The sequence below is a fragment of the Ectopseudomonas composti genome (genome assembly GCF_001567565.1).
GTDB lineage: Bacteria > Pseudomonadota > Gammaproteobacteria > Pseudomonadales > Pseudomonadaceae > Aquipseudomonas > Aquipseudomonas composti_A.
The window spans coordinates 787211-844881 of sequence record NZ_LSSW01000029.1; the positions used below are offsets into that span (position 1 = coordinate 787211).

Genomic DNA, 57671 nt, shown 5'->3' on the forward strand with positions numbered 1-57671 from the left:
TATCGCCCTGCAAGCGGTCGAGGAACCATAGCCGCTGCTGGGTGAAATGCAGCGGCGCCGGCACCTCGCCGAATGGCCGCAGGATGCTCTCCTCTGCGCCCTCGACAGCAGCCAGGCTGGCCGCCAGCTCGCCCAGGGTCGGGCACTCGAACACGCTGCGCAGCGGCAGTTGCCGCTCGTAACGCTCGGCGATGCGCGCCACCAGCCGTGCTGCCAGTAGCGAATGGCCACCGAGGGCGAAGAAGTTGTCGCCTGCGCCCACCGCGTTGCAACCGAGCAGTTCGCACCACAGCTCGGCCAGTTGCGCTTCCCAGGGCTGGCTCAGTTCGCTGTCGCGCTGGCCTTCATGTTGCGTGGGTGCCGGCAGCGCCTTGCGCTCGACCTTGCCGCTGGGGCTCAGCGGCAGGCTGTCGAGGCGCACGAACTGGCTTGGCAGCATGTATTCCGGCAGGTGCTGCGCCAGTTGCTCGCGCAGCACGGCATCAGTCAGCGCGCCCGCCGCCTGCATGACCGAGTAGTAAGCCACCAAGCGCGCACTGTCGCCGCTGCCGAGCAGCACCACCGCCGCTTCGCGCACACCGGCGACGCGCGCCAGCAAGGCCTCGATCTCGCCCAGTTCGATACGGAAGCCACGCAGCTTGACCTGGAAATCCAGGCGCCCCTGGTAGTCCAGGCTGCCTTGGGCGTTGCGCCGCACGCGGTCGCCGGTACGGTACATGCGCGCCCCCGGCACGAAGGGGTCGGGCAGGAAGCTCGCCGCGCTCAGGGCAGGCGCGGCGAAATAACCACGGCCCAGGTTGGCACCGGCCAGGTACAGCTCGCCGGACACGCCCGGTGCCACGGGTTGCAGGTCAGCATCCAGCACATAGGCGGCCGTATTGACCACAGGCTGGCCAATCGGCACCTCGACCCCGCTGCTGTCGCCCTGGCGCGGCTCGAAGGTGCTGTAGACGGTGGCCTCGGTCGGCCCGTAACCGTTGATCACCTGGGCGCCACGCTGTTCCATGGCCTCGGCCAGCGCGGTTGGCAGGGCCTCGCCACCGGAAATGGCGCGCACGCCCTGCCAACTGCGCTGGGTGTGTGCCACCAGCATGCGCCAGGTGGCCGGCGTGGCCTGCATCACCGTCGGCTGGCCGGCCTCGATCAGGCGGTCGAGGGCTTGCGGGTCGCGTGCCTGCTCACGGTCGGCGAGCAGAATGCTGGCCCCGCGACCGAGCGGCAGCAGCAGCTCGACGATGGCGATATCGAAGGTCGCGGTGGTCAGCGCCAGCACCTTGTCCTGCGCCGTCAATGGCAGCACCTGCTGCACGCCGAGCATCAGGTTCATCAGATTGCCGCGCTCGATGGCCACGCCCTTGGGCTGCCCGGTGGAACCCGAGGTGTAGAGCACATAGGCGAGCTGGGCAGGATGCACGCTCGGCGCGCGGTAGGGCTCGGTGGAGCTCAGCGCGTCGATATCCAGCAGTTCGACATCACTGCCCCACTCGGCCAATTCCGCCAGGGCCTCGGCATTGCTCAGGCACAGCCGTGGCCACGCGTGGGCAAGGATGTAGCGACCGCGCTCGGCCGGGGTGTCCTCGGCCAGCGGCACATAGGCGGCGCCCACCTTGAGGATGGCCAGCATGGCCATGGGCAGCCGAGCATCACGCGGCAGGCGCAGGGCCACGCGATCCTCGGCGCCGACGCCACGGGCCTGCAAGGCGGCGGCCAGGCGTTCGGCCGCCTGGTTCAGTTCGGCATAGCTCAGGCGCTGCTGGCCAGCCTGCACGGCGATAGCCCCGGGCCGCTCGGCGACCTGCCGGGCGAAGGCCTGCAGGATGTCTTCCCGGCCCTCTACAAGCTCGCCGTGCAAGCGGGCCAGCGCGCGCTGTTCAGGCTGCCAGGCGAGTTCGCCGAGCACTTGCCGAGGCTGCTCGAGCACGGCGTCGAGCAGCGCCAGGTACTGCTCGAGCATGGCGCGGGCGGTCTGCTCACGGAACAGCTCACTGCTGTATTGCAGACTCAGCGCAATGCCGTGCTCGCTGTCGCGCACGTCCAGATGCAGATCGCACAGAGCGCTGTCCGGGCGATTGTCGAGCGGCTCGGCGATCAGCTCGGTCAGCTCGAAACGCTCCAGGGCATGGCCAGGGAAATAGTTGAACATGGCCTGGAACAACGGGTTGTAGCTGACCTGACGGGCCACGCCGAGCTGTTCGATCAGGTAGTCGAAGGGCAGATCCTGGTGCGACTGCACCGCCACCGACAGCGCCTGCAATTCGTTCATGTGCTGCAACAGGCTGGTCGTGCCGGAGAGCTTCTGGCGGTACACCAGGGTGTTGACGAAGCAGCCCACCAGCGGCTGCAACGCCGCATGGTGACGGTTGGCCGCAGGCACCCCGACGAGGATGTCATGCTCGCCGCTGCGGCTGCGCAGCAGCAGTTGAAAGGCGCAGAGCATGGGGATGAAGTTGCTCCAGCCGTGACTCGCGCTGAAGGCGCGCAGGCGCGCCGCCAGCGCATCCGGCAGGCGCTGCTCGACGCGCCCGCCAGCCTGGCTGGCATGGGCCGGACGGGGGAAGTCCGCCGCCAGTTCGAGCACCGGCAACTCGCCGGACAACTGCTCGCGCCAGTAGGTCAGTTCGTACTGACAGGCGGTGCTGGCCATCCACTGGCGTTGCCACAGGGCATAGTCAGCGTATTGCATCGGCGCCTCGACCAACGCCGGTTCACCTCCCTGACGCAGCTCGCGGTAACGGGCACAGAGGCCGTCGATGATCAGTTGCAGCGACCAGCCATCGGCGACGATGTGGTGGCAATTGAGCGCCAACACGTGCGCCTGCGGGCCCAGGCGATACAGGCAGGCACGCAGCAGCGGCGCGCTGTCCAGGGCGAACGGGGTCATCGCGTCCTGGCGCAGCAGCTCGTGCAACTGCGCCTCGCTGGCCACCTCGATCAGCGGCAAGGCCAGCTCGGCCTTGGCGAGGATGACCTGCACCGGCTCGCCGCCATCGCTGACGAAACGGGTCCGCAGGATTTCGTGCTGGTCGACCAGCGCCTGCAAGGCGGCCTGCAAATCAGCCAAATGCAGGTCGCCACTCAGGCGCACCGCGCCGGCCAGGTTGTAGGCCGGGCTTTGCGGCTGTAGCTGCTGGAGGAACCACAGGCGTTGCTGGGCGAACGACAGCGGCAGGTTCTGCGGACGCGGCAGGCGCATCGGCGCGTTGCTCTCGCCGGCCTCCTGCTGCTCCAGCCACTGCGCCATCGCGGCGATGGTCGGACACTCGAAGACCACACGCAGCGGCAGCTCCTTGCCACTGAGCTTGCCGATCTGGCCGATCAGTTGCGTGGCCAGCAGCGAATGCCCGCCCAGCTCGAAGAAGTGATCCTGGATACCGACCCGCGCCAGACCGAGCACGGATTGCCAGGCCTCGGCCAACTGCGCTTGCAGCTCGGTGCTCGGCGCTACGTAGCGCGCCTCGCTCTGCGCGGCGAAGTCGGGTGCCGGCAGCGCCTTGCGGTCGATCTTGCCGTTGGCGTTGAGCGGCATGCGTTCGAGCAGCATGAAGGCACTGGGCAGCATGTAGGGTGGGAGGTTGGCGGTGATGAACTCGCGCAGCGCCTCGATGGAGGGCTGCGGCTCGGCCACCACGTAGGCCACCAGCACCTTGGCGCGCTGTTGGTCGTCGCGGGCCAGCAGCACCGCTTCACGCACGCCGGGATAACTGGTCAGGCAGGCTTCGATCTCGTCCAGCTCGATACGGTGGCCGCGAATCTTCACCTGGTGGTCGGTACGCCCGACATACTCCAGTTCGCCATTGGCCAAAAAGCGCGCCAGGTCGCCGGTGCGATACAGGCGGCTGCCGTCATTGGCGATGGGGTCGGGTAAAAACACCGCCGCCGTGCGCGCCGGGTCGGCCATATAGCCACGGCCAACACCGACACCGGCGACGAAGATTTCCCCCACCGCACCGCGCGGCACCGGCTGCAATTCGGCATCCAGCAGATACAGACGGTTGTTCAGGGTCGCGCGGCCAATCGGCACGCTGCTGCGCGCCTCAGGCAAGCGCTCGGTGAGCGGATGGAAGGCCACGTCGTCGGAGCATTCGGCCGGGCCGTAGGCGTTCATCAGCGGAATGCCCGGATAACGCTCGAACCAGCGCCGCGCCAGCGCTGGTGGCAGCGCCTCGCCAGTGGCCAGCACCCAGCGCAGCGCGCTGCTCTCCAGGCCGGCATCCAGCAGGCTCTGCATCAGCGACGGCACCGCTTCGAGAATGCTCACGCCGTGGCGCGCGATGGCTTCGGCCAGGGCCTCGGGGTTCTGCATCACACAGTCGCCGAGAATCACCGTGCGCGCACCCAGCACCAGGCCGGCCAGAGTCTGCCAGACGGAGATGTCGAAGCACTGCGGCGCGCTCTGGGCGATCACGTCCTGCTCATTCAGACCCAGGCCCGGCAACTTGCCGAGGATGTTATTGAGCATGCCGGCGTGGGCCACCATGGCGCCCTTGGGCGTGCCGGTGGAACCCGAGGTGAAGATGCAGTAGGCCAGCGACAGGCCATGCACGGGGAGATCCAGATCGGCATCGCTGTAGTCGCTCAGGGCCGCTGGCTCGTAGCGGATCGCCGCCGGCGGCTGGGCCATCTGCTGCAGCGCCTGCAGGGCCAGGTCGCTCTGCTCGGCGCCATGGATCAACAACGGCGAACGGCTCTGGGTGAGCACCTGCGCCAGACGCTGCGGCGGGTTGCGCGGGTCCAGCGGCAGCCAGCCGGCACCGGCCTTGAGCGTGGCGAGGATCATCACCACCAGGTCGAGGCCGCGCTCGTCGAGCAGCGCCAGCAGGTCGCCGTCCTGCACGCCATTGGCGCGCAGGTGGCGGGCCAGGCGGTTGGCAGCGCAGTTCAGTTGATCGAAGCTCAGGCTGCGCTCGCCATGCACCACGGCGATTCGCTCGGGCGTTTGCCGCACTTGCCGTTGCAGGCGCTCGACATACAGCGGCTGCAATTGCGCTTCGTCCGTCGCTAGGCCACCTGTAGCCCAGGCGTGCTGCTGAGCAATCTCCGTGGCATCGAGCATGGTCAGGCGTTGCAGCGGGGTGTTCGTATCGCGCGCCAGGGCTTCGCCCATGTTCAGCAGCAGCGTGCGGAAGTGGCGCAGCATCTGCTCGATTTCATCACGCAGGAACCAGTCGGTCTGGTAGGTCAACTGCAGGTGCAGGCGCTCGCCGGGCACGATCACCACGGTGATCGGATAGTTGGTGTGGGTGCGGTTAGCCATGTCGCTGATCAGGTAGTCCAACTGGCCCTGACGCAGGCTGGCGGAGATCGGTGCGTTCTCGAAGACGAACAGGCTCTGAAACAGATCCTGGCGTTGCACCTCGCTCCAGCTCTGAATCTGCGCCAGCGACACGCTTTCGTGCTCGCGCAGGCTCAGGTTCTCCGCCTGCAGGGCCTTGAGCCAGGCGCCGAGCGATTGTTGCGGCTGCCAGTTCCAGCGCAGCGGCAGGCTGTTGATGAACAGCCCGACGATGCTTTCCATGCCCTGCATGTGCACCGGACGCCCGGCCACGGTGACGCCGAACAGCAGATCGCGATTGCCGCTGTAACGCCCCAGCAGCAAGGCCCAGGCGCCCTGCACCAAGGTATTGAGGGTGATGCCCAGACGGCTGGCGGCCTGCTGCAGGCCCTGGGTCTGCTCGACGCTGAGGTGCTCGACGCAATCCTCCACCGGCTCCGGCGCATCCGTAACGCGCCCAGGGTGGCCGAAGCCAAATTGATTGGGCGTGTCGAAACCGGCCAGGCGTTGCTGCCAGAAGGCCTGATGCTCTTCAGGTTTCTGCTGTTCCAGCCAGCGGATGAAGTCGCGGTACGGGCGTGGCTTGGGCAGTTCCAGGCGCCGCCCCTCACGCGCCGCGCGGTAGCCGTCGAGGAAGTCCATCATGATGATGGAGAAGCACCAGGCATCCATCAGGATGTGGTGATAGCTGCGCACGAACTGGTAGGTGTCTGGCGCCAGCTTGAACAGGCGCACACGCATCAGCGGCGCCTGGGTGAAATCCAGGCCCTGGCGGCGCTCCTCGGCCAGCAGATGCTCCAGGCGCGCCTGCTGCTCGGCCTCGTCGATAGCCGACCAGTCCTCGTAGGCAATGGGCAGTTCGACCTGCTTGTGCACCACCTGCATCGGGCGCTTCTGCTGCTTCCAGACGAAGGAGGTGCGCAGCAGTTCGTGGCGCTCCACCACCTGTGCCCAGGCCTGGCGAAAAGCCTGCAGATCGAGCTGCGGCAGCACCATGACATGGCGGTACTGCAGCAGATACATGCCCTTGCCCGGATGCATCAGGCTGTGAAACAGCAGCCCCTGCTGCATGGGCGCCAACGGGTAGATGGCCTCGATATTGCGGGAAAGTGCCTTGACCTTGTCGTTCATGCCGAGGGTCTCCTTGCCGTGGGCTGGGGATATGGGGGCGCCAGGGGTGGTCATTGCAGTTGCTCCAGCAGGCCGAGGAATTCGTCATCGGAAAGCCCCGAGTCGGCGAAGTCGGCGGCAGTGGCGCGACCGGCTTCGGGATCCAGGCAGTGTTCGAGCAGGGCTTCGATGCGCTGCTGAAATTGCTGCGCCAGCTCGCGGATCAGGGCCTGCTCATGCACCTGCGGGGCGTAGCGCCATTCGATGTGCAACTGGCCCTGGTCGACCAGGGCGGTGACGTCGAGCAGATGGGTACGGCGGGTGTCAGCGGCGCGCATGGCCGGGCACAGCGGCTGCGCCAGGCGCCACAGGCGCGAGCCGCCGAGCCACTGATCGACACGGCCCAGGTAGTTGAAGGTGAGCAGCGAGGCGGCACCAAGCTGCTGTGGATCGAGGCGCAGCAGGCCGTAGCCGATGCCCTGCTCCGGCACGCGGCGCAATGTCTCCTTGGCAGCGATGATCGCCTCTTCCGGCTGTTCGGCAGCGGGCACGGCCAAGGGGTAGCGGCTGGTGTGCCAGCCCACCGAACGCGACAGATCCGGGCCCTGCTCCCAGCCGCTGCGACCGTGGCTTTCCATCTCCAGGGTGACCTGCTCGCGTCCCAGCCATTGACCGATGACAGAGGCCAGGGCGGCGACCAGCAGATCCTGCACCTGAGTGCTGTAGGCCTCATGGCAATCGCCCAGCAACTGCTCAGTCTTCTCGGCAGACAGACGCGTCTCCAGCGTGCGGCTTTCGCCGTACAGGCTGACCACGCGGGTCACCTCGCCCTCCTCTGCCAACTGCGCCTGCCAGTATTCGCGCTGAGCCAAAACGGCCGGCTCCTGACGATGGCGCTGCAGAGCCTCACTCCAGCGATGGAAGCTGGCGGAAGCGGCTGGCAGCTCGGCCTGCGGATCGAGGTAGAGGCTTTCCAACTCCTCCAACAGCACCTGCCAGGACACGGCATCGACCAGCAGATGGTGCGCCGTGCACAGCAAGTGCCCGCTGCCGGTGAAATACACCCAGCGAATCAACGGCGCTCGATCCAGTTGCCAGCCCTGCTGCCACTGCTGCAACAGCGCATCGTCCAGTGGTTGTTCGACCACCTGCAGCAGCTTGCCGGCCATCTCTGCCGACCACGGCTGATAGCGTTGTTGCCAATCCTGTACGCCCCGTTCGAAGACCAGACGCAAGCTGCTGTGACGCTGCAGCAAGGTAGCCAGAGCCTGGGCCAGGCGCGCCGACTCCAGCGGCTGCTGAACGGCCAGCAGCAGGGACTGGTTCCAGTACTGCGGCGTGTTCTGCTGCTGATCGAAGAACCAGGCCTGGATCGGCGTCAGGGCGAAAGCGCCGCTCGGCTCGGCGCTATCGACCTTGGTTTGCTCGGCCACACTGGCGAGCTCCACGGCCTGCTCGGCCCAGCCGCTGACCGAAGGGAACTCGAAGATCTGCTTGGGCTTGAGCTGCAGGCCCTGCTGCTTGGCGCGGGCGATGATCTGCAGGCTGAGGATCGAGTCGCCGCCGACCGCGAAGAAGTTGTCGTCGGCTTGCAGCTCAGGCTTCTCCAGAATCTCCCGGGCAATCGTCAGCAGGCGCTCGACCCTGGCCCGCTGCGGCGTCTGCGCAACACGCGCCAGCGCACGCACGCTGGGTTCGGCGAACAGTTGCTTGGGCGTGAGGGTGATCCGCTGCTGGCGTGCGCGGGCGATGATCTGCAGGCCGAGAATCGAGTCGCCGCCATGGGCGAAGAAGTTGTCGTCCGGGCCGATGCTGGGGTTGCCCAACAGTTCGCGCCAAATCGCCAGCAAAGCGCGTTCGACTTCGTTCAACGGCTGCTCGGCACGCGCTTCGATGCTGCGCGGCGCTTGCTCGGTCAGCGTCAACAGCGCCAGACGATCGACCTTGCCATTGGCCAGCAGCGGCATGGCCTCCAGGCAGTGCCACTGCGCCGGCTGCATATAGTCCGGCAGGCGTGCCTGCAGAGCCGCCTGAATGCCAGCCAGTGCGCTCGGCGCGGCGACCAGGAAAGCCACCAGGCGATTGCCCGTCAGCGGCGTCGGTGCGTTGAGCACGCGCACGTCCTCGACCTGTGGCAGCGCGCGCAATTGCGCCGCCACCTCCGAAGGCTCGACGCGATAGCCGCGAATCTTCACCTGCTCGTCCAGACGCCCAAGGAACAGCACTCGACCCAGATGATCGAGGCGCACCCGGTCGCCCGTGCGGTAACCCAGCTTACCGAAGCGCGCCTGATCGACCTCGCTGGCACTCAGATAACCACGCGCCACGGTGGCGCCCTCGATATACAGCTCGCCGCTGACGCCAGCCGGCAGCACTGCGCCATCCGGCCCGCGCACGCTGATGCGCACGTTGCCCAGGGGACGTCCGAGCGGCGCGTCGCCCTCGCCTTCAACTTCATGGGTCAACACACCCACCGTGGTTTCGCTGGGCCCGTAGTGGTTGACGATACGCAGGCTCGGGCTCAGGGCACGCACCCGTGCCAGCAGATCGGCGCCCAAGGCTTCGCCGCCAAGTACCAGACACTGACGCGGCAACAGACGCTGCGGCTCGCTGGCCACCAGCAGGGCATTGAGGTGCGAGGGTACGATCTTCAGCATGTCCACGGGCTGCTGCCCGAGCAGCGCCGCCAATTCCTCGGCGTCGAAGGCCAGCGCCTCGTCCAGCAGACGTAAGCGCCGGCCGCAGAGCAGTGCGCCGAACAAGGCGGTGTGGCCCAGATCCGTGGCGCAACTGGCCAGGCTCGTCAGGCTGGCTTCGTAGCTCAGTTGCAGGCGTTCCAGGCAGGCGCTGACGTAGTGAATGAGGTTGCCCTGGGTCACCTCCACGCCCTTGGGCCGCCCGCTGGAGCCGGAGGTGTAGACCACGTAGGCCGGCAGATCCGCGGGTAGACCGGCACGCAGCGGTGCATCGCTAAATAGCGGCGCACTCGGCACGACCAGCCACTGTACCGACGTTGGCAACCAGTGCGGGCGCTCCCCCATACCGACACAGACCCTGGGCGTGGCATCCAGGCAGATGCCCTGCAGGCGCGACTCGGGCCACTGCGGGTCGAGGGCCAGATAGGTGGCGCCGCACTGCCAGGCGGCGAGCATATGCATCACCAGTTCGCGGCTGCGTGGCAGGCACAGGGCAATCCGATCTCCCAGCGCGCTCAGCGAGCCTTGCAGGCGCTCGCCACGGGCGACCACGGCTCCGGCCAGCTCGGCATAACTCAACAGGCCCTGCCGATCCTCCAGGGCGATGGCCTGCGGTTTTGCCGAGCAGTGTTTGGTGAAGGCCTGCCAGGCACTCTCCTCCAGCACCGGCAGAACCTCGCCAGACAACTGCGAACGCTGTTCGGGAGCCAGCCAGTTCAGCTCGGAGAAAGGCACGTCCGGCTGCTCCATGGCCGCCATGACCAGGGCAAGGAACTGCGCCTGGAAACGCTCGACGCTTTCGCGCCGATACAGCGCCTTGCTGTAGCGCCAGCGCCCGATGAACTCGGGCAGGTCATCGATGATCACCAGGTTCAGTTCGTGAGCCGCGCCACGCTGCTCGCCGATCATGCGCTCGATGTAGCGCTCGAACGGCACGTCACGTTCCTTGTTCAGCGTGAACATGTGCTGGAACACCGGCGCCCGGCCCATCTGCCGCGGCAGATCCAGATGCTTGGCCAGCCGCGCGAAGGGATAGTGACGATGGCGCAAGGTCTGCCTGACAGTGGCCGCGACCTGCTTGGCCCACTCAGCACTGGACAGGTCACGACGCAAACGGCAGCGCACCGGCAAGGGGTTGACCAGATAGCCCGGCAGCTCGGCCTGCTCGCGCTTCAGACGCCAGCCGCTGGGCGTGCCGAGGACGAAATCATCCTGCCCCGACAGCACGCCGAGAAACTGCTGGAACAACGAGAACCAATAAACGTAGGGCGTCACACCCAGACGCCTGGCCACCGCACGCAGGCGCTCGCTGTCGTCGGCGCCAAAATGAAACGACAGCTCCCCACCGTCGAAGCCCTGACTGCTGCCATAGGCGAAATCGGTCGGCAGCTCCAGCGTCGGCACATCAGCCAACTGCGTTTGCCACCAGGCCAGCTCCTCGGCCTCGATCGCCTCGCTGCGCACGTACAGATCGCAACACCAGTTGCGGTAGGCCTGAGGGTCGACATCGGCAAGCGCTTGCTCATCGACCTGGGCGAACAGCTCACTGAACAGCACATCGAAGGTGGTCAGGTCGGAGGCGATATGGTGAATACCCAGCAATACCGTGTGCTCGGTACGTTCACCCAGCTCATTGCTCAACAGCACCAGGCGGCTGACTTCACCAGCGGCCAGGTCGAAAGGCGTATCAGCCAGCTCGATCACGCGGCGCTGGATACTGGCTGCATCTGCACCCTGCAAGGTTTCGCATTGCAGCGAGGTGGGCTGCGGGCGGCTGTCCCATTGCAGTAACTCGCCATCACGCTCGACATAGGCGCTACACAGGTGCGGGTAGCGCTGCTGCACCACCTGCCAGGCCCGCTCCAGACGCTGCGGCAGATCGGCCCAGAGGTACTGCGGCCTGACCCGCCCAGCCAGTGCGATGTTGTAGGCGCAACTGTTCGGCTCCATGCGCTGCAGAAACCACAGAGCCTGCTCGTTATCGCTGAGCGGGCGCGCCGCGAAATAATCCGCGTGGAGCTCGAGCCACGACAGAATCTCACCGCTGCGTGCCAGCAGCTCCTGTTCCAGATCGGCATTCAAGGCCTGCGGCGTAGCGGCCGCAATCATCAAACGGCCTTCACTCGCGGACAGGCGAATACCGCGCAGCCAGCAGTCACGCATCAAGCGATCGAGCATGTGTCGTCCTTCTTCTTGCAGATTCGAGGTCTGCCGCCTGCGCGGCGGCATCAGGAGTGAGGGCATCAGCCCGCTGGTGCGGGCTCGGCCATGGCCACCACGACCTTGCGCGGCCCCTGGAAGGTAGAACGTCCGTGGGCGACCAGCATGTTGTCGAGCATCAGCGCATCGCCGGCCTGCCAGGGAAAACTGACCTGAGTGCGCTGCAGCACATCGCGCACATGCTCCAGTGCGTCCAGCTCGATGGGCGAGCCATCGCCGTAGAAGACGTTACGCGGCACGCCCTCCTCGCCGACGATGGACACCAGCGTTTCGCGCAGTGCCGTCGGCAGGTTGGAGATATGGAACAGGTGCGCCTGATTGAACCAGACCCACTCCCCCGTGACCGGATGCTGAGCAATGGCCTGACAGATCTGGCGCGTACGCAGCTCGCCATCGTCCTTCCACTCGAAGTCGATCTGGCTGAGGCGGCAGAAGCGCTCGACCTCATTGCGATCTTCGGTGCTGAAGGCCTGCTGCCAGGTGAGATCCAGCCCATTGCCGTAGTTGCGCACGTACATCAGGCGCTTGTCGGCGAAGCGCTGACGAATGACGGGATCGATGCGTTGATAGACCAGGCGACTGTCGGCAATCGGGGTTTCGCCACCGGCCTGCGCCGCCTGGATGCAGTGAAACCAGATTTTCATTGGCCAATTCAACGAGTAGGACTGTTCGTTGTGCAGCGGAATGACCTGGTGAGCGGGGTATTCGGTCGAGGTGTAGACGCGGCTGTTGAGCTTGGTACGCGGCGTGGACGCATAGTCGTAGGTCAACAGCTCATGACCGAAGCTGCGGGCAAAATCCTCGAAGTCACCGGCGTCGCGAAAGGCGAAATCACGGAAGAGGACGCCGCCAGTGGTCTGCAACTGACTGTCGACAGTGCGCCTGATCAGATCGGCATGATCGCGCCAGGACTCGCCCGGCACCGGGGCACGCAAGATGAATGGCAGAGCACCCTCGCTATCTGCCTGAACCCTATCCAGTGAGTGGTCTGCGCGGGAGAGCGAGTCGGTAAGCATCTGGAGTCCTTGGCGCTACTGATTAGGCGCACCAAATTATCGCAAAACACACTCACTATCAAACAGGAATTAATATTATTTGAGAATAAAGCACGAATCGTTCACAGCGTCGCGGCAAACCCCGAAACAGGCGGGTCAGAGCCACTATTGGGCCATGCCGAAACAGAGCACCATCATTTTTCCTGCAGGTTGTAGGCGCGCTCACCAATGTGCGACAGCAGCAGATAAGCCGAACCGATCATGCCCTGCATGGTGTCGGCGAAGCGGCTGCGGTTGAAGTAGAGGAACTGATGATTCTTCACCGCGAACAGGTTCTGCCATTGCGGCGAACGGCGAAACGCCTCGGTGCCGGCCTCCGAGTCGAGCATTTCCTCGTAGGTATCGATGATGAAGTCGCTGTCGAAGTCGCCAATGCGCTCCAGGCTGTAAGGCACATTCTGGCGCGCCTCTTTGAAGGCCGCCACGCGCCCCAGGCCGAAGTCGGCGATCACGTCATCCATGCCGGAGCGACCAATCAACTGGAAGCCATCCGGGTAGACCTCCAGGGTGGTTACGGTGATGCGACCGGGATCCTTCACCCGCTTGGCGAACTCGCCAACGATCCACTGGTACTCCTTGAGCATCTCCTGGTAGCGCTGCTGCTTGCCCACCAGATCGGCCAGCTCCTTGGCGTAGGTCTTGATATCCGCCTCGCGCGCCGGCAGCAGCACCACGGGCGCGATCTTGCTCAGCCGCTCCTTGAGCTCCTCGTGATAGGACAGCCCGACGATCAGGTCCGGCTTCAGCGCGGCAATGGCTTCGAGATCGGGCGACTGGTGCGAGCCGACATAGCGGATGGCGGAAACGTCGAAACGCTGCTGAGCACCACGAAACAGCGCATCGGAGAACAGCTTCTTGCGCCCGGCGGAGCCGCAGGGCGTCACCCCTAGCTCGAGCAACTGCGTAGTCAGGCTGAGGTCGTGCAAGGACACCACGCAACGCGGCGCAACCGGCACCTCGACGCGGCCAAACTGATTCTCGAACACCCGCATCTCAGCAGCGAACGCCTGCACGGAAGTCAGGCCAACCAACGCACAACCCAGCAGCAAAAAAGCTCTCAGCTTTACCATCATCGTCGTCATGTCCTTGAGTGAAGGCGCGTCAACGGTTGCGTTGCCGCGCCAGCAAAACCAATAGATAGGGTGCACCGATAAGCGCCACTACCAGCCCGGCAGGTAGCTGCAGCGGTGGCATTAACGCCCGGCCGAGGGTGTCGCCGAGCAAGACCAGTACGGCGCCGAACAGCGCCGACAGTGGCAGCAACGCACCATGTCGATCACCACAAAGCTGGCGGGCCAGGTGCGGCGCGACCAGACCAACGAAGGTCATCACGCCGATATTGGCCACCGTCGCGGCGGTCAGCATCACGCTGCTGAGCAACAACAGAAGCATCAGCCCGGTCAGGTTGAGGCCTCGACTCAGCGCCACGCCCTCGCCCAACTGCATGAGATTGAGCTGACGATGGCACAGCAGCAGCGGCAACCCTGCGATCAGCAACCACAACGCCAGGCTCTGTACCTGCGGCCAGCCACCACGGTGCAGGCTACCGCCCAGCCACATCAGTGCCGACTCGACGCGATCGATATTGCCGTAGGTAATCAGCAGGTCAGCGACGGCGCCGAGCATGGCCGTCAGCCCCACACCAACCAGAATCAAACGCAGCGGTGCGATGCCGCCGCGCCAGGACAGCCCGACGATGAACAACGCCACCGCCAGTCCGCCCAGCAACGCCGCCATTGGATAAAGCTGCAGCGGTAGCGCTGACGGCCATAGCACCAGAATCAGCAGCATGGTGACGCTGGCCCCCGCCTCCACCCCTACCAGGCCGGGCGCCGCCAGAGGATTACGCGTCAGCGACTGCATCAGCACGCCTGCCAAAGCCATGGCCGCGCCACCGAGAATCGCCAGCAAGATGCGTGGCAGGCGCAACTCCCACAGCACGTTGTCCTGTATGGCCGACAGATCGCCGATAAACAGGCTCTGCCAGAGCTGAGCCATACCCAGCGAATAGCTGCCCACCGTGGCGGCGTAGAGCGCCAACCCCAGCAGCAGCACGACCAGTAACAGCGCGGACAGCATATCGATCGGCCGGCCGATCCAGGGCAGCCCGGCGAGACGTCTGGGCGTCGTCAGCCAGCGGCTCATTTCAACTTCCTCAGCACCAGGACGACGAACACCGGGCCACCGATCAGCGCCGTGACGATACCCGTGTTGAGTTCATAGGGGCTGACCAGGGTACGCGCAACGACATCGGCCAGAATCAGCAACAAGCCGCCCAGCAATGGCGTCGCCAGCAGCAGGCGACGCAAGTCATGCCCTACCAGCAGCCGCGCTGCATGCGGCACCACCAGCCCTACGAAACCGATAGGCCCGGCCAGGGCCACCGCGCAGCCAGACAGCAGCACAACCGCAGCCAGACTCAGCAGGCGCATGCGCAGCAGATTGACGCCCATGCTCGAAGCCACCTGCGCCCCGAGACGATAGGCATTCAGTGCCCGGACGTTGATCAGGCAAAGCACCACACCTGCGGCCAGGTATGGCCAGAGCCAGCTTGGCAGGTTGGCGCCAGCGATGCCCAGCGAGCCGGTCAGCCAACGGCGCAGACTATCGAGCCCCTGCTGATCGAGCAGCAGCAAGATAGCCGTGATGGAACCGAACAGCGCGGCCATCATCGCCCCGGAAAGCGTCAGGCGCACCGGATTGGGCCTACGCCCCGCCAGCAGCATGACCCCAACTGCGGCAACCAGAGCACCACTGAAGGCGAACAGCGGAATCATGCTCATGTCGTTGCCGGGCAACACCAGCAGCCCCACCACCACGAACAGTGCCGCACCACTGTTGATACCGAGAATGCCCGGATCAGCCAGAGGGTTGTCCCCCACGGCCTGCATCACCGTGCCCGCCAGGCCCAGACAGCCCCCCACCGCCATCGCCACCCACAGGCGCGGCAGACGAGAGCCCTGAATCACACTGTGATCGGAATTACTCGGGTCGTAGGCCACCAGCGCCTGCCAGACATCGCTCCACGGGATCGACTTGGCGCCCACCGCCAGATGCAGCATCGAGGCCAGGCCGATACCCACCAGAATCGACAACCAGATCGGCCAGGCCCACGCACGCATCACAGGCTTACCAGGCAATCAACGACGCGAGAGCGCGTGGAGGAAGCCGGTACGCACAAAGGGTCGCCCGAATGCGGATCGGTAATGATGTGCGCATCCAGATCGAATACGGCCTTGAGGTTGTCCGGCGTGAACACATCCGCTGGAGCCCCCTGCGCATGCACCTTGCCCCGGCGCAGCATCACCAGATGATCCGCGTAGCGCGCAGCCTGGTTCAGGTCGTGCAACACGGCGACGATGGTGCGCCCCTGGTCACGCAGTTCGGCCAACAGCTCGAGCAAGGCAATCTGGTGGGCAATATCGAGAAAGGTGGTGGGCTCGTCGAGCAGGATCACCGGAGTGTCCTGCGCCAGGGTCATGGCGATCCAGCAGCGCTGCAGCTGGCCACCGGACAGGGTGGACAAGGTGCGATCCAGCAGCGTGGTGATGTCGGCCAGCGCTACCGCTCGATCCACTGCCTGCTGATCCTTCTCGCTCCACTGCTGCCACCAGTTCTGCCAGGGGTAGCGCCCCTGCATGACCAGCTCACGCACCGTGATACCGGCAGGTGAGGTGGTGCGCTGTGGCAACAGAGCAACGCGCTGAGCCAACTCGCGCCGCGAAAACTGCGCATGCGGCCTGCCCTCGAGCAGCACCTCACCACTGGCCACACGCTGCATGCGCGCCAGCACATTGAGCAAGGTGGTCTTGCCACAGCCATTGGCGCCAATCAGCGCGGTAAAGCAGCCATCGGGAATCGTCAGGCTGATGTCATCCAGCACCTTCAGCTCGTCAAACCGGAGCTGAAGTCGCATCGCTTTCAACATGCGCACACACTCGAATTCGAACCACGCCGCCAACCACTGACCAGCTCGAAGGCCAGACAGACTGACGGACATACGGGGTTCACCGCGAAAATCGTACCCAGCTCGACTTGCCTTGCTCCGTGCCAGTGTTCGAGCCTTGGGTCATTGCGCGTAGCTTGCAGCAATAGCCTAGTGAAGACAATAAATTGTTAAGTAGTACAAATCTTTCTCATTTAGATGTAGAGTTCACGGCGCTATAGCAACCTGCCAACAGCGCTGCGCCATGATGGATCGTCAGAATGTCCTCGGCCACGCGCAGACATACCTCTAAAGACAACAGGACCCGTCACGCATGCGCCACGTATCGTTGCAAGAACGCCCGGAACACACCGCTCGACGCCCAGGATTTCGTCTTACAGCTATCGCCCTGGCTATGGCTAGCCTGAGTTCAGCGGGGTTATCTGCAGCCGAGCGAGACACCACGAATGCCACTCAGCCAGTGGAACTCGGCGCCACGACAGTGACCGGCCAGGCCCAGGAAAAACCCACGGGCTACGTGCCGGGTTACGTGGCCAAGCGCAACATGAGCGCGACCAAGACCGATACGCCGATCACCGAAACGCCGCAGTCGCTGTCGGTGGTGACCAGCGACGAGATCCGCGACCGCCAGTCGGAAACGTTGGCCCAGGCGCTGAGCTACACACCAGGGTTCACCGCCAGTTCGACCGCTTTCAACCGCACTGCGGATCGCTTCCGTATCCGCGGTTTCGAGGTCGAGTCCGGCACCGGCGGTTCGCTGCGCGATGGCCTGCGTCTGCAGAACAATTCCTACGACGGGATTCAGGAGCCTTATGGCCTGGAGCGCGTCGAGGTCGTTCGCGGCGCCGCTTCGGTGCTCTATGGTCAGCTCTCGCCCGGCGGCATGGTCAATGGCGTCAGCAAGCGTCCGACCGAAACGCCCTTCCATGAGCTGAACCTGCAAGTAGGCTCCCACGACCGCAAGCAAATCGCTGCAGACTTCAGCGGCCCGCTGGCTGGCAGCGACACCCTGAGCTATCGCCTGACCCTGCTCAGCCGCAACAGCGACACCCAGCAGGATCATATCAACGACGACAAGTTCTACATCGCCCCGGCGCTGACCTGGCGCCCCAACGAAGACACCTCGCTGACCCTGCTGTCCTTCTACCAGAAGACCGATACGCGCTTCCCCGCGTCCCTGCCCTATCAGTTGGTCAAAGGTGTAGGTGATAGCGCTTTCAAGATCGGTCGCCACGATTTCATCGGCGAGCCGGACTACGACGACATGAACGGCGAGATGTCGACGCTGGGCTACGAATTTCAGCACCACTTCAACGAAAACTTCACGCTCAATCATAAGCTGCGATATTACGAGTCGGATGTGAAGTTCAACTACGTTCAGCTTCCATTCTCGGGAGCGGCCAGAAGAGCAGCAATTGCGCAAGCCTCAGCCACTGGCATTCTGGCACGCCAATACAGTGATCGACGCGAGCGCGCGCGAACCTGGGCCAGCGATACCAATATTGAGTCGAAATGGCAGCTCGGTAGCACCGAGCACACCGTACTGGTTGGTTTCGACGGCTACGACACCTCCTACGACTCGCATAACTTCCGTGGCAACGCCCCAAGCCTGGATCTGACCCGTTACAACTATGGACAACCGGTAGTAGTAAACAAGGATCGCAGCCTGGATCGCGGCTCACAGCTCGACACACTACAAAAGGGTGTCTATTTCCAGGATCAGATCAAGTTCGACGACAAGTGGATATTGCTGCTCGGCGGCCGCCATGACTGGGCCGATCAGCAGCAAATGGCGCATCGCAATGACACCAAGGCCAGTCAGGATGACGAAGCCACTACTTACCGCGCAGGACTGGTCTACGTCGCAGATAATGGCCTGGCACCCTATATCAGCTACAGCGAGTCGTTCTTCCCGGTTTCCGTTGCGTCAGTCACCGGCCAGACCTTCGACCCCACCGAAGGCAAGCAGTATGAAGTCGGCGTGCGCTATCAGCCCAAGGACAGCAACCTGCTACTCAGTGCTGCCATTTACGAGTTAACCCAAACCAACGTCCTGAGCACCGACAACAATGGCGATCCTCAGCAGACAGATGAAGTCCGTTCCCGGGGCCTTGAACTCGAAGCCAAAGCGGACGTCACCACGGCTCTTAGCCTGATCGCCTCCTACGCTTACACCGATGCTCGTATTACCAAGACCGTCGACCCTGATAAAAGCGTTGGCCAACGCAGCGACGATACGCCCTACCACCAGGCCGCCCTGTGGGCCAGCTACGACTTCGCCAACTGGGGTATTCCGCAACTGACCGTAGGCGCCGGCGCTCGCTACATGGGTACAACCCAGGCCTCGGAAATGGATTCGGCCATGCCTGCCTATACCCTGTTCGACGCCATGGCCCGCTACCAGATCGACGACCACTGGAACGTGACCGTCAACGCCAGCAACCTGGCCAACAAGCGCTACACGCAGTGCTCGTTCTCCACCTGCCAATACGGTGACGAACGCACCCTGCTGACCTCGGTGAACTTCAACTGGTGATGCGTCCATACCCAGCAAACCGATGGAGTGGCAGGCTTCTACCGAAGCCTGCTGCCATCCTTGCAAACCACCAAAAACGAAAAAGCCGGCTGCAATAGCCGGCTTTTTCGTTGCGGAGTCGATGGCGTCCCCTGCTGGAATCGAACCAGCATCTAGCCCTTAGGAGGGGCTTATTCTATCCGTTGAACTAAGGGGACACGGCCGTATTGGCAACGACCGGGCCGCATCTTAGCGGCGACGCACGCATTTGTCATGTCGTGCCCCTCTCGCTGCCTAGCGCTGCCAGCTTTGGGAAACCACCCTGACGGCCGCTGCAGCGCGCAGTGGTTGCACACCGCCGCGCAGACGCTCCAGCGCCATGCGGTCGGCAATCGCAGTGGTGGTCTCGCCTTCGCGTTCAGCGCGCTGGAAGATTTCCGTCAGGGTCGGGCCGATACCTTCGATATGCGCCTTGAGCTCAGCCGCAGTGCCGCCGGTGCGCTCGTAGCAGACGTCGATGATGCCACCTGCATTGATCGCATAATCCGGCGCGTACAGGCACTCGCGGCGGCGCAGCAGCTCGGCCAGGCTGGCATCGGCCAGCTGATTGTTGGCGGCGCCGGCGATGATCGGTGCACGCAGTGCTTCGAGGGTTTGCAGGTTGACGATGGCGCCCAGCGCGCACGGCGCGAACACGTCCACGTCGAGGCGGTAGATGTCGTGCTGGCCGACCGCAGTGGCGCCTAGCTGGCTGACCGCGCGCTGCACGTTGGCCTCGAAGATGTCCGTCACCCATAGCTGCGCGCCGGCTTCCTTGAGCAGCTTGGCCAGGCCAAAACCGACTTGGCCGACACCCTGGATGGCCACGCGCACGCCTTCAAGATCCTGACGCCCCAGGCGATGCGCTGCGGCCGCCTGGATGCCGATAAATACGCCATAGGCGGTCGAAGGCGACGGATCGCCGTCACGGCTGCCACCGCCGAAGGCTTCACGCTGCCCGGCGCCGGCCACATGGCGGGTGCGCTCGGCCATGATGCGCATCTCGGCCACGCCGGTGCCCGAATCCGCCGCAGTGACATAGCGCCCGCCCAGGCTGTCGACGAAATCGCCCATGGCCTGGAACAGCGCCTCGCTCTTGCCGGTGTGCGGGTCGCCGATGATCACCGCCTTGCCGCCGCCAAGCGGCAAACGGGCCAGCGCCGATTTGTAGGTCATGCCGCGCGACAGGCGCAGCACATCGCGCAGTGCCTCTTCGTCAGTGGCGTAGTTCCACATGCGGCAGCCGCCCAGTGCCGGGCCGAGCGTGCTGTCGTGGATGGCGATGATGGCTTTCAGGCCGCTGGCCTGGTCGTGGCCGTAAACCACCTGTTCGTGCTGATCGAAGTCGACGTGAGTGAAGACGGACATCGGGTTACCTCGGATGTAAAAAGCCGCCCCTCCCCCGCAAGGGAGAGGGTGGCAAAGGGGATGGGAAGGTCAGGCAGCCGGTTCGAACAACTGCACCGCGGCGATCTCGCTGACGGTCAGACGCGCCTTGAGCTGCGTTGCCTGTTCGCGCGCCTTGGCCAGCGCCGCGTCCTTGACGTGGCCGTAGCCGCGGATCTGCTCCGGAATCTCGGCCAGCGCCACTGCCGTGCGGTAGTTACCGGCGTTGAGCTCGGCGAGCAGGTAGGCCACGTTGGCTTCGTACTCCTCGATCAGCTCGCGCTCCAGGCGGCGCTCGGCACTGTGACCGAACGGATCGAGCACGCTGCCACGCAGGAACTTGAAACGCGCCAGCACGCCGAATGCCTTGAGCATCCAGGGACCGAAGCTGCGCTTGCGCGGCTCGCCGGTGACCGTATCCGGCTTGCTCAACCAGCTCGGCGCCAGGTGGAACTGCAACTGGTAATCGCCTTCGAACTGCGCTTCGAGCTGTTTGCGGAAGGTCTCGTCACTGTACAGCCGCGCCACTTCGTACTCGTCCTTGTAGGCCAGCAGCTTGAAGTAGTAGCGCGCCACAGCCTTGCTCAGGCGCTGCTGGGCATCGCTGTCGGCCTTGCGCACACGCTCGACCAGCGCCCGGTAGCGTTCGGCATAGGCCGCATTCTGATAGGCGCTCAGGCGCTGCACACGGTCGGCGACGATCTCATCGAGCGTGCTGCAATGCGGCGCTTCGACGACCTTGGGCGCAGCGACTTTCTCCACTGCGGTCAGGTCATGCGCGGCGCGACGGCCCCAGAGGAAGGCCTGCTGGTTGAGCTGTACGGCCACGCCATTGAGCTCGATGGCCTTGTTGAGCGCCTCTGCCGACACCGGCACCAGACCCAGCTGATAGGCATAGCCGAGCATGAACAGGTTGGTGGCGATGCTGTCACCGAGCAACCGGGTCGCCAGGCGAGTGGCATCGACGAAGCGGGTCTTGCCCTCACCCACCGCCTCGCTGATCGCTTCGCGCATGGCAGCGCCGGGCACCTGGGCATCGGGATTGCGGGTGAATTCGGCGGTCGCCGACTCGTGACTGTTGATCACCGCATGGGCGATCTTGTCGTTGAGCTTGGCCAGCGCCTCCTCACTGGACGACACCACCAGGTCGCAACCCAGCAGCAGATCGGTTTCTCCGGCGGCGATGCGCACGGCGTATATATCGCTCTGCCGCGCGGCGATACGGATGTGGGTGATCACCGGGCCGAACTTCTGCGCCAGGCCGGCCTGGTCAAGCACCGTGCAGCCCTTGCCTTCGATATGCGCGGCCATGCCCAGCAGTGCACCGACGGTGGTCACGCCACTGCCACCGACGCCGGGCAACAGGATGTTCCAGGGCCGACTCAGGGCCGGCTGCTTCGGCTCCGGCAAGGCGATGAACAGCGCGCCCAGGCCAACGGCCTCGGGCTTGCGCAGGCTGCCGCCATGCACGGTGACGAAGCTCGGGCAGAAGCCCTCCAGGCAACTGAAGTCTTTGTTGCAGGCGCTCTGGTCGATCTCGCGTTTGCGCCCCAACTCGGTCTCCAGCGGCAGTACCGAGAGGCAGTTGGATTTGACGCTGCAATCACCGCAGCCTTCGCACACCGCCGGGTTGATGAAGGCGCGCTTGGCCGGATCGACCAGCTTGCCGCGCTTGCGCCGACGGCGCTTCTCGGTGGCGCAGGTCTGGTCGTAGAGGATCACCGAGCAGCCCTTGACCTCGCGCAACTCGCGCTGCACGGCGTCCAGCTCGCGGCGGTGATGGAAGGTCACGCCCGGGGCGAAGGTGGCGCGGGTCGGGTACTTGTCCGGCTCGTCGCTGACCAGGGCGATGCGTTTCACGCCTTCGGCATGCACCTGCTGGCTGAGCTGGTCGATGCGCAGCTCACCGTCGATGGGCTGGCCGCCGGTCATGGCCACCGCGTCGTTGTAGAGGATCTTGTAGGTGATGTTGACCCCGGCGGCCACGGCGGCGCGCAGGGCCAGGTGACCGGAGTGGAAATAGGTGCCATCACCGAGGTTCTGGAACACATGCGGGGTGTCGGTGAACGGCGCCTGGCCGATCCAGGTGGCACCCTCGCCGCCCATCTGGGTAAAGGTATCAGTGCTGCGGTCCATCCACTGGGTCATGTAGTGGCAACCGATGCCACCCAGGGCACGGCTGCCTTCCGGCACCTTGGTCGAGCTGTTGTGCGGGCAGCCGGAGCAGAAATGCGGGGTGCGCACAGTCTTGTGCTTGGGCGCGGCCAGGGCCTTTTCCTTGGCATCGAGGAAGGCCAGGCGCTCCTCGATGGTCGGGCTGCTGTAGATCGGCGCCAGGCGCTTGGCGATTACCCGGGCGATCATCGCCGGGGTCAGTTCACCGAGGTTGGGCAGCAGCGAATTGCCTTGTTCATCGAACTCGCCGACCACCCGCGGGCGCTTGCCTACCGGCCAGTTGTAGAGCTGCCCCGTAAGCTGGTCTTCGATGATGCTGCGTTTTTCCTCCACCACCAGGATCTCATCCAGGCCTTCGGCGAACTGGTGCACGGACACCGGTTCCAGCGGCCAGCTCATGCCGACCTTGAGCACGCGCAGGCCAACCTTGGCGCACAGCGCCTCGTCCAGACCGAGGTCATCCAGGGCCTGACGCACGTCGAGGTAGGACTTGCCGGTGGTGATGATGCCGAGGCGCGGGTTGGGCGAATCGAGTTTGACCTGGTTGAGGTTGTTGGCCAGGGCGAAGGCACGCGCGGCGTAGATCTTGTAGACGTTGAGGCGTTTTTCCTGGGCCAGGGGCGGATCCGGCCAGCGGATATGCACGCCGTCTTCCGGCAGTTGGAAATCCTCGGGAATCTTGATCTGGATGCGCAGCGGATCGACGTCCACCACGGCAGAGGAATCGACGTTTTCGGCGATGGTCTTCAGCGCCACCCAGCAGCCGCTGTAGCGCGACAGTTCCCAACCGATGATGCCGTAGTCTAGCACTTCCTGGACGTTGGCCGGGTTGAGCACCGGAATCGATGCGGCAATGAAGGCATGCTCGCTCTGGTGGGCGATGGTCGAGGACTTGCAGCCATGGTCGTCACCGGCCAGCAAGAGCACACCGCCGTGCTTGGAGACCCCGGCCGAGTTGCCGTGCTTGAACACGTCGCCGCTGCGGTCGACGCCCGGCCCCTTGCCGTACCACATGGCGAACACGCCGTCGTAGCGCGCGCCGGGGAACAGGTTGGCCTGCTGGCTGCCCCACACTGCCGTCGCGCCCAACTCTTCGTTGACGCCAGGCTGGAAGTGGATGTGGTTTTCCTTCAGGTAATCGCGCGCATCCCACAGGCTCTTGTCCAGACCGCCCAGAGGCGAGCCGCGATAGCCGGAGATGAAGCAGGCGGTATTGAGTCCGAAGGCGGCGTCACGCTGCTTCTGCAGCATGGGCAGGCGGGTCAGCGCCTGGGTGCCGGTCAGGTAGAGGTGACCAGTAGCGAGGCGGTATTTGTCATCCAGGCGGATTTCGGCCAGTGACATGGAGCGCTCCTTTTATTCTTATGGCGAGCACAGAGAGCGCGACGGTAAACACGCTCCGTTGGACCCTGCCGCAGGATCACTGCGACGGATTTGCCTAAATCATGACCGGAGGGTTCCGCTTTTTTCTTTCTATTTTTCAGCAGCGAGGGCGATACTTCGCATGATCATTCCAACAATTACAAAAAATCGGAAACAATCATGCAGGACAAGCTCAGCCCCATCGACCGCCGGATTCTCCGCCTGCTGCAACACAATGCCGACCTCTCGGCTGCAGAGGTGGCAGAAAAGGTCGAGCTGTCGCAATCGCCTTGCTGGCGGCGTATTCATCGTATGCAGGAAGAAGGACTGATCGAGCGCAAGGTCGCCCTGCTCAATCACAAGCGCCTGGGCTTCGGCATCACGGTGTTCGTCGACATCAAGCTATCGGCCCACGGCCGCGGAAATCTGGACGAATTCGAGCAGGCCGTGGTGGGTTATCCGCAAGTGCTGGAGTGCTACAGCATGGCCGGCGGCTCGGACTACCTGCTCAAGGTGGTGGCCAAGGACATCGCCGATTACGAGCGTTTCCTGCGTGACCACCTGCTGCAGCGCCCGCATGTGCATGAAGCGCACTCGCATATCGCCATGAGCGAGGTCAAACGCACCACCGAGCTGCCGCTGGATTAAGACAGGGCCTGGCGCCTGGCTCTGCGCGCCCGCACAGCGGCCAGCAGCGACGGGCCGAGTGCGGTGAGTGCCGAGCCGAGCACCACCACCACGGCGCCTGCATAGGCGATCCAGTTGACCTGTTCGGGCAGCACATGGTCAGGCCACCAGGTCGATGCCAGGGCCACGGACACGAACGTCACCAATGGCGTCAGCGCCAGGGTCGCGCTGACTCTCGAGGCCTCCCAGTGCGCCAGTGCTTCGGCGAAGGCGCCGTAGGCCACCAGGGTATTGAGGCAGCAGGCCAGCAGCAGCCAGCCCTGCAGCGGGCTCAGCTCGAGCACCTGCAGCGGCTGCGCCCAGGGCGTCAGCAGCAGTGCGCAGGCCAGGTAGATGACCATCATCACCTGCACCGAGCTCCACGAGGTCAGCAGTTGCTTCTGCGCCAGGCCGTAGAAGGTCCAGACGAAGGCGGCAGCCAGGACGGTGAGCACTCCGGTGGTATAGGTGGTCAGCGAGGTCAGCAGTTCGCCCAGGCGCTGATTGAAGAACAGACCGAAGCCCAGCAGCATCACCATCAGGCCAATCGCCTGGCCCAGGCTGAAGCGCTCGCGAAAGACGAACAGGCTGCTGATCAGCAGCAGGATGGGCGCCACCTGGATCACCAGTTGCGTGGTACCGGGGCTGAGCAGATTGAGCCCGACCAGATACAGCACATAGTTGGACGTCAGCCCAGCGATGGCCAGTGCCAGCAGCCAACCACCCTTGCGCCCCAGAGGACGAAAACGTGGCAGCCGGCGGCTCGCAGCGAGGTAGGCCAGCAGCAGGGAGCCGGCCACGGCCAGGCGGTACCAGGTGACCGTCACCGGGTCCATCACCTGCAGTACTTCTTTCAATTTGATCGGCAGGATGCCCCACAACACTGACGTGATCAGGGCCAACAGCAGGCCGTACATCCAACGGCCGGATGAAATGTGCATGACAACCTCTGGCAGGCAGCCAACAGAGCGTGTCGACCGCAGCAGAGCATTCTAGGAGAGGCCACCACACCGACACAGCAACAGTTCAGCCTGGTTGCAGCGCAGAACTGTACTGCTGGGCACACCAGCGACGCCAACCAGCCGGCGTCAAAAACCCCAAAAAACCACAGAAAAGCAGCCAAAAGGACGCCAAAGTCGACCACCTGTCGCCTGGCCAGGCAGGCCGCATCGCCCACAGTAGACTCAGCTTATCCAGCCCCTGCAGATGGAGCCCTCACCATGTTCGGCCAACGCAGCCTCGACCCTCAACCGGGTACGCATTACCGCAGCTCACGCGTCAGCGCCGTCAATGGCCAGTATTTCTTCGCCACACGCGAAGGCACGCTGGAAGGCCCCTACCGCTCGCGCCACGACGCCGAACAGAGCATCGTGCGTTACATCGAACGCATGGTCATGGCCGACAAGCTGATGCGCCACAGCAGCGAGCACATCGATAACCTGCAGCGGCGCGAAGCGATCAAGCACAACCAGGAGCCTTGAGTGCTCACGCTACAGGTGCGCCAACCCCAGGTCGCCTCGATGCGCCGCCAGGTGTGGCAAGACCGCCGCCAGCAGCGGCTCCTTGAAGGCATCCTGAAAGCGGTGCGCCAGGCCCGGAATCAACTTGAGCTCGGCGCCCTTGATATGCGCCGCCACGTGCACGCCATGCATCACCGGCAACAGCGGGTCGGCGGTACCGTGTACCACCAGTGTCGGCACCTTCAGGCGATTGAGCAGTTCGACCCGGCTGGACTCGGCAAGAATCGCCAGTAACTGGCGCTGCACCCCTTCGGGGTTGAAGGCACGGTCATAAGCGACCTCAGCCTGGTGCAGAAGCAGGGCACGATCATCATGCACCGCCGGGCTACCGAGCGCCGCCAGCAGGTCCGCCTGTTGCTGTAACGCCGCCTCGCGACTGCCCGCCTCGCGTCTTGCCAGCAGCGCCACCAGCGCGTCGCTGGGGGCCGGCAACCCCTGGGCACCCGAGCTGGTCATCACCAGCGTCAGGCTCAGCACCCTCTGCGGCGCCAGGTCGGCCAGGTGCTGGGCGATCATGCCGCCCATGCTCGCGCCCAGCACATGAAAGCGCTCGACACCGAGCTGATCCATCAGCCCCAGAGCATCGCCGGCCATGTCCCGCAGGTGGTAAGGCACGCCGAGGGACAAACCCAGGCGATAGCGCAGCACTTCGTAAGGCAGATTGATGCTTGGCGCAGGCTTTCGCCAACTGCTCAGACCCACATCGCGGTTGTCGAAGCGTACGACGCGAAAACCCTGCTGGCACAAACGCTCGACCACCTCGTCAGGCCAGTGGATCAACTGCCCGCCCAGCCCCATTACCAGCAGCAGAGTCGGATCGCGCTCACTGCCAACACTTTGGTAGGCCAGGCGCACATCGCCAACGTCGGCGTAGCGGGTGGGCTCATTCAGATCACAACGATTGGCCGCAAGAGTCGGCAGGCCGCATAGCAATGCGGCGAGAAAGATCAGTACACGCATGAAAAACACCAGAAACGCAGAACCCCACTGAAACGCGAGTCTGATGAAAGTCATTCGGCGGCGCTGCCACACAAGCGTGACAGTTTGATGAAGGAGGACGAACGGTTGCCCGGATGGTGACCAAAAGCCCAGCCCAGAGCGTCGCGCTGCCCTCCCCTCAGGTGCCCGAGGGAGGGGCAGCGCGACTGGCGGCAATCAGGCCAGCTCGACGCGCAACTGCCTGGCAGCGGCGACCATGTTCACCAGCGCGGCTTCGGTTTCCGGCCAAGCGCGGGTCTTCAGGCCGCAATCGGGGTTGACCCACAGGCGCTCCAGCGGAATGCGCCGTGCCGCCTTGCGCAGCAACCCGGCCATCTCGGCACTGTCAGGCACACGCGGCGAGTGAATGTCATAAACGCCCGGGCCGATCTCGTTGGGATATGCGAAGCGCTCGAAAGCCTCCAGCAACTCCATGTCCGAACGCGAGGTCTCGATGGTGATGACGTCGGCATCCATCGCCGCGATGGACTCGATCACATCATTAAACTCGCTGTAGCACATGTGGGTATGGATCTGCGTCTCGTCACGCACGCCGCTGGCGGTCAGGCGGAAGGCTTCGGTAGCCCAGCCCAGATAGTGCTGCCAAGCCGCCTGACGCAGCGGCAAGCCCTCGCGGAACGCAGCCTCGTCGATCTGGATGATCTTGATGCCGGCCACTTCCAGATCCACCACCTCGTCACGAATCGCCAGCGCCAGTTGCCTGGCCTGCACTTCACGGGCCACGTCCTCGCGCGGGAACGACCACATCAGCATGGTCACCGGGCCTGTGAGCATGCCCTTGATCACCTTGTCGGTCAGGCCCTGAGCGTAGGTGATCCACTCCACGGTCATGGCCTTGGACCGACTCAGGTCACCGACGATCACCGCCGGTTTGACGCAGCGCGAACCGTAGCTCTGCACCCAGCCGAAGCGGGTGAACGCGTAGCCGTCGAGTTGCTCGGCGAAGTACTCGACCATGTCGTTACGCTCGGCCTCGCCATGCACCAGCACGTCCAGACCCAGGCGCTCCTGCACCTGCACCGCAAGGCGAATTTCGCTGTGCATGGCCTCGGTGTACTCGGCGTTGCTGAGCTTGCCCTGCTTGAACGACTGCCGCGCCAGGCGGATGGCCGAAGTCTGCGGGAAGGAGCCGATGGTCGTGGCCGGCAGCAAGGGCAGCTGCAGGCACTCGCGCTGCTGTTCGATACGCGCGGCGAACGGCGACTGGCGCTGGGCATGGCGCGGACGAATCGCCGCCAGGCGGGCCTGCACCTCGGGCTTGTGAATGCGCGTTGAAGTGGCGCGAGCTGCCTGGACTGCGCGACTCGCCTCCAGCGCCGCTTGCACCGCGGCATCCTGCGGCGCCTCCAGGGCCTTGCCGAGCAATGCCACCTCCTGGCACTTCTGCACGGCGAAGGCCAGCCAGCCTTTCAGCTCCGCGTCGAGCTGGTCTTCACGGGCCAGGTCCACCGGGCTGTGCAGCAGCGAGCAGGACGGCGCCACCCACAGACGCTCGCCCAGACGCTCGTGAGCGTGACGCAGCACCTCGAGGGCTTTATCCAGATCGCAGCGCCAGACGTTGCGCCCATTGACCACGCCCAAGGACAACACCTTATAGGCCGGCAGACGATCGAGAATGGTCGGGTACTGCTCGGGCGCACGCACCAGATCGATGTGCAAGCCGTCCACCGGTAGGTTGGCGGCCAGGCCCAGGTTGTCTTCCAGGCCAGCAAAATAGGTGGCGATCAGCTTCTTGCATGGCTCGCGCTGGATCAGGTTGTAGGCACGCTCGAAGGCGTTCTTCCACGCCTGCGGCAGATCCAGCACCAGGATCGGCTCGTCGATCTGCACCCACTCCACGCCCTGTGCAGCCAGACGCTGGAAGATCTCGCCATAGACCGGCAGCAGACGTTCGAGCAGCTCCAGCTTGTCGAAGTCGTCGCCCTTGGCCTTGCCCAGCCACAGATAGGTCAGCGGACCGATCAGCACCGGCTTGACCCGGTGACCGAGCGCCTGAGCTTCAACCACCTCCTCGAACAGTTGCTCCCAGCTCAGGGCGAACCGTTGATCCGCACTGAACTCCGGCACCAGGTAGTGGTAGTTGGTATCGAACCACTTGGTCATCTCTTGCGCATGAGCGCCGCCACAACAACTGCTACTGACGCCACGCGCCATGGCGAACAGGGTATCCAGCGTCGGCTTGCCCGCAGCCGAACGAAAGCGCTCGGGAATCACCCCGAAAGCCATGGAGTGACCGAGTACCTGGTCGTACCAGGCGAAGTCCCCCACGGGCAGCAGATCGATGCCGGCATCCTTCTGCAGCTGCCAGTGCTCGGCACGCAGGCGCTGGCCGACGGAACGCAGACCGGCTTCGTCCAGCTCGCCTTTCCAGTGCGCTTCGAGGGCTTTTTTCAGTTCACGGTCGCGACCAATGCGCGGAAAACCGAGAGAGTGAGACAGGGCCATGTGGTGAAACTCCAGAATCAATCGAGATGGCGCCATTCTCGGCATCACGTCAGAGTGAGACAAACTCAAGATTTTCGTCTTGATCTAAAGTTTTACTCATGTAGGCTGTATGAACCATTTTCATCCAGTTACGGCATTGGATGAATGAAGCCCTAGTAGAGACCCGTCATGCTCGAACTCCGCCACCTGAAAACCCTGCACGCCCTGCGCGAAACCGACAGCCTGGTGGAAGCCGCCGAGCGCCTGCATCTGACCCAGTCGGCGCTTTCGCATCAATTCAAGGAACTGGAAGAACGCCTCGGCCTGCAGCTATTCGTGCGCAAGACCAAGCCGGTACGCTTCACCAGCGCCGGCCTGCGTCTGCTGCAACTGGCCGACGCCACCCTGCCCCTGCTGCGCGGCGCCGAGCGTGACCTGGCGCGCCTCGCTGGCGGCACTGCCGGCCGCCTGCACATGGCCATCGAGTGCCATAGCTGCTTCCAGTGGCTGATGCCGACCATCGACCAGTTCCGCGACGCCTGGCCGGAGGTGGAGCTGGATCTGGCTTCGGGATTCTCCTTCGCCCCGTTGCCGGCGCTGGCCCGTGGCGACCTGGACCTGGTGGTGACCAGCGACCCCATCGAGCTCGCCGGCATCACCTACGTACCGCTGTTCACCTACGAAGCCATGCTCGCCGTGGCCAACCAGCACCGCCTGGCACACAAGGCCTGCATCCAGCCGCAGGATCTGGCCACGGAAACCCTGATCACCTACCCGGTGGAACGCGACCGCCTGGACATCTTCACCCGCTTTCTCGAACCCAACGACGTCGAGCCGGCACAGGTACGCACCTCCGAGCTGACGGTGATGATGATGCAACTGGTGGCCAGCGGGCGTGGCGTATGCGGCCTGCCCAACTGGGCGCTGCACGAGTACAGCTCGCGTGGCTACGTCAGCGCCAAGCGTCTGGGCGAAAAAGGCTTGTTCGCCACCCTCTACGCGGCGATCCGCACCGATATGCTCGACGCGCCGTTCATGCGTGACTTCCTGCTCACCGCCAAGGACACCTCGTTCGCCAGCCTCGAGGGCGTCAGCGTCGCGCGCTGAGCGTCCTTTCACACACAAGGCAGCTGGCAGCCAAACGAATTTCGTCGGCTGCCCGCGTGCTTCGCCCTCATCGTGGGCAGGCATGTGACGCCCTGCCATCCGTAACAGCCGCGGCCTGCGAGCAACGAGCCTGGCCGGTAATTGCCTTGTTACAACTCTCGCCTTGCTGCGCCGTGACTGACGGTCATAGCATGACCGCCGGTCACGTCAACTGCGGAAATGTCCATGCGCTACCAGGATCAACTCTTCCAGCAACGCGAAAGCGCCCTGCTCGAAGCCGCCCGCCAGCTGTTCCAGAGCCAGTCCTGGGACCGCGTCACCATCGCCGAAGTGGCACGCCATACCGGCATCGGCAAGGGCACCGTGTACAAGCACTTCCCCAGCAAGGAAGCGCTCTATGCGCGCCTGGTGCTCGATCGTTCGCGCATGCATCTGACCGAGCTGCGGGCACTTTCTCACTCCGCACCGGCGCCGGAGGCCATGCGCCGAATGATCCGTCGCGCCTTCGAGCAGTTGCTGGCCGACCCACTGCAGGCCCAGCTATGCCTGCACTGCGATCGACCGGCCTTTCAGGAACGACTGGAACCGCCCTACCGCGAGCAATTCCTCGAACTCGAAGCCGAGTACGTGGCCCTGTTCGGTGAATTGCTGCAGAACAGTTTCGCCGGTCTGCAGCTCTCTGCCGAGCATTGCCAGCACCTGCTGTGGGGCGTGGAGGCCTGCATCAACGGGGTGATGACGCGCATTGCCTCGGGCGGCTTCGAGCATTGGGCCGACCCCATTGCCTTCGACGCCTATTTCGAGCGCGTCACCGACTTCATCATCGCCGGCCTGCAGGGCCAGGCCGCCGCGCTGCTGGCAGCGCCCGCCATCAACGAGTGAGCCATCGCCATGTTCGCGCAATTGAGCAAACGCCCCTGGATCATCGCCGTCGTCATCGTCGTTGTGTTGCTGCTTTGGCTGCTCAGCGGAGACCGCTTCATGGCACGCGACGACGTACAAGCCGAGCCCGACAAGCCTGCCGCAGCGCCCGAACTGGCCAGGGTCGAGGTGCAATGGCTGGAAGCACAGCCCATGCAGCGCCAGCATGTCGTGCAAGGTCAGGTCGAAGCCTGGCGGCGGGTAGAGCTGCGCGCCCAGGTCACCGGCAGTGTGCAGAACCTGGATCAGGACAAGGGCAATCGGGTGGCTGCCGAGCAACTGCTGCTCAGCCTCTCGCCAGATGACCGCCCGGCCCAGGTCGCACGCAGCGAGGCCGATGTACGCCAGCGTCAGAGCGATGTCAGCGCAGCCAAACGCCTGCGTGAACGCAGCCTGGTCTCGGCCAATGAACTGATGCGCCTGGAGAGCGAGCTGGCCAAGGCCCGCGCCGAACTCGACAGCGCCCGTCTGCAGCAACGCAACACCAAGATCAGAGCGCCGTTTGCCGGCATCTATGACCAGCGCATGGTCGAACTCGGCGATTTCGTCCAGCCCGGGCAAAGCCTGTTGACCCTGGTGGATATCGACCGACTCAAGGTCAGCGCACAGATTGCCCAGCAGCAGGTCATCCAGCTCGAATTGGGCCAACCCGTCACAGTGGAACTGCTCGACGGCCGCACGCTGCGGGGCGAGCTGTACTTCATCGCCGCTGCCGCCGACCCTGGCTCGCGCAGCTTCCGCATCGAGGTCAAGGTGGACAACCCGGACGGCCTGCGCCTGGCTGGCGCCAGCGCCACGCTGCATATCCAGACCGGCGAAACCATGGCCCACCGCCTGTCCCCCGCGCTGCTCAGCCTGGACGAAAACGGCCGCCACGGCGTCAAGTGGGTCAATGATGCGCAGCGCGTGGAGTTCACCCCGGTCGAGCTGATCAGCGTCGATAACCAGGGCGCCTGGGTCAGCGGCCTGCCAGCGAAGGTGGCCTTGATCACCCTTGGCCAGGGCTTCGTCCAGCCGGGTCAGCAGGTGCGCACGCAACTCGCCGAGGGCAGCTGAGATGCACGCACTGATCTCTGCCGCTCTCGACCGCAGCCGCACCACCATCCTGATCCTGCTGTTTCTGCTTTGCGGCGGACTGGTGGCCTATATCGCCATGCCCAAGGAGTCCAACCCGGACGTCGCCATCCCGATGATCTACGTCTCGGTCACCCTTGAAGGCATCAGCCCGGAAGATGGCGAACGCCTGCTGGTGCGCCCGCTGGAGCAGGAACTGCGCAGCCTGGAGGGCGTCAAGGAAATGCGCTCGGTGTCCAGCGAGGGCCATGCGTCGGTGACGCTGGAGTTCGACGCAGGCTTCGATGCCAAGGTGGCGCTGGCCGATGTACGCGAGAAAGTCGACACCGCTCGCAGCAAGCTACCAGAGGAAGCGGACGAGCCTACGGTCACCGAAGTCAACGTGGCGCTGTTTCCGGTGCTGTCGGTGGGGCTGTCCGGACCGATTGCCGAAACCGAACTGGTGTACATCGCCAGGCGCCTGAAGGAGAACATCGAAGGCATCGCCGAAGTGCTGTCGGTGGAAATCGGCGGTGACCGCGAGGACCTGCTGGAGATCGTCGTCGACCCGCAGGTGCTCGACAGCTACGGGATCGATTACAACGAGCTGTTCAACCTGGTCAGTCGCAACAACCGCCTGGTCGCTGCCGGCAGCCTGGATACCGGTGCCGGCCGCATGAGCATGAAGGTGCCCGGCGTCATCGAAGACCTCGAAGACGTGATGAACATGCCGATCAAGGTGGTCGGTGACAGCGTGGTCACCTTCGCCGACGTCGCCACCATCCACCGTACCTTCAAGGACCCGACCGGTTTCGCCCGCATCAACGGCCAGCCGGCCATCGTGCTGGAGGTGGCCAAGCGCAGCGGCGCCAACATCATCGAGACCATCGATCAGGTCAAGGCGCTGATGGCGCAGGCGGCGCCCCTGCTGCCGCCGGGCGTGGAAGTCAGCTACATCATGGATCAGTCGCAGGAGGTGCAGAGCATGCTCGGCGACCTCCTCAACAACGTGCTGACCGCCATCGTCCTGGTGTTGATTCTGGTGGTGGCGAGCATGGGCATGCGCTCGGCACTGCTGGTCGGGCTGACCATTCCCGGCGCTTTTCTCAGCGGCATTCTGCTGATCTGGATGCTCGGTTTCACCCTCAATATCGTCGTGCTGTTCAGTCTGATTCTGGTGGCCGGCATGCTGGTCGACGGCGCCATCGTCGTCTCCGAGCTGGCCGACCGCTACCTGCAGCAGGGACAGACGCCGCGTCAGGCCTGGGCCAACGCCGCCACGCGCATGGCCTGGCCGGTGATCGCCTCCACCGCAACCACCCTGGTGGTGTTCCTGCCATTGCTGTTCTGGCCCGGCGTGGTCGGCCAGTTCATGAAGTACCTGCCGGCCACGGTGATCATCTGCCTGCTGGCCTCGCTGGCCATGGCACTGGTATTCCTGCCGGTGCTCGGCGCCGTCACGGGCGGCCAGGCCCGACCGCGCGCGCCGTCTACCCACCTCGCGGGCAGCGTCTATCGCCAGTTGCTGGAAACCCTGCTCAAGCGTCCCGGCCTCACTCTGCTCGGCATGCTCGCGTTGGTTGCGCTGATTTACGTCGGCTACGGGCGCTTCAACCATGGCGTGGAATTCTTCCCCGACGTCGAACCGGAAAGCGCGCAGATCTGGCTGCGCGCACGCGGCGATCTATCGGTGCAAGAGAAGGACGCCCTGCTCAAACAGGTCGAGAAGCAGGTACTTGGCATGCGCGAGGTCAAAGCGCTGTATGCCCGCTCCCTGGCGCAGCCGGAAGGCCAGCTCGGCGCTGATGTGATCGGCACCTTGCAGTTCCAGTTCGTCGACTGGCACCAGCGCCGCCCCGCCAAGGAGATTCTTGCCGACATGAGCCAGCGCACCGCCGGCATCCCCGGCGTGATACTGGAATTTCGCCAACAGGAACAAGGCCCCACCGATGGCAAACCGGTGAAACTGCAGATCAGTGCGCTGGATCCGGCACAGGGCGAAGCGTGGGTCGAGCGTATTCGCGGGGAAATGCACAAGCTCGGTGGTTTCGTCGATATAGAAGACGACCGCGCCCTGCCCGGCATCGAATGGCGGATCAAGGTCGACCGCGAGGCCGCCGCGCGCTTCGGCGCCGACGTGCTCAGCGTCGGCAACGCGGTACAGATGATCACCAATGGCCTGAAGCTCGCCACCTACCGCCCGGAAGATGCCACCGACGAAGTCGACATTCGCGTGCGTCTGCCTGGCAACTGGCGCTCGCTCGACCAGCTCGGCCGCCTGACGCTGAACACGCCGGCGGGCCAGGTGCCTCTGAGCAACTTCGTCGACCTGCAGCCGGCACCCAAGGTCGGCACCCTGCGCCGCGTCGACGGGGATCGCACCATCACCCTGCAGGCAGATCTGGCCGAAGGTGCGCGCCTGGATGAACGCCTCAAGGCATTGCGTGAAGCGCTCGGCGAAGTGCCGGCCGAGGTCAAGGTGACATTCGCAGGTGAAGATGCTGACCAGCGTGAGGCCGCCACCTTCCTGATGACGGCCTTCGCCGTCGCCATCTTCCTCATGGCGATCATCCTGGTGACCCAGTTCAACAGCCTCTACCAGGCTGCGCTGGTGCTGTCGGCCATCGTCCTTTCCACTGCCGGGGTGTTGATCGGGTTGCTGGTCAACGGCCAGTCGTTCGGCATCGTCATGGTCGGCATGGGTCTGATCGCCCTGGCCGGCATCGTGGTCAACAACAACATCATTCTGATCGACACCTATAACCAACTGCGCCGCCAGGGCCTGGAGCCACGCGAAGCCGCGCTGGAAACCGGCAGCCTGCGCTTGCGTCCGGTGCTGCTGACCGCGGTGACCACCATCCTCGGCCTGATGCCAATGGTACTCAGCGTCAATGTCGACCTGATCAGCCCCAGCCTCGGCTTCGGCGCACCCTCGACGCAGTGGTGGACCCAACTGTCCAGCGCCATCGCCGGCGGCCTGGCCTTCGCCACCGTACTGACCCTGCTGCTTACGCCCTGCATGCTGGTACTCGGTGCTCGCTTCGAGCGCCGCCCACCGTCACTGGAGACCTACGACACCGACCTGCTCGACCTACCGGAAAACCTCATGCCCCCTCGCCCGAACGCGGTGCGGCGGCAAAGTACCGACTGAAACAGCCTCCCGAGAGGGTGCATGGCAAAATGCCATATATCGTCTAGACTACTCAGCAATGACGACCAAGGGCGGGGATGGAGAGGCAGCAGGGATGCTATTTACAGGCAGCGGGCGCACAGCGCCCTGCAGAAACGACAAAGCCCTCTGCGTGAGGGCCTTGTATTTCACTCGCCTCGCAGACCAGCGAAGGCAATGAAGACCGAGCTAACGAAGTGTATGGGGTCGGCGTCCTGCCTGTTGGCCACTTCGTTAGCCCGGTACCCGGAGAGTAGATCAGGCAGTGGCATTGTGCCAAGCAGCAATTACGTGGCGCCCTTCACATAGCAAGAAGCTCCTCGACGTACTGCAGCACGCGCCAACCCCAATAAAGCATCTACCGCGTAACACTCCGCAACTTAGCACTAACGTCACAGAGCATGTTTCGCACAACTTTCGAGCAAAACCGAAAACTCACGCCACACAAGCATGCACGGAGAGATGTTGTTTTTATGGCGCCATAAAAACAACATGAAATAACGAGACTGTTTTTTGACGCCCAAAAAAGATCAAAATATAAGTTATTGTTTTTATTATAAAAATAACAAAAAATCGCCGAATTAAAAAACAACTAAAAGTTTGGTTCAGGTTTTGCTTGAAATGCCCTAACAGCCAACTTAGTATCCGCGCCATCTCAGATCCCCCCGACGTAATATTGCAGTAATTAGCCTGCAATCTTATCGGTGCGATCATGAACACGGATGTTGGTCAGCACTTTTGAAATAGACCGACTCAACTACTGCGAGATATGGAACCATGAGAATCAGCATCTTTGGATTGGGTTATGTAGGCGCTGTTTGCGCCGGGTGTTTGTCGGCCCGTGGCCACGAGGTCATTGGGGTCGACGTTTCTCAGACCAAGATCGACTTGATCAACCAGGGCAAATCGCCAATCGTCGAACCCGGCCTAGCTGAACTGCTCGACGCTGGCGTACGTTCCAAGCTGCTGCGCGGCACCACTGACGTCAGCGCAGCCGTTCTGGCCAGCGAACTCTCGTTCATTGCCGTCGGTACACCGAGCAAGCGCAATGGCGATCTGGACCTCGGTTACATGGAATCGGTGTGCCAGCAGATCGGCACCGCCCTGCGTGAGAAGCAGGAACGTCACACCATCGTCGTGCGCAGCACGGTGTTGCCTGGCACGGTAAAGAATGTCGTGATTCCACTGATCGAAGCGGCATCCGGCAAGAAAGCCGGCATCGATTTCGGCGTGGCCACCAACCCCGAATTCCTGCGCGAAAGTACCGCGATCAAGGACTACGACTTCCCGGCGATGACCGTAATCGGCGAACTGGATGAACAGTCCGGCGACCTGCTTCAGGAGCTGTACAGCGAACTCGACGCCCCGATCATCCGCAAGTCGATCGAAGTCGCCGAGATGATCAAGTACACCTGCAACGTGTGGCATGCCGCCAAGGTCACTTTCGCCAACGAGATTGGCAACATCGCCAAGGCCGTCGGCGTCGATGGCCGCGAAGTGATGGACGTGATCTGCCAGGATCACAAACTCAACCTGTCCAAGTACTACATGAAGCCCGGCTTCGCCTTCGGCGGCTCCTGCCTGCCCAAGGATGTGCGCGCCCTCTCCTACCGCGCTGGCAGCCTCGACGTCGAAGCGCCGCTGATCGGCTCGCTGATGCGCAGCAACGCAGCCCAGGTGAAAAGAGCCTTCGACATCGTCGCTGGCTACGACAAGCGCCGTATCGGCCTGCTGGGCCTGAGCTTCAAAGCCGGTACCGATGACCTGCGTGAAAGCCCGCTGGTAGAGCTGGCCGAAATGCTCATCGGCAAGGGTTACGAGCTGAGGATCTTCGACAGCAACGTTGAGTACGCCCGCGTGTTCGGGGCCAACAAGGAATACATCGAATCGAAGATCCCGCACGTCTCCTCGCTGCTGTGCAAGGAGCTGGACGAGGTTGTAGCGGCCTCCGACGTCGTGATCATCGGCAACGCCGAACCACGCTTCGCCGAGGTGGTGAAGAACATTGGAAAGGACAAGCAGATCGTCGATCTGATCGGTTTCATGGAGCACGCCACCCAGGCGAACCAGGAAGGCATTTGCTGGTAAGCAAAAGCTAACAACAACGTAGGCGGCACCTCTCGGTGCCGCTCGACTGGTTACGGCGCCTGCCGGTTTCCTGCCAACAGCCCTGAATCGATGATTGCAAGGAGCGATACCATGATCCCTCTGATTTTGTCTGGCGGCAGCGGCTCTCGCCTGTGGCCCCTGTCACGCAAGCAGTATCCCAAGCAGTTTCTCGCCCTGACCGGAGGCGAGACGATGCTCCAGCAGACCCTCGGGCGCCTGGCGATCGAGGGCATGAGCAAGCCCATCGTGGTGTGCAACGAAGATCACCGCTTCATCGTCAGCGAACAGCTCGCGAGCATCGATCAGGCCGCGCAGACCATCCTGCTCGAACCATTCGGCCGCAACACCGCTCCCGCAGTGGCGATCGCCGCCATGCATCTGCTGGCCGAAGGTCGCGACGAACTGCTGCTGGTCCTGCCAGCCGACCACGTGATCGAAGACGTGTCGGTGTTCCACCAGGCCCTGGGTGTAGCTCGCAAGGCTGCGCTAGAGGGCGCGATGGTGCTGTTCGGTGTACCGGCTGAACGGCCGGAGACTGGCTATGGCTATATAAAGACCGGCCACGACGCTGAAGGCCTGCCGGCTGGCGTCCTCTCGGTCGAGGCATTCGTGGAGAAGCCCGACCTGGCGACGGCCAGTGAATTCGTTGCGCAAGGCGACTATGTCTGGAACAGCGGCATGTTTCTGTTCCGCTGCAGCCGCTACCTGGAGGAGCTGCAGCGTCACGATCCGGACATCTATGACACCTGCCAGCTGGCCCTGAGCCGTAGCACGCGGGACTTGGAGTTCATCCGCATCGACCCGAGCGCTTTCGAGTGCTGCCCTGACAACTCCATCGACTACGCCGTGATGGAGAAAACCGACCGGGCCTGCGTGGTGCCACTTGCCGCTGGCTGGAACGACGTCGGCTCGTGGTCTGCGCTATGGGACGTGCAAGACAAGGACAGCAACGGCAACAGCCAGTCCGGCGACGTGATCCTGCACGATAGCCGCAATTGCCTGGCGCACAGCCAGAGCAAACTGGTGACCCTGGTCGGCCTGGACGATGTGGTAGTCGTGGAGACCAAGGACGCCGTCATGGTCGCGCACAAGGATCGCGTGCAGGACGTCAAACAACTGGTCAACAACCTGACCAGCAAGGGTCGCAGCGAAGCGGACAACCACTGTCAGGTGTATCGCCCCTGGGGCAGCTACGACTCGATCGACAGTGGCAATCGCTTCCAGGTCAAACGCATCGTCGTGAAACCGGGCGCCAGCCTGTCCCTGCAAAAACACCATCACCGCGCCGAACACTGGATCGTGGTATCCGGCACGGCCCGTGTGACCTGCGACGACAAGACGTTCCTGCTCTGGGAAAACCAGTCGACCTACATCCCCATCGCCGCCGTTCACCGCCTGGCCAACCCCGGCAAGATTCCCCTGGAAATCATCGAGGTCCAGTCAGGTAGCTACCTGGGTGAAGACGATATCGAGCGTTTCGAGGATGTCTACGGCCGCACCGGCGACGTGACGATCAGCTAACCCGGCTAGACGTGCCCACAAGGCTTCAATGGAGGAAGCACGCCCATGCTCAGGCTTTTTACAGCACCTTTGGCCTCACCAGGCTTCGTCAAACTGTGCGGTTGGCTCTGCCTGTTCGCACTGATTGCACTCGCCTCGGAGATGGTCGACCCCAGCTACCTGGACCCGTCGAGTCAGAAGTTCATCTTTCTGATCGGTGCTCTGGGCATGTGGCGCTATGGCAACGCAGCGACCCACTACCTGCGCGGCATGTACTTCTTGCACTGGCGGTTCCCGCGCATGCGCAAGGCCGTCGAACGCATGGGCGACGCCGCCCTGCCCGAGCACATGTTCATGGTGGTGACCAGCTTCCGCATTCCGACGCACACCACCTTCAAGGTCTACCAGTCGGTGTTCCAGGAAGTGCAGCGCATGCCGGTGCCCTGCACCATCATCGCGTCGATCGTGGAGAAGGGAGACGAGAACTTCATCAAGGACATCATGCGCCAGGAGGTACGTGATCGCGATGACATCAAGCTGATCATCGTGCGCGCCCGCGGTACTGGCAAACGTGATGGCCTGGCACACGCCTTCCGCGCCCTGTCACGGCAGATGCCGCTGGAAAATTCCGTGGTCGGCGTCGTCGACGGCGACACCATGATGTTGCCAGGCTGCGTGGAACGCGCCGTCACCCTGTTCGCCTATCTGCCCAGCGTTGGCGGGATTACCACCAACGAGTTCTGCGAGGTGGAAGGCAGCAAGCTGATGCAGGAATGGCACACCATGCGTTTCGTCCAGCGGCACATCAACATGTGCTCGATGGCACTGAGCAAACGCGTGCTGACCATGACCGGGCGCCTGTCGTTCTTCCGCGCCAGCGTGATGACCGACCCGGACTTCATCAAGGACGTCGAAGCTGACTTCCTCGACCACTGGCGTCTTGGCCGCTTCCAGTTTCTCACCGGCGACGACAAGTCCTCCTGGTTCAGCCTGATGCGTGCCGGCTGGGACACCTTCTACGTACCGGACAGCCATACCCTGACCGTCGAGCATCCACCAGATAACAGTTTCCTGCGTGCCACGCGGCAACTGATGTACCGCTGGTACGGCAACTCGCTGCGGCAGAACTTCCGTGCGACGCGCCTGCTGGGCCTCGACCGCCTCGGCATGTTCACCATGTACGTGCTTTACGACCAGCGCGTGTCCATGTGGACCTGCCTGATGGGCCTGAGCGCCTCGGTGGTGGCCGGCATGCTGTTCGGCATTCAGTACCTGTTGATCTACCTGTTCTGGGTACTGCTGTCGCGCACCCTGGTGACGCTGTTGTTCTTCTTCACCAAACACCCGGTCGATCCAATGTATCCATTCGTTCTTTATTACAACCAGATCGTCGGCTCGGTGATGAAGGTTTACACCATGTTCCACATGGACCAGCAAAGCTGGACACGACAGAAGACCACGATCAGTAACGGCAACGTGAGCTTCGATGCGGCACTCAACCGCTGGACGTCGAAAACCATGTTGTTTTCCTCCATTGCCATTTTCTTCGGGGTCATCTCGGTCCTGTTGGAACTCACGCAACCATAAGCGAAGGCGCGAATGCCATGAGTAGCACTACTGTCCTCCCTACAAACGTTGTTCATGAAGCGATCGATGAACGCCAGTTCGTTCGCGCCAAGATCCCTGCCCGCCTGGTCCTGCAAGGTGGCGGCGCCAAGGATATGGAATGCGAGATCCAGGATATCTCCCTGGGCGGGATCGGCCTGCTGTTGGATCAACCGCTGAAGATCGGCAGCCTGTTCAATGGCTCGATCAAGCTGAAGCTGCACACGGTCGACCTGAACATCGATACCAAGCTGAAGATCGTCTCGCAGCGAGGCCGTGAAGTCGGCGCCGAGTTCGTCGAGCTCGACCGGCAGAAGCGCGACATCCTGCGCTACATCATCTCCGCCTACATGTCCGGCGACATTGCCGACATCAATGGCCTGTTCAACGTGATGCAGCGCGAGAACTACATCAAGGAGCGCAAGACCAAGCAGGCCAATGCGCGTACGGCCGGTGAACGCCTGAAAGCAGCCCTCGGCTCGTTGTTGTTCTTCTGCGCCGGCGCCGCTGCACTGGCCCTGATCGTTTACAAGAGCTACCTGCTGTTCTTCCAGATGCCTGCCGCGCAAGCGGTCGTCAGCGCCAACGCCTATATCATCAGCATGCCGGAGAACGGCAACCTGCGTTATCTGATCGACCCCGGTCAGACCAGCGTCAGCGTCGGCCAACCTCTGGCCAGCGTCTCCACGCAACTGGCCAGCAGCCTCACCAGCCCAGCCGACATTGCCGCGATGGCCAACCTCAGTGATCAGGACGCTGCCGCCCTGCTCGGCCGCGTGACGGTAGAAACCGTAATCGCCAGCCCCTGTGATTGCAGCCTGTACTTCCCGGCCCCGCGTCTGGACGGCTTCGCCTACAAACAGCAGGAACTGGTACACCTGCTTCCAAAAGACCAGCCCTTGAACATCAAGGCCAGCGTCCCGTTTGATCGCATGGACAAGCTCGAGCGGGTTCGTGCCGTCGAAATGCGCGTACTGGGCAGCGACGAGACCCTCTCCGGCGAGATCGTCTCCAGCCGCGTAGATGATCAACGGCAGATGGTCGAACTGACCATCAAGCCGGATCGCCAACTGCCGCTCAGCGACTATCAGTTGCCAGCCGCTGTCGAGTTCAAACTCGGCCTGCCTCTGCGCTGGACATTCTGAGGTCACCATGTCGCTCAGATCCCTCCTTTGTACCACTGCCCTGTCGCTGGCGATCGCCAGCCAGGCGCACGCGGCCCGCAGCCTCGATCAGATTCGCTACGCGCTGTTCCAGGACAACCAGGCAGCAGTCGAAGAGGATCTGCGGGCCCTGGCCGCACGCGGCGACCTGGGCGCGACGCGGCTGCTCGGTGAAGTACTGGCCGGCCGCAGCCCGGCAAACGCCGCGCGCGCCATCGAGTTGTTCAAGCAGGCGTTCGCCGATGGCCGCGGAGACATCGGCGCCCTGGTGCCACTGGCACGCCTGGTGGACTACAAGCCGCGCTGGCAGCAGGCCAACCGCGCCTACATGCGCCAGGCGCTGCAGCGCTTCACGGCTGGACGCGACTTCGTCAACGTCGACACCCGCCTGGAAGTGTTTCTGGTCTTTCCCGACCTGTTCAGCGAGGCGGAAGTCGCGCAGTTGATCGAGCTCTATGACCGCGCCTGCCTGGTGTACTGTCACGCGCCGCTCTATCGCGCAGTCGCGGCGGCACGCGCCGGGGACACGGCAGCGGCGGACAAATGGTTCCGTCTGGCAGTCGAAAACGACCCGCGCGCCGTCTACCGCTACTACGACTTCCTCGGTGAGGCGCGTAACGAGCGTTTCCGCGCCTTCGCCGAACAACTGACGCCGCGCATGGATACGCTGCCGGTCGATCTGGTGCAGCGCATCGCCCAGCAGCTGACGGAAATACGTAACGCCGAGATCAGCGCCTACAACAACAGCCGCCCGCAATCACGCGCGCAGACCGACGAAGAAAAACAGGCCCGCGAGCTGAAAGCCCAGGCGCACGCCAGCCTCGTCGAACAGCTCGACCGTGAAGTATTGCTGTGGCTGGACAACGCCATCGCCCGGGACTTCGGCCCGGCAATGATGAGCAAGGCCAACTTCCTGATGACCGCCCCGGACCGCTACGGCCCGGAGCCGGTCGTCGACCTCGTCCAGCGCCTGGAACAGCGCCGGGGGGAGAACCTCAGCCTGAGCATGGCCGAGCGTGAACAGCCCATCACCGAGCAAAACATCAAGGCACTGCGTGCCAGGCTGCACATGGTGCTCTGGCGCACCCTCGACCCGCACCTGAGCCAGCGCCTGATCGCCGAGCTGCAGGCCGAGCACTACCCCGAAGCCACCCTGCTCGAAGGCGACATGTACAGCCAGGGCGTCCTGAATGAACCCGATCAGGAACGCGCCCTGGCCTTGTACCTGCAGGAAGCCAAGGCCGGTTCGATCAATGCGCTGATGCGCATTGCTCGCCTCTACACCTACGGCCGCGCCATCTGCCGTGACAACGCCAAGGCCTACACCTTTGCTTTCGCCGCCCAGGAACTGGGCGATCAACGCGCTGCGGCGCTGGTGGAGGCACTTGGCTCCAGGCTCACACCCGAGCAACGCACCACCGCCACCCGTGACGGCAATCGTCTCATCGAGGAGTTCGCCCTGTGATCCGCCCCAATACCCTGCGCTGCGCCGCACTGCTGATCGCTTGCCTGCCTCCCGTCCTGGCGCAAGCCGAGGAAGTCGAGAATCAGCCGGTGGCAGCCAGCACCCTGTCGCCCGAGCTCGAACCGGTCACCTCGCTACTGACCCACAAGGTCTTCATGCGCACCGGCTACGGCCCCGACGAGACCCGCCTTGGCGAAGATCGTCGCACCTTCTTCAGCCTGCGCTACGAACCGTCCTACCGCTGGTTCTCGCCCGAGCAGCGCTGGGCCAAGTGGGAAGCCTTCGGCCGCCTGTGGCTGAACTACGACACCGATCCGAACGCCCTGCAGGACACCGAGGGCAACGACGAGAACCTGAGCCGCCGTCGCCATGCCTACAGCGAGGCCCGCGAGTTCTACATACGCCGTAACCTGTTGGGCGACGACCCACGTTTCTCCGCCACCTTCGGTCGTCAGCGCTTCAGTGATCGTTTCGGCATCTGGTGGGACGACAGCATCGAAGCCCTGCGTCTGGACTACAACGACAGTTTCGCCAGCGGCTTCGTCGCCATCGCCGAGAAGTTCTACTACTACAACTCCGACGACAACCGCCTCGACCCGCAAGACAAGAACATTCGCTACCTGATGGCCGAGTACGCCTGGCGTTGGCATGCCGATCACTGGATCGGTGCCCGCCTGCTGCACGAGGACGATTATTCGGGCAGCTCGCCGGATGACCGCCAGGACTTCGACGGCTTGCGCTACGGCGTCTTTCTGCGCGGCGACACGCGCGAGCTGACGTCGCTGATCAGCGACTACCAGTTGGAGGCCGTCAGGCTCGACGGCACGCAGGACATCACCCAGAACAACGGTCAGCGTGACCGCAGCGACAAACGCGGCTGGGCGGTAGTCGGAGACGTTGGCAAGCGCTTCGAGAGCCTGCCCTGGACCCCACGCGTTGGCTTCACCGCAGGCCTGACCGATCGCCCGGACGACAGTGGCCGCGACGGCTTCAGCCTCAACCGCATCCAGTCGGACCGACGCAACGATCCGTTCAGCTACAGCAGCCGCCTGGTCAGCAACCTGGTCAGCGTCAACCTGAGCAACCTGGCGTTCTATGGCGTCAGCCTGGAAACACGGCCGACCGATCGCAGCCAGCTGGACGTACGCCTGAGCGATCTGCGCCTGCGCAACGCTTCCGCGCAACTGCCGCTGCGTACCACCAACGAGGGCGTGGTGCGCGACACCGGCTCATCGCACCTGGGCCAGGTGATGGATATCAACCACTACTGGCGCATGTTCCCGCTGGCTTACGACGGCAAGCGTATCCAACTCAACACCCTGACCAGCCTGAGTTACTTCAGGGCCGGTAGCGCACTGGAAATCGGTGATGACTACCAGGTGACGCTGGGCATCACCCTGACCTACTGACCGAGAGCAGCGCCAGCATGATCTTCGCCTCCAATGTCTTTCTGTTCCTGTTTTTGCCGGTGTTTCTGCTGTGCTACTACCTGGCCAGAGATCATTGGCGTTCCTACGTGATCGTGCTCGGCAGCTACCTGTTCTATGCCTGGTGGCGCCCTGACTTTCTGTTACTGTTCGTGGCGATTTCCTACTGGAACTACTGGTTCGGCCTGCGCATCAAGGCACGCATGGACGCAGGCGAGAAGAAGATCGCCTTCCGCCTGCTGACCGTTGGCGTGATCGGCAACCTGGCCACCCTCGGCTATTTCAAGTACGCCAACTTCGGCGCAGACGTGCTGGTCGCGGTGCTCGAGCCGCTGGGTATCAATACCTTCACCCTGGAACACATCATCCTGCCGCTGGGCATTTCCTTCTATGTGTTCCAGGCCCTGAGCTATATCGTCGACATCTACCGACGCAACGCCGAACCCACCGAGCGTTTCGTCGACTTCGCCGCCTACATCGCCCTGTTTCCGCAACTGATCGCCGGGCCGATCCTGCGCTACAGCCTGATCGACAAGCAGCTCAAACAACGCAGCCACTCCCTGGAGCTGTTCTCCCTGGGTGCCTGCCGCTTCATGCTCGGCTTTATCAAGAAGGTGCTGATCGCCGACTCCCTGGCGCCGATGAACACGCTATTCGTCGGCGGTGGCGAACTGCAGATGGCGGACGCCTGGTTCGGCCTGCTGATCTCTGCACTGCAGCTGTACTTCGACTTCTCCGGCTACAGCGACATGGCCATCGGCCTGGGCATGATGATGGGCTTCCGCTTCGCGGAGAACTTCAACCAGCCCTACATCGCGCAGAGCATCACCGAATTCTGGCAACGCTGGCACATGACCCTGGCCGACTTCCTGCGCGATTACGTGTACATGCCACTGGTGCGCAAGCGCCTGGTCGGCATGCTCACCGGCCTGGTCATCACCATGGTGCTTTCCGGCCTGTGGCACGGGCCGAGCTTCGCCTTCATCTTCTGGGGCCTGTTCTTCGGCATAGCCATGGTCATAGAACGACAGCTGGGCATCGCCACCAAGGTCAATACGCCCTACAACTTCTGGCGCAATGTCCGCTGCATGTTCGTCCTGGCATCCTGCATGCCGCTGTTCTTTACCGGTGCCCTGCCCCAGGCCCTGGAGATCTACAAGGCGCTGATCGGTCTCAACGGCTTCGGCTCGCTGGACCTCTACTGGTTCGGCACCTCGGCCATGACCATGACCTTCACCCTGATTGCCCTGCTGTGGATCGTCATCGCCGGCTCGATCAACATCCGCTATTACGCCAGCTCGGGCAAGGAACCCTACTTCATGCAGCACGTCAGCGGCTTCGGCACGCTGCTGCTGTGGCTCGGCTTCCTGCTGACGATCACCCGCCTGGCAGCGAATTCGTTCTCCCCTTTCCTGTACTTCCAGTTCTGAGGTTGCCGACATGTTTCCGGTGATGAGCTCGGCCAGCAAGATCAATGGCATCCTGTTCTGCGTGTTGCTGTGCGGCATGTTCCTGTACTCACTGCCCGCGGTGATTGCCTTCTCCGGCACCCAGACACAAGCCCTGTCGCTGTTTCTCGACGGCAAGCTGGTGCGCAAGTTCGAGCATTTCTACGACAAGCGTCTGTTCCTGCGCGATCCATCGGTCGAGCTGTGGGCCAATATCCAGCAAGCCCTCTTCCGCGAGGGTGCGAGTGGCGTGGTGCTGGGTCGCGATGGCTGGCTGTTCACCAACCAGGAATACCTGGTGCCCAGCGATATGGAGCAGAACCTGGACAAGCAGTTGGCACTGATCGACAAGATTCATCAACAGCTGGAGCAGAAGGGCAAGCGCCTAATCATGCTGCCGGTGCCGATGAAACTCGACACCTACGCCGAGCACTCGACCTACGTGCCCAGCGAACCCATCAGCGACCTCTATCAGCACTTCCGCCAGCGCCTGGCCGAGCGCGGTATCGACACGGTGGACCTGCGCAGCACCTACCAGAGCGTCGCTGCCTCCGAACCGCTGTTCCTGCGCAACGACACCCACTGGAGCCCGAAAGGCGCCGAACTGGCGGCGCAGACCCTGGCCCAGCAATTCCCCGAGCTCTTGGGTGACACGCCCTACATCACCCAGGCCGCTGGCGAAAAACAGATCAGCGGCGACCTGCTCAACTACCTGAAATTCGACCCGAGGCTGGCCCCCAGCTATTTCGAGCCGGTATACATCCAACTGCATGAAACCCTCAAACAGGAGAAAGGTGGCCTCGATGACAGCCTGTTCGGCGAAGAGGCCATTTCCCTGGCGTTGGTGGGTACCAGCTACACCCGCATCGATGACTGGAACTTTGCCGGTTTTCTCAAGCAGGCCCTGCAACGCGACCTGGTGACCGTCGCCCTGGAAGCACGCGGCCCATTCGAGTCCATGAACGAGTTCCTGGCCGGCCCTGCCGCCGCGGGCGACGAGGTGCAAACGGTTATCTGGGAGTTCCCCCTGCGTACCCTGCTCGCCCAGCGCCAGATTCCTTCGCCCTGACATACCCAGACACTAGCAAGAGGTATCCGTATGCCCATGTTCATTCTTCGAGTCCTGACCCTGCTGCTGCTCGGCGCCACCGTCGCCCAGGCCGCCCAGGACAACAACGCCGACCTCTACGACCCGGTCGCCCCTGCCAACTCGGCGTTCGTCAGGGTCCTGAACCTGAGCGATAGCAACATCGAAGTCACGCTCAGCGGCAAGAACAAACCGCAGTCCGTCACTGCCGGGCAGTTTGGTGGCTATCGCTTCGTCGCTCCCGGCATGCAGCGCATCGCCGCCGCCGGCCAGGTACTGGAGCGCGAACTCAAGGCCAATACCGCCAGCACGGTGGTGTATCGCGACGGCCAGCTGTTGCTGATTGCCGACCAGTTCGTCAACGAACCACGCAAAGCCCAGATCGCCTTCTACAACTTCACCGACAAGCCGGCAGCACTCAAGACCCTGGATGGCCAGCATGTCGTGGTCGACACGATCGAGCACGACCAGACCGGCAGCCGTATGGTCAACGAGCTGAAAATCGCATTCGCCGCCTACGCCGGCGACGCCAAACTGGTCGACTTCGACGAGCTGTTCTTGAAAAAGGGCCGCTCCTACAGCTATGCCCTGCTGCCAGCTGGTAGCGGCTTCCGTGCGATAACCCTGGCGAACAGCATCGATCCTACGGAATGAATCCCGAAGGCCTGGTCAAACAAGTGAGTGGACGATGACCTCCAAGAGCATGAAGCACTATTTCCTACTGGCCATCGGCAGCCTGATTGCCGCGGGCGCGCACGCCACTCCAGCCGTTACGCCAACAGAGCAGGCCGAAGGCTGCAAGGACCTGCAATGCCTGATCTGCCCGCGCCTCAGCGCGCCCGAGGAGTATGCCGAGGGCAACATGAAGGCGCTCAAGCAGATCGTTCCCGGAAAGGACCGCTGGCTGTTTCGCTCGGAGGTCGACCTGACCAATAATTTCGGCATTCCAGCCGCCGCACAGCCGGAATTCGCGCGCCTGATGCAGGCCTTCGCCAAGCACGGCACGCAGGTCGCGGTCGCCGTACAGCCGACCCGTGGCCTGATGCACCGTGCCCAGTTGCTGCCCGGACAGGCACACGGCTTCGACTACCAGAAAGCCAGCGGCAACCTGCGCCGGTTCCTGCAGCAGATGCGCGACGCCGGGGCCATCGTGCCTGACATCATGCCCCTGGTGGAAAACCCGCCGAAGGACTTCTTCTTCCGTCGCGACCACCACTGGACGCCTGTGGGCGCAGAGTCCACCGCTCGCGTAACCGCCGAAGCCATTCGCCAGAGCCCTGTCTTTGCGAAGCTGCCGCGCAAGAACTACGTCACCGAGCAGACCCTGACGCTTTACAAGGACGGCACGCTGAACCTCGGGCTGTCGGCAATCTGCGGCAACCACTTCGGCTATCAATTCGTGCCCGGCTACCAGACCGTGCCGGAGAGCAATGACGCCGCACAGTTGTTCGAGGAGCAACCCGACCCTGAAGTGGTACTGGTCGGTACCAGTAACTCCGCCGCTCGTGAAGACGAAACCAAGCAGTTCAACTTCGACGGATTCCTCAAGCAATACCTGAGCACCGATCTGATCAACTACGCGCTGCCGGGCGCCGGTCAGGACGGTTCGTTGCTGGAATACCTGCTGTCGAGCAACTACTCGCCTGACAAGGCGCCGAAGCTCATCATCTGGGAGCTGCCAGCCAACTACCCACTGGACGGAGAGCTGACCTACCGCCAGCTGATCCCGGCGGTGAACGGTGGCTGCAAGGCCAGCGACAGCGTGCTCGAAGCCCAGCTGGAACGCCCGAGCATGGGTCTGAACGACCGCCTGGAACTGCTCAGCAACACAGGCGAAGGACGCCGGGATCTGAAGGGGCGCAATGCCGTGCTCGACATTCGGATCAGCGACCCCAACATCAAGAACTTCTACATCATCACCTACTACGACAACGGCACCCGCGACAAAGTGTGGTTCCGTCGAGAGGCCGTCGTCACCGGTGGTCAGTACTACCTGGAGCTGAGCCGTGCTCCGGAGTTTCGCGATGCCAACCTGCTGTCGGTGCTGCTTGAGCCCACACAGACCGTTGAACAGCCTTTCAAGGTCGAGACCAAGCTATGCCTGTAAGCCCCCGCCTGACAGCCCTGCTGCTATTGCTCTGCGGTTCGCTGAGCGCCAACGCCACCCAATCGATCTGGGCGCCGCAATCAACGGTGGCTGCAGGGCTGGTGGGCGACTATCGACAGGAGCGCTGCCCCAAGACGCCACCTGCCGCCTATACCGGCCACCTGCAACTGGACAGCAAGTATGACCAGAGCGACGCCAGCAAGAGCCGCCTGGTCGCACAGCAGAGCAAGGACACCCAGCGCATCCGCAAGCAGGTGCAGGGCTACATAGGCGGGTTGATCAAGGCCGCGCAGGTTTTCCAGCGCACCCGCAAGGCCAACGAAGCCAACATCGCCCTGGCCTGCCTGGATCAGTGGCTCGATGCCTGGGCCAGCAAATCGGCCCTGCTCAGCGATGACGCCAGCAAGACCGGTGTCGCCTCGCGCAAGTGGGCCCTGGCCGCCATCGCCTCGACCTTGCTCAAGGTGCAGGCGCTGAGCGACCAGCGCTACCAACTCAGTGCTGCCCAGACTCGCTGGCTGCAACAGCTGTCCGCCAAGGTCGTCGCCGAGTACGAACCACGCCGCTACGACACCGGCGTCTACTTCAACAACCACGACTACTGGGCCGCCTGGGCCGTCGCCGCCACCTCCATGCTGCTCGATGACGACAAGGGCCTGGCCTGGGCTGACGTCGCCTTGCGCCGAGCCTTCAGTCAACTCACCCCCGGCGCAGGCGACTATCAGTACCTGCCACTGGAAGTGGCCAGAGGACGACTGGCCGCCGACTACAGCCATTACGCACTGGTTCCGCTGACGCTGCTGGTCGAGGCGGCAGAGTTCAACGGTCGCCCGCTCAACGAACAGGAACGAGCCAAATTCGCCGGCCTGGCCAATTTCGCCGCCCGCGCCGTGCTCGAACCCAAGACCTTGCCTGAGCTGACCGAGCGGCAGAGCGATGTCGGCCCGCACAAGATGGTCTGGCTGTTGCCCTTCCTCAACCGCTATCCGCAGCACCAGTGGGGCCGCCGCCTGTACCAGGCAGAGGGTGAAGAGATCAACAACTACAGCCAGGTTGGCGGCGATCTCAAGCCGCTTTACCCCCAGCTAAACTGACCCAGGATGTCGCCATGTCACAGGCACTGACTCTATCTCGCGTAATGCTGCTGATGACCTGTACCGTCAGCCTGGCAGCCCTTGGCGCCCCGGCAGCCTTGCACACCCTCGACCCACAGTGGCAACAGCAGCAGCAACAGCAAAGCAGTGCCCTGATCATGCAGCGCAGCCAGCCGCCTGTACTCGACATCCAGGCTCCCAGGCAGCGCGGCAGTGTCAGCCTGGAGCCCATGTACTCCGCGCAGGCAGGCAGTTGGCCTTTCGAGCCCTTCGTACACAACGGCCTGTTCCGCGCGATTGCCGGCTATCAGGCGCAGCACCCGCGTGCGGTGGTCATCCGCGGCGGCAGTGTCACCCTGGAAGAACTGCGGACACGCTTGAACGACGCCAAGGTCCTGAGGCGCCATGACGATGGCTACCTACTCAGCTACCCGCTGATGATTGCCAACGATGCCGCGCTGCTGATCGATGACCAGGTCCTCTACCTGTTTGGCCCATCGGGCACGGCGCTGATCAATCAGGGCTTGCTGCGCGTGCAGAACTCGCGCCTGCAAAGCTGGAGCGACGGCCGCGCCGCTGCCACCGACCGCCCTACCCGCCCCTTCATCATGAACTGGGCTGGCAGCCGGCTACTGATCGACAACTCGCAACTGGTCAAGATCGGCTATAACGCCAACCTCTCGCGCGGCGTCAGCAGCGGTCTGAGCTCGCAACAGTCGGCCAATAGCGCCCCTGCCCAGATCCAGATCGACAACAGCCGCTTCGAAGAAATGGCCAGCGCGCTGGAGCTGAACCATAGCCAGGCGCTGGTTCGTAACAACCAGTTCACCAAGCAACAACAATATGCCATCGACCTGGGCAACAGCCGCTTTCTGATTGCCGACAACCGCATCGACGGCGTGAAGAACAACAGTGGCGTGCGTGTCAGCGGCAGCAGTAGCGGGCGCATTCAGAACAACCTGATCCTGCACGCCGGCAAGAGCGCCATCGAAGTCAGCGCGCAAAACGGCGCCCTGCTGATTCAGGGCAACCGCCTGGGCGCCTCTCAGGGCTACGGCATGATGCTGCGACAGATCGGCGACGGCTCAGGCCTACTGATCCAGGACAACCTGATCGCCAACAGCAAACTGAGCGCCATCGACGCCGCAGAACTGAGTGGCGCGCTGATTATCGACAATCGCATCCACTCGACTCCCGAGTACGCCATCAGCCTGCGCAACGCCCAGCCTACGGCCGGCAAGCTCGTGATCACTGGCAATACGCTGGAGAGCATCGGCAAGGCGATGATCCGAGTGGAAGGCATGCAGAACACCGTTCTGGGTGACAACCACTACAAGGCCACCCCGCTGCTGCAGAACCTGCTGATAGGCGACCTGCTGCCGCTGCAAAGCCAGATACTCGACAGCACAGTGCGCCGTCACTGCCACCTGCAGATTTCCCAGACCACCAGCGAAGTGGCCCAGGCCCCTGTCTGCAACAACTAGCCAATCCGCATACTCAGCAAGCAGCGCTGGCCAAACCACAAGTGACGGCTAGCGGTGCTCGACCTGCAGCTGGCTGAAGCTTACCGCGCCGGCGTTGGTTTCGTTGCCGCTGTTGTCGAGGGTGTAGACCCCAGCCTTGAAATACAAAGGATGGCTTGCCCACGCCTTTTTATAACTACGGCTCCAGGTTCTCACTGCCCCGCCTGGCTCGACCAGGCCGACAGTCAGCGTGCCATTCTTGGCCAGGTGGATTTCATAGCTGAAGTCCTGATCCAGCTTGATCTTGCTCGCCAGTACGATCTTCGCCGAATCGGCGTCGGCGGGATGCGCGCGGAACGCGATCACCACGTTGCCATAACCACTCTTCGGCAAATACTGATAACCCAGCATCAGCGCTGGTGAGGTGCCCTGCTTCGAGTGAATCTGCGAGAACGCCAGAATGCCACTGGCCGGCACCTGGGTGATCCTGACGGTAGCGCTCAGCACATCATTCGCGGCGGTGTAGGACCAGTTGTGCAAGGTGCCGTCGGGGTAGGTTTCCCTCAGTTCGCTGCGTGGGAACGTCGAATTGCTGGTGGTAGAGCCATTGGCCGGTGCCCAGAAGAAAATTCGCCCCTCGCGGGACTGAAAGTAATCATCCTGATACCCACCCGCCAGCACGGGCGTATCGATGACAGCAGCAGGGACGCCTACGGGGATAGTCAGGTTCCAGGTGGCTAGATCGATCATGACAGAACTCCATGGATAAAACGGTCATCGCAGGCCTCGCCAGATAGGCCCACGACCTGAGCGACTGCGGCTTCCGGCGTGCAACCAAGCTTATCTTCGAGTCTAGCGACCATCTATCACTATTTTGGCGCTATTTTTTTGACCCATGAGCTTATGACGACTGAACGCCCAGCCCTTTGCCTCGCCACATAACGATTCCTTGCCTGCAGACACGACCAAACACACCCCAGCCCTCATGTTTGCGCGGCCGAAGTGAATGCGAGGAATGTGAGCGAATCGAGGCTTTGGGGAGAGCAACGAGCGCTATCCGACGCCCCAAGAAACGGCTGCTGGCTTGTTTATCCGGCTGGGAGAGGTTGGATGCGCGCTTTCACCAGAGACAGTTCGTCAGAAGGCGATGGGAGATAGTAAAAGCCTCGAAACCCTAGGGATTTCAGGGGGCTTAATTTGGGGATATGGCGGGAAGATAGAGATCTTGAACCCGTTTTAGCGTTTGTCCAGCGCTGCCCTTGCCTGCCCAACGCGAGAAAAATCAGGGCTTTCGTCTCGTGCCTACTGCCCATTGCGGCACTCTGTCGCCCGTTGATTTCGACACTTTTTCGACACAGCAGCTAGACAGGCCCGGCGGCTATGGCTAGCTTTTGGCCATCACCCCCTGTACTGCAGGTCTTCTGTGTCGCTTTTTCAACCTGAGAATGTCGTGTTTCTCACCTTTGATACGTTATAAATCAAAGAATTGTAGCGACTCAAGGTTAATTATCAGACATTACCGGAGATGTTATGCGACAGCAATTCCGACTAATTTATAGTTAGACTGAAAAAAGCAAAATCAGCCAACAAGGAGGATATATGCCATCTTACGAACAACTAAAAAGTGAGCTGCTGGAAATCTCAAAGGTCATCGAAAAATTCCCAGAAGCAGTAAAACCAAAAGTCTATGATCTATTAGTTGGTCAATTTCTCGGCCACGAACCATCTGTTACCAATTCAAATTCATCTGAGAATCAGGAGCAGCCAGCATCCACGGCGAAAAAAACAAGCACCAACTAAAAACAACAGTGCGTCTCAGCAAAAACCCAAGAAAACCACATCAAATGAATCCTACTCAATTGATCGCCATCTTAATCTAAGAGGGGATGGCAGCATTCCATCATTCAAAGAATTTTTTGATGAGAAAAAACCTAATGGAGCCAAACAAATAAATGCCGTTGCCGTTTACTATCTAAGAAAAATCCTAGGCATATCCGAAGTAACGCTAAATCATGTTTACACATGCTATTTGGAGGTTAAGCAAAAACCACCAAAAGCCTTCCGTCAAAGCTTTATAGATACAAAAAACAAAGAAGGATGGATTGAATTCAACGAGAATGGGCAGTTAGAAATTCCGCATAGAGGAGCCGTCTATGTAGAGCATGATCTCCCAAAGGAATCTAGTGACTAATGGATATAAAGGCTTATTCAAAACTGGTTGATCTTCTGCAAAAGAAGGAGATCGAAAAAGTTAAGCTTTTAGCTTACTTCCACCAAAAAACATCTGGCAGTTCGGATTTCTCAAGATCGCACATCAGCGAATGGTTTCTATTGCTCGATCTGCCAAAGCCGAATCTATCAAGAATCGAGAAAAACCTTTCAGTTTCTAGGGACTTCATTAAGGGTAAAACCAAAGATAGCTATAAGCTCCATCCCATAGCGTTCGACCTTCTTCAATCTGAACTACCTGGAATACATGTGGCAAGTGAAGAGGTGATTTCAGATGATGTGATTCTGCCAAAGCCAATATATGAGGATTCAAGAGGCTTCATTGAATCATTATCAAAGCAAATAAACGCAAGTTATGAGTTCAATATATTTGATGGCTGCGCGGTTTTAATGCGGCGTCTTTTAGAAATAATGCTGATACTTTCTTATGAGCATCTCGACATAGGAAAAGCTATTAAAGGCAATGATGGCAACTATCAAATGCTGGAAAAAATCGTCAACGACGCAAAAACAAACACAACCTTGAAGCTATCCCGGGACGCAAGGTCGGTCCTTGACGACTTTAGAACAGTTGGGAATTTTTCTGCTCACAAGATTTACTATAACTGCCGAAGAGCAGATTTAAAGAACATAGCAGTTCATTACAGAGCAACTATTGAAGAGCTTATGTACAAGTCAGGTATTCGCAAGTGAGAATAGCTCACCGGACAAAATACTCGCTTCAAAAAGGGGACAGATTTATTTTCACTACAACCAAGGCCTGACCTCATATGACTAAACGTTTTATTCTATTACCAGCCGTTATACTTCTCGCAGCATGCTCATCAACTCATAACCTGCCGCCGAAATGTATTGTCAGCAGCCCCACTTCTCCTCCCCCCGAAATTTCCGAATTATGTTCCGGGAAGAAATGTGATTGGCAGGTACTTTTTCCATCAGGAGAATACCCGGCAACCACGAAAGACTGCAGGTCACCTGTGGTACAGAATCCGACTTACCTTTTTTACCCACAAAAAGCACTTATGCAGTGCATTGAAGGGCACGTTTGGGTAGCAATATTTCTGAATAAAGACGGAGTCACGACTTCAGCAAAGATACTTCAATCATCAAATGTAGCTTTCGATAAAGCTGCCTTATCACAGGCCCGTCAATTATCTTTTGAGCCTATGAAGTGCCAATCCGAGGTCTATGACTCTGTTGTTTTCAAGTCATGGAGTTACATAATAGAATCCAGGTCTCATTATTGATCTTCACAAAAAAAGAAAGAAGAAAGGGGACAGATTTATTTTCAGACTGGCGAGCGCAATAGATAAATTCGTTCCTTTTTTGCCACGGGCATTCAAATGTCGGGTGAAATCCAGATAGCCTTGGCTGCGACTGCCACTTCATACGTCGACACGCGAGGTTTCAATGACCCAATCTACCTACGTACCGCCGAAGGTCTGGCAACACCTGACAGCATCCGGCGGCCAGTTCTCCAAGATCAACCGCCCCACCGCCGGCGCGACCCACGACGCGGAATTGCCGGTCGGCAAGCACCCGCTACAGCTCTACTCCCTGGCAACGCCCAATGGCGTGAAGGTGACCATCCTGCTGGAAGAACTGCTCGCGCAGGGCCATGAGGGCGCCGAATATGATGCCTGGCTTATTCGCATCAACGAGGGCGAGCAGTTCTCCAGCGGTTTCGTGAGCGTAAACCCTAACTCGAAGATCCCCGCCCTGCTCGACCGCAGTACGGCTAGCCCCATCCGCGTGTTCGAGTCCGGCTCGATCCTGCTCTACCTGGCGGAAAAATTCGGCGCCTTCTTGCCAAAGGATCTGGCAGGCCGCACCGAAACTCTCAACTGGCTGTTCTGGCAGATGGGCTCGGCGCCCTACCTGGGCGGCGGTTTCGGTCACTTCTACGCCTACGCCCCGGAGAAGTTCGAGTACGCCATCAACCGTTTCACCATGGAAACCAAGCGCCAGTTGGACGTGCTGAACCAGCGCCTCGCCGATAACCGCTACCTGGCCGGCGACACCTACACCATCGCCGACATCGCCGTATGGCCCTGGTATGGCGAACTGGTGAGGAACAACGTCTACTCCGCCGCCGAGTTCCTGGCCGTTCACGAATATCCGCATGTGCTGCGCTGGGCCGAAGAAATCGCCAAACGCGAAGCGGTACAGCGTGGTCGTCGGATCAACCGCACTTGGGGCGAGGAGTCGGAGCAAGTGCCGGAACGGCACCAGCCTGCTGATTTGGATTAAGACCTGAGACGAGAAAGCACAGGACCAAAGCCTGCAGATTCCCTGACACGAAAAAGCCCCGAATCGTAATACGATTCGGGGCTTTTGATATGGCGGGAAGATAGGGATTTGAACCCGTTTTCGCTGGTGCCCGTTGCTGCCCATCGTTGCCCAAAGCCAGCAAAATCGGGGCTTTCGCCTCATACCTTCTGCCCATTGCGGCACTCTATCGCCCGTTGATTTCGACACTTTTTCGACACGTATCCTCGCTGTCCTTGCGCCGTCGCAGTGCTTTTGTGTATATCTGTCCAGTAGTAATGAAAGCGCAAAATGTGGAAGTCAAGCGAATACGCTCAGTCGTAAAGCCTTCTGTGTAAGCTATTGATTTTTAAGTGCTTGCTATGGATGACTGCACCCTGCAGTGCGGAGTTATACCGCCGGCTCTACTAATGTGTTAGTGAAGAAGACTATCTAATCACTGTTAGGTGCCTCTATGGAACTTGATCTGTCGATTCCAGGCGCTCGCGAAGAGCGGGCTAAGCTGAAGTTATTCCACAGCCACCTGAACCACCCTGAAGTTGTCCCTGAACAGGTCTACCGTCGAAACTCCAGCGGTTACCCTTTAGTTAGCTATTTGAACAACATTTGCGGCCTATACCTGAGCAAAAACTACGAGGTAATTCCAGTTTTTATCAGTAGAGCTCATCAGCACATGCAAGAGCATCCAGCGTCGGCTAATTCAAAAGCATATTATGAACTAGCATCTATCTATATTCGCCAAATGGCTTATGTCATTAGCAGCTATACAAATATCACTAAAGAATGCCTTGGACTTATCCCAGCCGAAATCCTCGATGCGGGCCCACAGGCTTCTGTACTGAGCAAGGCACCTAACTAGTGGTTCAAACCGTTCGCTTCGCTCTCTGGGACGGGCTAAAGCCCGCCCCTTAACCAAACGTTAGGCATCAACGTAATGTCTGTCGAAATCACAGAGTTCCGGCAAATGCTAGAGGCGGGCCAACGCTACGTGGGTGGCAATTGCTCCATCCAAGAGCTCAACGGCCATATCAGCCATTGCCGTGACGCGGCTCGGTTCTGGGGTGGTCATCC

At 62.0% G+C, this 57671-nt stretch carries 36 protein-coding genes, 1 tRNA gene and 1 pseudogene (1 of these 38 cut by a window edge); 24 read left to right on the forward strand and 14 right to left on the reverse strand.

Features of this window, described 5'->3' with window-relative positions:
• The 7 genes from PCLY_RS20060 to PCLY_RS20090 form a co-directional block, all read right to left on the reverse strand.
• A protein-coding gene (locus PCLY_RS20060) for a non-ribosomal peptide synthetase (RefSeq protein WP_197432206.1) crosses the window boundary here: on the reverse strand, positions 1-6457 show its 5' portion. It extends 3074 nt beyond the left edge of the window; the window shows 6457 of its 9531 coding nt (coding positions 1-6457); the start codon lies at positions 6455-6457; its stop codon lies beyond the left edge, outside the window.
• Positions 6454-11256, reverse strand: a complete 4803-nt coding sequence (locus PCLY_RS20065) for a non-ribosomal peptide synthetase (RefSeq protein ID WP_061241530.1) — start codon at positions 11254-11256, stop codon at positions 6454-6456. The genes PCLY_RS20060 and PCLY_RS20065 overlap by 4 nt, the downstream gene beginning before the upstream one ends.
• A 65-nt stretch (positions 11257-11321) precedes the next feature.
• The gene (locus PCLY_RS20070) at positions 11322-12314 is read right to left on the reverse strand and encodes a TauD/TfdA family dioxygenase (protein WP_156458622.1); all 993 of its coding nucleotides are present in this window, start codon (positions 12312-12314) and stop codon (positions 11322-11324) included.
• A 173-nt stretch (positions 12315-12487) separates the two neighbouring features.
• A complete protein-coding gene (locus tag PCLY_RS20075; RefSeq protein ID WP_231740183.1) occupies positions 12488-13426 on the reverse strand; it encodes an ABC transporter substrate-binding protein in 939 nt (312 codons plus the stop codon).
• 28 nt (positions 13427-13454) lie between these two features.
• Positions 13455-14498: a FecCD family ABC transporter permease gene (locus PCLY_RS20080; protein ID WP_061241532.1), complete on the reverse strand. Its 1044-nt coding sequence runs from the start codon at positions 14496-14498 to the stop codon at positions 13455-13457.
• Positions 14495-15475: a FecCD family ABC transporter permease gene (locus PCLY_RS20085; RefSeq protein ID WP_061241534.1), complete on the reverse strand. Its 981-nt coding sequence runs from the start codon at positions 15473-15475 to the stop codon at positions 14495-14497. The genes PCLY_RS20080 and PCLY_RS20085 overlap by 4 nt, the downstream gene beginning before the upstream one ends.
• Complete coding sequence (locus PCLY_RS20090; RefSeq protein ID WP_231740184.1) at positions 15475-16269, reverse strand: ABC transporter ATP-binding protein; 795 nt, start codon at positions 16267-16269, stop codon at positions 15475-15477. The genes PCLY_RS20085 and PCLY_RS20090 overlap by 1 nt, the downstream gene beginning before the upstream one ends.
• A 424-nt stretch (positions 16270-16693) precedes the next feature.
• Here PCLY_RS20090 and PCLY_RS20095 point away from each other — a divergent pair, with 424 nt between their 5' ends.
• A complete protein-coding gene (locus tag PCLY_RS20095; protein WP_061241538.1) occupies positions 16694-18835 on the forward strand; it encodes a TonB-dependent siderophore receptor in 2142 nt (713 codons plus the stop codon).
• A gap of 122 nt (positions 18836-18957) precedes the next feature.
• On the opposite strand, the gene PCLY_RS20100 is transcribed toward PCLY_RS20095, so the two are convergent.
• From PCLY_RS20100 to PCLY_RS20110, 3 genes are all read right to left on the reverse strand, one after another.
• A tRNA-Arg gene (locus tag PCLY_RS20100) sits at positions 18958-19032 on the reverse strand.
• A gap of 76 nt (positions 19033-19108) precedes the next feature.
• Entirely contained in the window at positions 19109-20221 is a 1113-nt protein-coding gene (locus tag PCLY_RS20105; RefSeq protein ID WP_061241540.1) for a Leu/Phe/Val dehydrogenase, read from the reverse strand.
• A 69-nt stretch (positions 20222-20290) separates the two neighbouring features.
• On the reverse strand, positions 20291-23758 hold the full coding sequence (locus PCLY_RS20110; protein WP_061241542.1) for an indolepyruvate ferredoxin oxidoreductase family protein: 3468 nt from the start codon (positions 23756-23758) through the stop codon (positions 20291-20293).
• 198 nt (positions 23759-23956) lie between these two features.
• Between PCLY_RS20110 and PCLY_RS20115 the strand changes: the two genes are divergently transcribed.
• Entirely contained in the window at positions 23957-24424 is a 468-nt protein-coding gene (locus PCLY_RS20115) for an Lrp/AsnC family transcriptional regulator (protein WP_061241543.1), read from the forward strand.
• Here PCLY_RS20115 and PCLY_RS20120 read toward each other — a convergent pair.
• Positions 24421-25383: a DMT family transporter gene (locus tag PCLY_RS20120; protein WP_061241545.1), complete on the reverse strand. Its 963-nt coding sequence runs from the start codon at positions 25381-25383 to the stop codon at positions 24421-24423. The genes PCLY_RS20115 and PCLY_RS20120 overlap by 4 nt on opposite strands.
• A 279-nt stretch (positions 25384-25662) precedes the next feature.
• On the opposite strand from PCLY_RS20120, the pseudogene PCLY_RS20125 reads away from it, so the two are divergent.
• Positions 25663-25833, forward strand: a pseudogene (locus tag PCLY_RS20125) (DUF6316 family protein); the annotation flags it as partial.
• Between the two features lie 99 nt (positions 25834-25932).
• Here the strand turns inward: PCLY_RS20125 and PCLY_RS20130 are convergent.
• Both PCLY_RS20130 and metE read right to left on the reverse strand, forming a co-directional pair.
• Entirely contained in the window at positions 25933-26922 is a 990-nt protein-coding gene (locus PCLY_RS20130; protein ID WP_061241662.1) for an alpha/beta fold hydrolase, read from the reverse strand.
• 195 nt (positions 26923-27117) lie between these two features.
• On the reverse strand, positions 27118-29406 hold the full coding sequence (metE, locus tag PCLY_RS20135) for a 5-methyltetrahydropteroyltriglutamate--homocysteine S-methyltransferase (RefSeq protein ID WP_061241549.1): 2289 nt from the start codon (positions 29404-29406) through the stop codon (positions 27118-27120).
• A 168-nt stretch (positions 29407-29574) separates the two neighbouring features.
• On the opposite strand from metE, the gene metR reads away from it, so the two are divergent.
• The 16 genes from metR (at position 29575) to PCLY_RS20215 (ending at position 52124) form a co-directional block, all read left to right on the forward strand.
• Complete coding sequence (gene metR, locus PCLY_RS20140; RefSeq protein WP_061241551.1) at positions 29575-30492, forward strand: transcriptional regulator MetR; 918 nt, start codon at positions 29575-29577, stop codon at positions 30490-30492.
• A 225-nt stretch (positions 30493-30717) separates the two neighbouring features.
• Positions 30718-31374 (forward strand): TetR/AcrR family transcriptional regulator, encoded by a 657-nt coding sequence (locus PCLY_RS20145; RefSeq protein ID WP_061241553.1) that lies wholly within the window; start codon positions 30718-30720, stop codon positions 31372-31374.
• Positions 31375-31383: 9 nt separating this feature from the next.
• Positions 31384-32469, forward strand: a complete 1086-nt coding sequence (locus tag PCLY_RS20150; RefSeq protein WP_061241555.1) for an efflux RND transporter periplasmic adaptor subunit — start codon at positions 31384-31386, stop codon at positions 32467-32469.
• A 1-nt stretch (position 32470) separates the two neighbouring features.
• The gene (locus PCLY_RS20155) at positions 32471-35617 is read left to right on the forward strand and encodes an efflux RND transporter permease subunit (RefSeq protein WP_061241556.1); all 3147 of its coding nucleotides are present in this window, start codon (positions 32471-32473) and stop codon (positions 35615-35617) included.
• A gap of 795 nt (positions 35618-36412) precedes the next feature.
• Positions 36413-37723, forward strand: coding sequence for a nucleotide sugar dehydrogenase (locus PCLY_RS20160; protein WP_061241558.1), 1311 nt, complete (start codon positions 36413-36415; stop codon positions 37721-37723).
• A gap of 111 nt (positions 37724-37834) precedes the next feature.
• Complete coding sequence (locus PCLY_RS20165) at positions 37835-39265, forward strand: mannose-1-phosphate guanylyltransferase/mannose-6-phosphate isomerase (RefSeq protein WP_061241560.1); 1431 nt, start codon at positions 37835-37837, stop codon at positions 39263-39265.
• Positions 39266-39310: 45 nt separating this feature from the next.
• On the forward strand, positions 39311-40831 hold the full coding sequence (locus tag PCLY_RS20170; RefSeq protein WP_061241562.1) for a glycosyltransferase: 1521 nt from the start codon (positions 39311-39313) through the stop codon (positions 40829-40831).
• 17 nt (positions 40832-40848) lie between these two features.
• Positions 40849-41994, forward strand: a complete 1146-nt coding sequence (locus PCLY_RS20175; RefSeq protein ID WP_061241563.1) for a PilZ domain-containing protein — start codon at positions 40849-40851, stop codon at positions 41992-41994.
• A gap of 7 nt (positions 41995-42001) precedes the next feature.
• On the forward strand, positions 42002-43477 hold the full coding sequence (locus tag PCLY_RS20180; RefSeq protein ID WP_061241565.1) for an SEL1-like repeat protein: 1476 nt from the start codon (positions 42002-42004) through the stop codon (positions 43475-43477).
• Positions 43474-44886: an alginate export family protein gene (locus tag PCLY_RS20185; protein ID WP_061241567.1), complete on the forward strand. Its 1413-nt coding sequence runs from the start codon at positions 43474-43476 to the stop codon at positions 44884-44886. The genes PCLY_RS20180 and PCLY_RS20185 overlap by 4 nt, the downstream gene beginning before the upstream one ends.
• 17 nt (positions 44887-44903) lie before the next feature.
• Positions 44904-46334, forward strand: a complete 1431-nt coding sequence (locus PCLY_RS20190) for an MBOAT family O-acyltransferase (RefSeq protein WP_061241569.1) — start codon at positions 44904-44906, stop codon at positions 46332-46334.
• A gap of 10 nt (positions 46335-46344) precedes the next feature.
• Entirely contained in the window at positions 46345-47421 is a 1077-nt protein-coding gene (locus PCLY_RS20195) for an alginate O-acetyltransferase (RefSeq protein WP_061241571.1), read from the forward strand.
• Positions 47422-47457: 36 nt separating this feature from the next.
• Entirely contained in the window at positions 47458-48093 is a 636-nt protein-coding gene (locus PCLY_RS20200; protein ID WP_231740185.1) for an alginate O-acetyltransferase AlgF, read from the forward strand.
• Between the two features lie 34 nt (positions 48094-48127).
• Positions 48128-49546 carry an alginate O-acetyltransferase AlgX-related protein gene (locus PCLY_RS20205; protein ID WP_061241575.1) on the forward strand — a complete coding sequence of 473 codons (1419 nt, stop codon included), beginning with the start codon at positions 48128-48130 and terminating at the stop codon, positions 49544-49546.
• Positions 49537-50640 carry a polysaccharide lyase gene (locus tag PCLY_RS20210; RefSeq protein ID WP_061241577.1) on the forward strand — a complete coding sequence of 368 codons (1104 nt, stop codon included), beginning with the start codon at positions 49537-49539 and terminating at the stop codon, positions 50638-50640. The genes PCLY_RS20205 and PCLY_RS20210 overlap by 10 nt, the downstream gene beginning before the upstream one ends.
• Before the next feature lie 14 nt (positions 50641-50654).
• The gene (locus PCLY_RS20215; RefSeq protein ID WP_061241579.1) at positions 50655-52124 is read left to right on the forward strand and encodes a right-handed parallel beta-helix repeat-containing protein; all 1470 of its coding nucleotides are present in this window, start codon (positions 50655-50657) and stop codon (positions 52122-52124) included.
• Positions 52125-52172: 48 nt separating this feature from the next.
• On the opposite strand, the gene PCLY_RS20220 is transcribed toward PCLY_RS20215, so the two are convergent.
• Positions 52173-52853, reverse strand: a complete 681-nt coding sequence (locus tag PCLY_RS20220) for a polysaccharide lyase family 7 protein (RefSeq protein WP_061241581.1) — start codon at positions 52851-52853, stop codon at positions 52173-52175.
• Positions 52854-53702: 849 nt separating this feature from the next.
• Between PCLY_RS20220 and PCLY_RS24890 the strand changes: the two genes are divergently transcribed.
• The 5 genes from PCLY_RS24890 (at position 53703) to PCLY_RS24895 (ending at position 57459) form a co-directional block, all read left to right on the forward strand.
• The gene (locus PCLY_RS24890; protein ID WP_156458623.1) at positions 53703-53903 is read left to right on the forward strand and encodes a hypothetical protein; all 201 of its coding nucleotides are present in this window, start codon (positions 53703-53705) and stop codon (positions 53901-53903) included.
• A 390-nt stretch (positions 53904-54293) separates the two neighbouring features.
• Positions 54294-55025, forward strand: a complete 732-nt coding sequence (locus PCLY_RS20225) for a hypothetical protein (protein WP_061241582.1) — start codon at positions 54294-54296, stop codon at positions 55023-55025.
• Between the two features lie 77 nt (positions 55026-55102).
• Complete coding sequence (locus PCLY_RS25415; protein ID WP_082768119.1) at positions 55103-55579, forward strand: TonB family protein; 477 nt, start codon at positions 55103-55105, stop codon at positions 55577-55579.
• 163 nt (positions 55580-55742) lie between these two features.
• Entirely contained in the window at positions 55743-56582 is an 840-nt protein-coding gene (gene yghU, locus PCLY_RS20230) for a glutathione-dependent disulfide-bond oxidoreductase (RefSeq protein ID WP_061241584.1), read from the forward strand.
• 472 nt (positions 56583-57054) lie between these two features.
• Positions 57055-57459, forward strand: a complete 405-nt coding sequence (locus PCLY_RS24895; RefSeq protein WP_156458624.1) for a hypothetical protein — start codon at positions 57055-57057, stop codon at positions 57457-57459.
• Positions 57460-57671 lie beyond the last annotated feature (212 nt).

Bases quoted from the DNA above. Each gene is read 5' to 3' on its own strand.
- PCLY_RS20105 (WP_061241540.1), bottom strand. From the start codon at position 20,221: ATGTCCGTCTTCACTCACGTCGACTTCGATCAGCACGAACAGGTGGTT.
- PCLY_RS20180 (WP_061241565.1), top strand. From the start codon at position 42,002: ATGTCGCTCAGATCCCTCCTTTGTACCACTGCCCTGTCGCTGGCGATC.
- PCLY_RS20065 (WP_061241530.1), bottom strand. From the start codon at position 11,256: ATGCTCGATCGCTTGATGCGTGACTGCTGGCTGCGCGGTATTCGCCTG.
- PCLY_RS20115 (WP_061241543.1), top strand. From the start codon at position 23,957: ATGCAGGACAAGCTCAGCCCCATCGACCGCCGGATTCTCCGCCTGCTG.
- PCLY_RS20175 (WP_061241563.1), top strand. From the start codon at position 40,849: ATGAGTAGCACTACTGTCCTCCCTACAAACGTTGTTCATGAAGCGATC.
- PCLY_RS24895 (WP_156458624.1), top strand. From the start codon at position 57,055: ATGGAACTTGATCTGTCGATTCCAGGCGCTCGCGAAGAGCGGGCTAAG.
- PCLY_RS20070 (WP_156458622.1), bottom strand. From the start codon at position 12,314: ATGCTTACCGACTCGCTCTCCCGCGCAGACCACTCACTGGATAGGGTT.
- metR (WP_061241551.1), top strand. From the start codon at position 29,575: ATGCTCGAACTCCGCCACCTGAAAACCCTGCACGCCCTGCGCGAAACC.
- PCLY_RS20195 (WP_061241571.1), top strand. From the start codon at position 46,345: ATGTTTCCGGTGATGAGCTCGGCCAGCAAGATCAATGGCATCCTGTTC.
- PCLY_RS20165 (WP_061241560.1), top strand. From the start codon at position 37,835: ATGATCCCTCTGATTTTGTCTGGCGGCAGCGGCTCTCGCCTGTGGCCC.
- PCLY_RS20160 (WP_061241558.1), top strand. From the start codon at position 36,413: ATGAGAATCAGCATCTTTGGATTGGGTTATGTAGGCGCTGTTTGCGCC.
- PCLY_RS20205 (WP_061241575.1), top strand. From the start codon at position 48,128: ATGACCTCCAAGAGCATGAAGCACTATTTCCTACTGGCCATCGGCAGC.
- yghU (WP_061241584.1), top strand. From the start codon at position 55,743: ATGACCCAATCTACCTACGTACCGCCGAAGGTCTGGCAACACCTGACA.
- PCLY_RS20155 (WP_061241556.1), top strand. From the start codon at position 32,471: ATGCACGCACTGATCTCTGCCGCTCTCGACCGCAGCCGCACCACCATC.
- PCLY_RS20225 (WP_061241582.1), top strand. From the start codon at position 54,294: ATGGATATAAAGGCTTATTCAAAACTGGTTGATCTTCTGCAAAAGAAG.
- PCLY_RS20110 (WP_061241542.1), bottom strand. From the start codon at position 23,758: ATGTCACTGGCCGAAATCCGCCTGGATGACAAATACCGCCTCGCTACT.
- PCLY_RS20095 (WP_061241538.1), top strand. From the start codon at position 16,694: ATGGCTAGCCTGAGTTCAGCGGGGTTATCTGCAGCCGAGCGAGACACC.
- PCLY_RS25415 (WP_082768119.1), top strand. From the start codon at position 55,103: ATGACTAAACGTTTTATTCTATTACCAGCCGTTATACTTCTCGCAGCA.
- PCLY_RS20215 (WP_061241579.1), top strand. From the start codon at position 50,655: ATGTCACAGGCACTGACTCTATCTCGCGTAATGCTGCTGATGACCTGT.
- PCLY_RS20150 (WP_061241555.1), top strand. From the start codon at position 31,384: ATGTTCGCGCAATTGAGCAAACGCCCCTGGATCATCGCCGTCGTCATC.
- PCLY_RS20220 (WP_061241581.1), bottom strand. From the start codon at position 52,853: ATGATCGATCTAGCCACCTGGAACCTGACTATCCCCGTAGGCGTCCCT.
- PCLY_RS20080 (WP_061241532.1), bottom strand. From the start codon at position 14,498: ATGAGCCGCTGGCTGACGACGCCCAGACGTCTCGCCGGGCTGCCCTGG.
- metE (WP_061241549.1), bottom strand. From the start codon at position 29,406: ATGGCCCTGTCTCACTCTCTCGGTTTTCCGCGCATTGGTCGCGACCGT.
- PCLY_RS20170 (WP_061241562.1), top strand. From the start codon at position 39,311: ATGCTCAGGCTTTTTACAGCACCTTTGGCCTCACCAGGCTTCGTCAAA.
- PCLY_RS20200 (WP_231740185.1), top strand. From the start codon at position 47,458: ATGTTCATTCTTCGAGTCCTGACCCTGCTGCTGCTCGGCGCCACCGTC.
- PCLY_RS20210 (WP_061241577.1), top strand. From the start codon at position 49,537: ATGCCTGTAAGCCCCCGCCTGACAGCCCTGCTGCTATTGCTCTGCGGT.
- PCLY_RS24890 (WP_156458623.1), top strand. From the start codon at position 53,703: ATGCCATCTTACGAACAACTAAAAAGTGAGCTGCTGGAAATCTCAAAG.
- PCLY_RS20130 (WP_061241662.1), bottom strand. From the start codon at position 26,922: ATGCGTGTACTGATCTTTCTCGCCGCATTGCTATGCGGCCTGCCGACT.
- PCLY_RS20120 (WP_061241545.1), bottom strand. From the start codon at position 25,383: ATGCACATTTCATCCGGCCGTTGGATGTACGGCCTGCTGTTGGCCCTG.
- PCLY_RS20085 (WP_061241534.1), bottom strand. From the start codon at position 15,475: ATGCGTGCGTGGGCCTGGCCGATCTGGTTGTCGATTCTGGTGGGTATC.
- PCLY_RS20145 (WP_061241553.1), top strand. From the start codon at position 30,718: ATGCGCTACCAGGATCAACTCTTCCAGCAACGCGAAAGCGCCCTGCTC.
- PCLY_RS20075 (WP_231740183.1), bottom strand. From the start codon at position 13,426: ATGATGGTAAAGCTGAGAGCTTTTTTGCTGCTGGGTTGTGCGTTGGTT.
- PCLY_RS20190 (WP_061241569.1), top strand. From the start codon at position 44,904: ATGATCTTCGCCTCCAATGTCTTTCTGTTCCTGTTTTTGCCGGTGTTT.
- PCLY_RS20090 (WP_231740184.1), bottom strand. From the start codon at position 16,269: ATGCGACTTCAGCTCCGGTTTGACGAGCTGAAGGTGCTGGATGACATC.